Annotated in this window: 61 protein-coding genes and 1 tRNA gene (1 of these 62 running past the window's edge); 41 read left to right on the top strand and 21 right to left on the bottom strand. The window is 65.7% G+C overall.

Annotation, left to right across the window (positions count from 1 at the left end):
- The 4 genes in view from AC3A6B_RS26000 to AC3A6B_RS25985 are tightly spaced (at most 6 nt apart) and all read right to left on the bottom strand, a layout consistent with a single transcriptional unit that may run on beyond the window.
- Positions 1-224, bottom strand: partial view of an ABC transporter ATP-binding protein gene (locus tag AC3A6B_RS26000; protein WP_487839532.1) — the start only. The gene continues 1,399 nt to the left of window position 1, outside the view; 224 of the gene's 1,623 nt are visible here — the first part of the coding sequence; the start codon lies at positions 222-224; its stop codon lies beyond the left edge, outside the window.
- Entirely contained in the window at positions 221-1,246 is a 1,026-nt protein-coding gene (locus AC3A6B_RS25995; protein ID WP_487839531.1) for an ABC transporter permease, read from the bottom strand. The genes AC3A6B_RS26000 and AC3A6B_RS25995 overlap by 4 nt, the downstream gene beginning before the upstream one ends.
- A gap of 1 nt (position 1,247) precedes the next feature.
- On the bottom strand, positions 1,248-2,282 hold the full coding sequence (locus AC3A6B_RS25990; RefSeq protein WP_487839530.1) for a microcin C ABC transporter permease YejB: 1,035 nt from the start codon (positions 2,280-2,282) through the stop codon (positions 1,248-1,250).
- A gap of 6 nt (positions 2,283-2,288) precedes the next feature.
- Positions 2,289-4,085, bottom strand: coding sequence for an extracellular solute-binding protein (locus AC3A6B_RS25985; protein WP_487839529.1), 1,797 nt, complete (start codon positions 4,083-4,085; stop codon positions 2,289-2,291).
- Between the two features lie 37 nt (positions 4,086-4,122).
- On the opposite strand from AC3A6B_RS25985, the gene fabI reads away from it, so the two are divergent.
- Together fabI and AC3A6B_RS25975 are read left to right on the top strand one after the other, a co-directional pair.
- Complete coding sequence (fabI, locus tag AC3A6B_RS25980; RefSeq protein WP_487839528.1) at positions 4,123-4,917, top strand: enoyl-ACP reductase FabI; 795 nt, start codon at positions 4,123-4,125, stop codon at positions 4,915-4,917.
- An 82-nt stretch (positions 4,918-4,999) separates the two neighbouring features.
- The gene (locus tag AC3A6B_RS25975; protein WP_487839527.1) at positions 5,000-5,917 is read left to right on the top strand and encodes a DNA ligase; all 918 of its coding nucleotides are present in this window, start codon (positions 5,000-5,002) and stop codon (positions 5,915-5,917) included.
- Between the two features lie 25 nt (positions 5,918-5,942).
- On the opposite strand, the gene AC3A6B_RS25970 is transcribed toward AC3A6B_RS25975, so the two are convergent.
- Positions 5,943-6,500 (bottom strand): fasciclin domain-containing protein, encoded by a 558-nt coding sequence (locus AC3A6B_RS25970; protein WP_487839526.1) that lies wholly within the window; start codon positions 6,498-6,500, stop codon positions 5,943-5,945.
- Between the two features lie 120 nt (positions 6,501-6,620).
- Positions 6,621-8,918, bottom strand: a complete 2,298-nt coding sequence (locus AC3A6B_RS25965; protein ID WP_487839525.1) for an Orn/Lys/Arg family decarboxylase — start codon at positions 8,916-8,918, stop codon at positions 6,621-6,623.
- Between the two features lie 110 nt (positions 8,919-9,028).
- Between AC3A6B_RS25965 and AC3A6B_RS25960 the strand changes: the two genes are divergently transcribed.
- From AC3A6B_RS25960 to AC3A6B_RS25940, 5 genes are all read left to right on the top strand, one after another.
- On the top strand, positions 9,029-9,454 hold the full coding sequence (locus AC3A6B_RS25960) for an NfeD family protein (RefSeq protein ID WP_487839524.1): 426 nt from the start codon (positions 9,029-9,031) through the stop codon (positions 9,452-9,454).
- 31 nt (positions 9,455-9,485) lie between these two features.
- On the top strand, positions 9,486-10,415 hold the full coding sequence (locus AC3A6B_RS25955; protein WP_487839523.1) for an SPFH domain-containing protein: 930 nt from the start codon (positions 9,486-9,488) through the stop codon (positions 10,413-10,415).
- Between the two features lie 36 nt (positions 10,416-10,451).
- Positions 10,452-10,542 (top strand) — tRNA-Ser (locus AC3A6B_RS25950).
- A gap of 139 nt (positions 10,543-10,681) precedes the next feature.
- A complete protein-coding gene (locus tag AC3A6B_RS25945) occupies positions 10,682-10,978 on the top strand; it encodes a hypothetical protein (protein WP_487839522.1) in 297 nt (98 codons plus the stop codon).
- A gap of 133 nt (positions 10,979-11,111) precedes the next feature.
- Positions 11,112-11,492 (top strand): response regulator, encoded by a 381-nt coding sequence (locus AC3A6B_RS25940; protein WP_487839521.1) that lies wholly within the window; start codon positions 11,112-11,114, stop codon positions 11,490-11,492.
- Between the two features lie 50 nt (positions 11,493-11,542).
- Here AC3A6B_RS25940 and AC3A6B_RS25935 read toward each other — a convergent pair whose 3' ends face one another.
- The 4 genes from AC3A6B_RS25935 to AC3A6B_RS25920 all read right to left on the bottom strand — a co-directional run bounded on the left by AC3A6B_RS25935 (position 11,543) and on the right by AC3A6B_RS25920 (position 15,239).
- Positions 11,543-12,757, bottom strand: coding sequence for a branched-chain amino acid ABC transporter substrate-binding protein (locus tag AC3A6B_RS25935; RefSeq protein ID WP_487839520.1), 1,215 nt, complete (start codon positions 12,755-12,757; stop codon positions 11,543-11,545).
- A 123-nt stretch (positions 12,758-12,880) separates the two neighbouring features.
- Positions 12,881-13,300, bottom strand: a complete 420-nt coding sequence (locus tag AC3A6B_RS25930) for a hypothetical protein (protein ID WP_487839519.1) — start codon at positions 13,298-13,300, stop codon at positions 12,881-12,883.
- Complete coding sequence (locus tag AC3A6B_RS25925) at positions 13,300-13,737, bottom strand: DNA polymerase III subunit chi (protein WP_487839518.1); 438 nt, start codon at positions 13,735-13,737, stop codon at positions 13,300-13,302. The genes AC3A6B_RS25930 and AC3A6B_RS25925 overlap by 1 nt, the downstream gene beginning before the upstream one ends.
- Positions 13,734-15,239, bottom strand: coding sequence for a leucyl aminopeptidase (locus tag AC3A6B_RS25920; RefSeq protein ID WP_487839517.1), 1,506 nt, complete (start codon positions 15,237-15,239; stop codon positions 13,734-13,736). Before AC3A6B_RS25920 ends, AC3A6B_RS25925 begins: the two co-directional genes overlap by 4 nt.
- Before the next feature lie 21 nt (positions 15,240-15,260).
- On the opposite strand from AC3A6B_RS25920, the gene lptF reads away from it, so the two are divergent.
- From lptF to AC3A6B_RS25890, 6 genes are all read left to right on the top strand, one after another.
- On the top strand, positions 15,261-16,358 hold the full coding sequence (gene lptF, locus AC3A6B_RS25915; RefSeq protein WP_487839516.1) for an LPS export ABC transporter permease LptF: 1,098 nt from the start codon (positions 15,261-15,263) through the stop codon (positions 16,356-16,358).
- A complete protein-coding gene (gene lptG, locus AC3A6B_RS25910; protein WP_487839515.1) occupies positions 16,355-17,464 on the top strand; it encodes an LPS export ABC transporter permease LptG in 1,110 nt (369 codons plus the stop codon). Before lptF ends, lptG begins: the two co-directional genes overlap by 4 nt.
- Before the next feature lie 4 nt (positions 17,465-17,468).
- Positions 17,469-17,840, top strand: a complete 372-nt coding sequence (locus AC3A6B_RS25905; RefSeq protein WP_487839514.1) for a sirohydrochlorin chelatase — start codon at positions 17,469-17,471, stop codon at positions 17,838-17,840.
- Between the two features lie 65 nt (positions 17,841-17,905).
- A complete protein-coding gene (locus AC3A6B_RS25900; RefSeq protein ID WP_093107591.1) occupies positions 17,906-18,847 on the top strand; it encodes a CysB family HTH-type transcriptional regulator in 942 nt (313 codons plus the stop codon).
- Complete coding sequence (locus tag AC3A6B_RS25895) at positions 18,844-20,010, top strand: pyridoxal phosphate-dependent aminotransferase (RefSeq protein ID WP_487839513.1); 1,167 nt, start codon at positions 18,844-18,846, stop codon at positions 20,008-20,010. Before AC3A6B_RS25900 ends, AC3A6B_RS25895 begins: the two co-directional genes overlap by 4 nt.
- A gap of 107 nt (positions 20,011-20,117) precedes the next feature.
- Positions 20,118-20,276 carry a DUF3309 family protein gene (locus AC3A6B_RS25890; protein ID WP_487839512.1) on the top strand — a complete coding sequence of 53 codons (159 nt, stop codon included), beginning with the start codon at positions 20,118-20,120 and terminating at the stop codon, positions 20,274-20,276.
- A gap of 58 nt (positions 20,277-20,334) precedes the next feature.
- Here AC3A6B_RS25890 and hrpA read toward each other — a convergent pair whose 3' ends face one another.
- A complete protein-coding gene (gene hrpA / locus AC3A6B_RS25885; RefSeq protein ID WP_487839511.1) occupies positions 20,335-24,282 on the bottom strand; it encodes an ATP-dependent RNA helicase HrpA in 3,948 nt (1,315 codons plus the stop codon).
- A 43-nt stretch (positions 24,283-24,325) separates the two neighbouring features.
- On the opposite strand from hrpA, the gene argA reads away from it, so the two are divergent.
- Positions 24,326-25,672: an amino-acid N-acetyltransferase gene (gene argA / locus AC3A6B_RS25880; RefSeq protein WP_487839510.1), complete on the top strand. Its 1,347-nt coding sequence runs from the start codon at positions 24,326-24,328 to the stop codon at positions 25,670-25,672.
- Here the strand turns inward: argA and AC3A6B_RS25875 are convergent.
- Positions 25,659-27,152, bottom strand: coding sequence for a M81 family metallopeptidase (locus AC3A6B_RS25875; protein WP_487839509.1), 1,494 nt, complete (start codon positions 27,150-27,152; stop codon positions 25,659-25,661). The genes argA and AC3A6B_RS25875 overlap by 14 nt on opposite strands.
- 13 nt (positions 27,153-27,165) lie before the next feature.
- On the bottom strand, positions 27,166-28,674 hold the full coding sequence (locus AC3A6B_RS25870) for a M81 family metallopeptidase (protein WP_487839508.1): 1,509 nt from the start codon (positions 28,672-28,674) through the stop codon (positions 27,166-27,168).
- 89 nt (positions 28,675-28,763) lie between these two features.
- Between AC3A6B_RS25870 and dapC the strand changes: the two genes are divergently transcribed.
- The 8 genes from dapC (at position 28,764) to AC3A6B_RS25830 (ending at position 37,004) form a co-directional block, all read left to right on the top strand.
- The gene (gene dapC / locus AC3A6B_RS25865) at positions 28,764-29,969 is read left to right on the top strand and encodes a succinyldiaminopimelate transaminase (protein WP_487839507.1); all 1,206 of its coding nucleotides are present in this window, start codon (positions 28,764-28,766) and stop codon (positions 29,967-29,969) included.
- Positions 29,970-29,991: 22 nt separating this feature from the next.
- Complete coding sequence (dapD, locus tag AC3A6B_RS25860) at positions 29,992-30,816, top strand: 2,3,4,5-tetrahydropyridine-2,6-dicarboxylate N-succinyltransferase (RefSeq protein WP_487839506.1); 825 nt, start codon at positions 29,992-29,994, stop codon at positions 30,814-30,816.
- A 43-nt stretch (positions 30,817-30,859) separates the two neighbouring features.
- A complete protein-coding gene (locus AC3A6B_RS25855) occupies positions 30,860-32,008 on the top strand; it encodes a PilT/PilU family type 4a pilus ATPase (protein WP_487839505.1) in 1,149 nt (382 codons plus the stop codon).
- Between the two features lie 16 nt (positions 32,009-32,024).
- Complete coding sequence (dapE, locus tag AC3A6B_RS25850) at positions 32,025-33,206, top strand: succinyl-diaminopimelate desuccinylase (RefSeq protein WP_487839504.1); 1,182 nt, start codon at positions 32,025-32,027, stop codon at positions 33,204-33,206.
- A complete protein-coding gene (prmB, locus tag AC3A6B_RS25845; protein WP_487839503.1) occupies positions 33,203-34,066 on the top strand; it encodes a 50S ribosomal protein L3 N(5)-glutamine methyltransferase in 864 nt (287 codons plus the stop codon). Before dapE ends, prmB begins: the two co-directional genes overlap by 4 nt.
- Positions 34,066-36,030: an ABC-F family ATP-binding cassette domain-containing protein gene (locus tag AC3A6B_RS25840; protein WP_487839502.1), complete on the top strand. Its 1,965-nt coding sequence runs from the start codon at positions 34,066-34,068 to the stop codon at positions 36,028-36,030. The genes prmB and AC3A6B_RS25840 overlap by 1 nt, the downstream gene beginning before the upstream one ends.
- Positions 36,031-36,055: 25 nt before the next feature.
- Positions 36,056-36,622: a hypothetical protein gene (locus AC3A6B_RS25835; protein WP_487839501.1), complete on the top strand. Its 567-nt coding sequence runs from the start codon at positions 36,056-36,058 to the stop codon at positions 36,620-36,622.
- A 196-nt stretch (positions 36,623-36,818) separates the two neighbouring features.
- Positions 36,819-37,004 (top strand): hypothetical protein, encoded by a 186-nt coding sequence (locus AC3A6B_RS25830; protein ID WP_487839500.1) that lies wholly within the window; start codon positions 36,819-36,821, stop codon positions 37,002-37,004.
- A 52-nt stretch (positions 37,005-37,056) separates the two neighbouring features.
- Here AC3A6B_RS25830 and AC3A6B_RS25825 read toward each other — a convergent pair whose 3' ends face one another.
- The gene (locus tag AC3A6B_RS25825; protein WP_487839499.1) at positions 37,057-37,359 is read right to left on the bottom strand and encodes a hypothetical protein; all 303 of its coding nucleotides are present in this window, start codon (positions 37,357-37,359) and stop codon (positions 37,057-37,059) included.
- Positions 37,360-37,542: 183 nt separating this feature from the next.
- Here AC3A6B_RS25825 and AC3A6B_RS25820 point away from each other — a divergent pair, with 183 nt between their 5' ends.
- The 17 genes from AC3A6B_RS25820 (at position 37,543) to AC3A6B_RS25740 (ending at position 47,616) form a co-directional block, all read left to right on the top strand.
- Entirely contained in the window at positions 37,543-38,079 is a 537-nt protein-coding gene (locus tag AC3A6B_RS25820; protein WP_487839498.1) for a hypothetical protein, read from the top strand.
- A 54-nt stretch (positions 38,080-38,133) separates the two neighbouring features.
- Positions 38,134-38,478 (top strand): hypothetical protein, encoded by a 345-nt coding sequence (locus AC3A6B_RS25815; RefSeq protein WP_487839497.1) that lies wholly within the window; start codon positions 38,134-38,136, stop codon positions 38,476-38,478.
- Positions 38,479-38,760: 282 nt separating this feature from the next.
- Complete coding sequence (locus AC3A6B_RS25810; protein ID WP_487839496.1) at positions 38,761-39,024, top strand: hypothetical protein; 264 nt, start codon at positions 38,761-38,763, stop codon at positions 39,022-39,024.
- Between the two features lie 338 nt (positions 39,025-39,362).
- Positions 39,363-39,542: a DUF3606 domain-containing protein gene (locus tag AC3A6B_RS25805; protein WP_487839495.1), complete on the top strand. Its 180-nt coding sequence runs from the start codon at positions 39,363-39,365 to the stop codon at positions 39,540-39,542.
- Between the two features lie 378 nt (positions 39,543-39,920).
- Complete coding sequence (locus tag AC3A6B_RS25800; RefSeq protein WP_487839494.1) at positions 39,921-41,357, top strand: tyrosine-type recombinase/integrase; 1,437 nt, start codon at positions 39,921-39,923, stop codon at positions 41,355-41,357.
- A 56-nt stretch (positions 41,358-41,413) separates the two neighbouring features.
- Positions 41,414-41,623, top strand: coding sequence for a hypothetical protein (locus AC3A6B_RS25795; RefSeq protein ID WP_487839493.1), 210 nt, complete (start codon positions 41,414-41,416; stop codon positions 41,621-41,623).
- Positions 41,583-42,041 (top strand): hypothetical protein, encoded by a 459-nt coding sequence (locus AC3A6B_RS25790; protein ID WP_487839492.1) that lies wholly within the window; start codon positions 41,583-41,585, stop codon positions 42,039-42,041. The genes AC3A6B_RS25795 and AC3A6B_RS25790 overlap by 41 nt, the downstream gene beginning before the upstream one ends.
- A gap of 17 nt (positions 42,042-42,058) precedes the next feature.
- Positions 42,059-42,694: a hypothetical protein gene (locus tag AC3A6B_RS25785; protein WP_487839491.1), complete on the top strand. Its 636-nt coding sequence runs from the start codon at positions 42,059-42,061 to the stop codon at positions 42,692-42,694.
- Positions 42,695-42,837: 143 nt separating this feature from the next.
- On the top strand, positions 42,838-43,074 hold the full coding sequence (locus AC3A6B_RS25780; RefSeq protein ID WP_487839490.1) for a helix-turn-helix transcriptional regulator: 237 nt from the start codon (positions 42,838-42,840) through the stop codon (positions 43,072-43,074).
- Between the two features lie 8 nt (positions 43,075-43,082).
- Positions 43,083-43,433, top strand: coding sequence for a hypothetical protein (locus AC3A6B_RS25775; protein ID WP_487839489.1), 351 nt, complete (start codon positions 43,083-43,085; stop codon positions 43,431-43,433).
- 71 nt (positions 43,434-43,504) lie between these two features.
- The gene (locus tag AC3A6B_RS25770) at positions 43,505-44,284 is read left to right on the top strand and encodes a helix-turn-helix domain-containing protein (protein WP_487839488.1); all 780 of its coding nucleotides are present in this window, start codon (positions 43,505-43,507) and stop codon (positions 44,282-44,284) included.
- Positions 44,285-44,365: 81 nt separating this feature from the next.
- Positions 44,366-44,569 carry a helix-turn-helix transcriptional regulator gene (locus AC3A6B_RS25765; protein ID WP_487839487.1) on the top strand — a complete coding sequence of 68 codons (204 nt, stop codon included), beginning with the start codon at positions 44,366-44,368 and terminating at the stop codon, positions 44,567-44,569.
- Between the two features lie 140 nt (positions 44,570-44,709).
- Positions 44,710-45,411: a hypothetical protein gene (locus tag AC3A6B_RS25760; protein ID WP_487839486.1), complete on the top strand. Its 702-nt coding sequence runs from the start codon at positions 44,710-44,712 to the stop codon at positions 45,409-45,411.
- Between the two features lie 61 nt (positions 45,412-45,472).
- The gene (locus AC3A6B_RS25755; protein WP_487839485.1) at positions 45,473-45,808 is read left to right on the top strand and encodes a hypothetical protein; all 336 of its coding nucleotides are present in this window, start codon (positions 45,473-45,475) and stop codon (positions 45,806-45,808) included.
- Positions 45,805-46,770, top strand: a complete 966-nt coding sequence (locus tag AC3A6B_RS25750) for a hypothetical protein (protein WP_487839484.1) — start codon at positions 45,805-45,807, stop codon at positions 46,768-46,770. The genes AC3A6B_RS25755 and AC3A6B_RS25750 overlap by 4 nt, the downstream gene beginning before the upstream one ends.
- Positions 46,763-47,392, top strand: coding sequence for a hypothetical protein (locus AC3A6B_RS25745; protein WP_487839483.1), 630 nt, complete (start codon positions 46,763-46,765; stop codon positions 47,390-47,392). The genes AC3A6B_RS25750 and AC3A6B_RS25745 overlap by 8 nt, the downstream gene beginning before the upstream one ends.
- Entirely contained in the window at positions 47,389-47,616 is a 228-nt protein-coding gene (locus AC3A6B_RS25740) for a hypothetical protein (RefSeq protein ID WP_487839482.1), read from the top strand. The genes AC3A6B_RS25745 and AC3A6B_RS25740 overlap by 4 nt, the downstream gene beginning before the upstream one ends.
- Before the next feature lie 209 nt (positions 47,617-47,825).
- Here AC3A6B_RS25740 and AC3A6B_RS25735 read toward each other — a convergent pair whose 3' ends face one another.
- Entirely contained in the window at positions 47,826-47,981 is a 156-nt protein-coding gene (locus tag AC3A6B_RS25735; protein ID WP_487839481.1) for a hypothetical protein, read from the bottom strand.
- A gap of 96 nt (positions 47,982-48,077) precedes the next feature.
- On the opposite strand from AC3A6B_RS25735, the gene AC3A6B_RS25730 reads away from it, so the two are divergent.
- Positions 48,078-48,305 carry a hypothetical protein gene (locus AC3A6B_RS25730; RefSeq protein WP_487839480.1) on the top strand — a complete coding sequence of 76 codons (228 nt, stop codon included), beginning with the start codon at positions 48,078-48,080 and terminating at the stop codon, positions 48,303-48,305.
- Here AC3A6B_RS25730 and AC3A6B_RS25725 read toward each other — a convergent pair.
- From AC3A6B_RS25725 to AC3A6B_RS25700, 6 genes are all read right to left on the bottom strand, one after another.
- Positions 48,295-48,993 (bottom strand): hypothetical protein, encoded by a 699-nt coding sequence (locus AC3A6B_RS25725; protein WP_487839479.1) that lies wholly within the window; start codon positions 48,991-48,993, stop codon positions 48,295-48,297. The two genes, AC3A6B_RS25730 and AC3A6B_RS25725, sit on opposite strands and share 11 nt — an antisense overlap.
- Before the next feature lie 294 nt (positions 48,994-49,287).
- Positions 49,288-49,845, bottom strand: a complete 558-nt coding sequence (locus AC3A6B_RS25720) for a hypothetical protein (RefSeq protein WP_487839478.1) — start codon at positions 49,843-49,845, stop codon at positions 49,288-49,290.
- Between the two features lie 239 nt (positions 49,846-50,084).
- Positions 50,085-51,671 carry an ATP-dependent nuclease gene (locus AC3A6B_RS25715; RefSeq protein ID WP_487839477.1) on the bottom strand — a complete coding sequence of 529 codons (1,587 nt, stop codon included), beginning with the start codon at positions 51,669-51,671 and terminating at the stop codon, positions 50,085-50,087.
- Positions 51,672-51,704: 33 nt separating this feature from the next.
- A complete protein-coding gene (locus tag AC3A6B_RS25710) occupies positions 51,705-52,757 on the bottom strand; it encodes a hypothetical protein (protein WP_487839476.1) in 1,053 nt (350 codons plus the stop codon).
- 169 nt (positions 52,758-52,926) lie between these two features.
- Positions 52,927-53,559: a hypothetical protein gene (locus tag AC3A6B_RS25705; protein ID WP_487839475.1), complete on the bottom strand. Its 633-nt coding sequence runs from the start codon at positions 53,557-53,559 to the stop codon at positions 52,927-52,929.
- Between the two features lie 214 nt (positions 53,560-53,773).
- Entirely contained in the window at positions 53,774-53,983 is a 210-nt protein-coding gene (locus AC3A6B_RS25700) for a DUF4431 domain-containing protein (RefSeq protein ID WP_487839474.1), read from the bottom strand.
- Between the two features lie 62 nt (positions 53,984-54,045).
- Here AC3A6B_RS25700 and AC3A6B_RS25695 point away from each other — a divergent pair, with 62 nt between their 5' ends.
- Positions 54,046-54,345, top strand: a complete 300-nt coding sequence (locus tag AC3A6B_RS25695) for a hypothetical protein (RefSeq protein WP_487839473.1) — start codon at positions 54,046-54,048, stop codon at positions 54,343-54,345.
- The last annotated feature ends 149 nt before the right edge of the window (positions 54,346-54,494 follow it).

The following is a 54,494-nucleotide window of genomic DNA, read 5'->3' as shown; positions in this document are numbered from 1 at the left end:
GTCGCGCCTGCGCCCTCCCCGCCGGCAAAGCTTGCGGCGCCCGAAATATCGGCGTTCTGCACCAGTCGCAGCAGGCTGAGTGCCGTGACGGTCTTGCCCGAACCCGATTCGCCGACCAGCGCCAGCTTCTCGCCTTCGGCAATGCTGAAGTCGATGCCGTGCACGACCTCCTTGCCGCCGAAGGCGACGCGCAATCCGCGGACGTCCAGCAAGGGCGTGCTCATTTTTCGGCCTTCCTGGGATCGAGCGCATCGCGCAGCGCGTCGCCCATGAAGGTCAGCAGCATCAGCGTGAGCACCAGCACGCCGAAGGTGGAGAGCGAGATCCACCAGGCGTCGATGTTGGCCTTCCCCTGGCTCAGCAGCTCGCCGAGCGAGGGCGTTCCCGGCGGTACGCCGAGGCCCAGGAAATCGAGCGAGGTGAGCGCCAGGATGGCCGCGCTCATGCGAAACGGCAGGAAGGTGACGACCGGCACCATGCTGTTGGGCAGGATGTGGCGCCACATGATCTGCAGATTGCCGACGCCGAGCGCGCGCGCGGCTCGCACGTAGTCCATCTGCCGGTTGCGCAGGAACTCGGCGCGCACGTAGTCCGACAGGCCCATCCAGCCGAACAGGCTCAGCAGGATCAGCAGCAGCGCGACGCTGGGCGCGAACACGGCGCTGAAGATGATCAGCAGGTACAGCTCCGGCATCGAGCCCCAGATCTCGATGAAGCGCTGGAACGCGAGGTCGGTCTTGCCGCCGAAGAAGCCCTGGATCGCGCCCGTGACGATGCCCAGCACCACGCCGATGACGGTCAGCGCCAGCGCGAACAGCACGCTCACGCGGAAGCCGTAGATCAGCTGGGCCAGCAGGTCGCGGCCGCGATCGTCGCTGCCGAAGAAGTTCTCGCTGGAAGGCGCGGCCGGGTTCGGCGATTTCGCGAAGTAGTTGAGCGTCTTGGGGCCGTAGGGATTGGGCGCATAGATCGCCCAGTTGCCGCCTTGCGTGATGCGCTCGCGGATGAAGGGGTCGAGGTAGTCGGCCGGCGTCTCGAAGTCGCCGCCGAAGGTTTTTTCGGAGTAGTCGCGCAGCACCGGGAAGTAGGTCTGCCCTTCGTAGCGCACCACCAGCGGCTTGTCGGTCGAAAGCAGTTCGGCGAACAGGCTCAGCACCACCAGGATGGTGAAGAGCACGAGGCTCCAGAAGCCGAGCTTGTTGCGCTTGAAGCGCATCCAGGCCCGGCGGCCGGGCGAAATGGTCACCCTAGTCAAACTTCACCCTCGGATCGACCAGCACGTAGCAGAGGTCGGAAATCAGCTTGGTCACCAGCCCGATCAGCGTGAAGAGATAGAGCGTTCCCAGCACCACCGGGTAGTCGCGCCGGATCACGCTCTCGTAGCTCAGGAGGCCGAGCCCGTCGAGCGAGAACAGCGTCTCGATCAGCAGCGAGCCGGTGAAGAAGGCGCCGATGAAGGCGGCCGGGAAGCCGGTGATGATCGGGATCAGGGCATTGCGGAACACGTGCTTCCACAGCACCTGGCGCTCGGCCAGGCCCTTGGCGCGCGCGGTCAGCACGTACTGCTTGCGGATTTCCTCGAGGAAGGAGTTCTTGGTCAGCATCGCGGTCACGGCAAAGCTGCCGAGCACCATCGCCGTCACGGGCAGCGCGATGTGCCACAGATAGTCGACCACCTTGGCGCCCCAGCTCAGGCTGTCCCAGTTGGGGGATGTCAGGCCGCGCAGCGGGAACCACTGCAGCTGCCCGCCGAAGACCACCAGCAGAGCGACGCCGAGCACGAAGCCCGGAATGGCATAGCCGATCAGCACGATCAGGGTGGTGACGAAATCGAATCGCGAGCCGGCCCGCACCGCTTTCGCCACCCCGAGCGGCACGGCAATGAGGTAGCTGATGAAGAAGGTCCAGAGGCCCAGGCTGATCGAGACCGGCAGCTTTTCCTTGACCAGTTCCCAGACGTCCTTGTGCTGGTAGAAGCTGGTGCCCAGATCGAAGCGCGCGAAGGACTTGAGCATCAGCCAGAAGCGTTCGGCCGGCGGCCTGTCGAAGCCGTAGAGCTTCTTGATCTCCTCGACGCGCTTCTCGTCCAGTCCCTGCCGGCCCCGGTAGCCGGCGCCGGAAGTGGCCGCGCGTTCGCCGCCCGAGTCGCGGCCCTGCAACTGCGCCACCATCTGTTCGACCGGGCCGCCCGGCACGAATTGGACCGTGACGAAGGTCAGCAGCAGCACGCCGAACAAGGTCGGAACCATCAGCAGCAGGCGCTTGAGGATGTAGCTGGCCATGGCTTCCTATTTGTTCGAAGGCGACGCCCACCAGGTGCTCATGGCCCAGGTGTCGGCCTGGTAGTAAGGCGGTATCACATCCGGCAGCACGAAGGGCCGGGGCCGGTAGCCGATCAGGAAGGCGTCGCCGTAGTACTGCGGCACCGAGTAGTGGCCGTGGGAGAGCACGCGGTCCAGCGAGCGCATCGCGGCGCTAAGTTCGGGCCGGGTGGTGGCGCCGACCACCTTCTGCAGCAGCGCATCGACCGCGGGATCGGCAATGCCCCAGATGTTCGAGGAGCCGTGGGTGGCTGCCGCCTTGGAGCCGAAGAACTCCAGCAGTTCGCCGCCCGGTGCCGTGGTTCCGGGCAGCCGCACGGACGTCATCTCGAAGTCGAAGTTGTCCATGCGCTGTTGCGAGAGCGAGAAGTCCACCGTGCGGAAGCTCATCTGGATGCCGAGCTTCAGCAAGGCCGTCTGCAGCGGCGTCACGACGCGGATCAGCGAAGGCTGGTCGTTCAGGAACTCGATCGTGAAGATCTCGTTCTTCTCGTTGCGCAGAGCGCCGTCCCGGTAGCTCCAGCCGGCCTCGGCCAGCAGCGTGCGCGCGCGGCGCAGGTTCTCGCGCAGGCTGCCCGGCGGGGCCGTGCTCGGCGAGATCACGGCCGGGCCGAAGACTTCGGGCCGCAGCTTGTCGCGCAGCGGTTCGAGCAGCGCCAGCTCGTCCGGCTTGGGCAGCCCTTCGGCATGGAACTCGCTGTTCGGGTAGTAGCCCTGCACGCGCTTGTACAGGCCGTAGAAGAGCTGCTTGTTGAGCCACTCGAAATCGAACGCGAGTCCGATCGCCTGTCGCACCCGGATGTCCTTGAACTTCGCGTTGCGCAGGTTGAACACATAGCCCTGGAAGTCGCCGGGGTTCTGGTTCTCGAAAGCGCGCTTCTTGATCTCGCCGGAGCTGAACTGCTTGCCCGTGTATTGTCGCGCCCAGTTGCGCGAGGTGAACTCGCGCATGAAGTCGAATTCGCCGGCCTTGAGGCCTTCGAAGCGCGCGGTGTCGTCCAGGTAGATCTTGAAGGTGACGCGATCGAAGTTGAAGAGACCCTTGCGCACCGGGAGCTCGGCGCCCCAGTAATTCGGGTCGCGGGTGTAGGTGATGTCGCGGCCCATGCGCGGGTTGGCGATCTTGTACGGGCCCGAGCCGACCGGCACCTCGGTCGTGACCTGGTCGAAAGGCTTGCCCGCGCCCCAGGCCCGGCTGAACACCGCCATGCCGCCCACGACCAGCGGCAGTTCGGGATTGGGATTGGCGAAGTCGAAACGCACCGTGCGCTCGCCGACGGCCTTGACGCCTTTCACTTCGGCATAGATGGTGCGGAACTGGGGCGCCGCCAGCGGCCCGGTGAGCGTGGTGAAGGAGTGCACGACGTCGGCCGCAAGCACCGGCGAACCGTCGTTGAAGCGCGCCTTGGGGTGGATGCGGAAGGTGGCGGAGCGCTTGTCGGGCGCCACATCGACATCCTCGGCCAGCAGCCCATAGGCCGTTGTCGGTTCCTCGGAGTTGCCGGTCAGCAGACTCTCGAACATGAGCGCGCCCATGCCGTACGGCGCCGTGCCCTTGAGCGTGAACGGATTGAACTTGTCGAAGTTGGTAGGCCGCGTCGGCGGCACCATGCGGATCTCGCCGCCCTTGGGCGCATTCGGGTTCACGTAGCCGAAATGCGTGAAACCCGGCGGGTACTTGATATCGCCGAACTGCGCGTACGCATGGGCCGCCCACGAGGGGGCTGCCGAGAGCGCCAACACCAGAAGCAGCCAAGCTCGCATGCGAGAATTCTGCACAAGATTTTCACGAGGTCGCTTTATGGGCTTTCTTTCCGGTAAAAAATTCCTGATCACGGGCGTGCTGAGCAACCGTTCCATCGCCTACGGCATCGCCAAGGCGTGCCATCAACAGGGCGCCGAACTCGCATTCAGCTACGTCGGCGAACGCTTCAAGGATCGCATCACCGAGTTTGCGGCCGACTTCGACTCGAAGCTCGTCTTCGATTGCGACGTGGGCGACGATGCCCAGATCGCCAAGCTCTTTGCCGATCTCTCGCAGACCTGGCCCACCTTCGACGGCTTCGTCCACAGCATCGGCTTCGCGCCGCGCGAGGCGATCGCCGGCGATTTCCTCGACGGCCTGTCGCGCGAGGCCTTCAAGGTCGCTCACGACATCAGCGCCTACAGCTTTCCGGCCATGGCCAAGGCGGCCCTGCCCTATCTCAACGACAAGTCGGCGCTGCTCACGCTGACCTACCTGGGGGCGCTGCGCGTGCTGCCCAACTACAACACCATGGGCCTGGCCAAGGCCTCGCTCGAGGCCTCCGTGCGCTACCTCGCGGAGTCGCTGGGCCCCAGGGGCATGCGCGTCAACGGCATCAGCGCCGGCCCGATCAAGACGCTGGCGGCCAGCGGCATCAAGGGCTTCGGCAAGATCCTCTCGGTGGTGGCCGAGGTCTCGCCGATCCGCCGCAACGTGACCATCGAGGAAGTGGGCAACGTGGCCGCCTTCCTGATGAGCGACCTCGCCAGCGGCGTGACGGCCGAGATCACCTATGTCGACGGCGGCTTCAGCCATGTCGTCGGCGGCATCGCCGAGCCGGCCGAGGGCTGAGCCTGTCCCCACCGGCGCAGGCCGCCGGCAGCAACTCTCATAATTCCCCGGCTTGTCAATAAAACATGTCGGGGAGTCGAGCATGAGTTTTCGCATTCATTCGGGCCGCGCCTTGCAGGCGCCTGCCGGGCCGTCGCGCCGAGCGCTGATGCTCGGCGCCGTGGCCGCCACATGCACCTTGTGGGCCCCGTCCGGGGTCTTGGCGCGCGACAGAGCGGCCCCGCCTCTGATGCTCGCCGAGGTGTACCGCCGCGGCATGCCGCTCGACGACCACTGGGTCAGCGAGAAATACGACGGCGTGCGCGGCTACTGGGACGGCAAGCAGCTCTGGACGCGCGGCGGCGAGCGCATCATCGCGCCGCCCTGGTTCACCGCCTCGCTGCCCGCCGTGCCGATGGACGGCGAGCTGTGGGCCGGCCGCGGCCGCTTTGCGCAGGCGGTGTCCACGGTGCGCAGCCAGACGCCGAACGATGCGGCATGGCACGAGCTGCACTTCATGGTCTTCGATCTGCCCGCGCAGCCGGGCGACTTCACGGCCCGTCTCACCGTCCTGCGAAAGCTGCTGCCGATCACGGATGCGCCCTGGCTGGTGCCGGTCCCGCAGCAGCGCGCAACGACGCACGAGTCGCTCCAGGCATTGCTCGACAAGACGGTGCGCATGGGCGGCGAGGGCTTGATGCTGCACCGAGGTGCTTCGCTCTACCGCGCCGAACGCAGTGCCGATCTGCTCAAGGTCAAACCCTACGACGATGCGGATGCGCGCGTGCTGGCGCATGTTCCCGGCCGCGGCAAGCATGCGGGCCGAATGGGCGCGCTGCTGGTCGAGACGCCCGAGGGCAAGCGCTTCAAGCTCGGCAGCGGCTTCAGCGATGCCCAGCGCAAGGAGCCACCGGCTGTCGGCAGCTGGGTGAACTATCGCTACAACGGCACGAACCCCGGCGGCCTACCGAGGTTCGCGCGCTTTCTGCGGGTGCGGGAAGAGCTCGCGTCCTCGTCCTGACCGAGGCTCCCCGCGTGCTGCTGTCCTACTTGGGCAGCAGCACCTTGTCGACGACATGGATCACGCCGTTGGACTGGTACACGTCGGCCGTGCTGACGGTGGCCCAGCCGCCGTTCTCGTCGCCGACCATGATCTTGCCGCCGCTCGCCTTGGCCGTCAGCGTGCCGCCGGCCACGGTCTTGAGCGTGGCCATGCCCTTGCCGTCCATGATCTGCCCGCCGAGCGCGGCGGCATCCAGCCTGCCGGGCACCACGTGGTAGGTCAGGACGGTCGTCAGCTTGCCCTTGTTCTCGGGCTTGAGCAGCGTGTCGACCGTGCCGGCAGGCAAGGCGGCGAAGGCCGTGTTGGTCGGCGCGAACACGGTGAAAGGGCCCGGCCCCTTTAGGGTCTCGACCAGGCCGGCTGCCTTGACGGCCGCGACCAGCGTGGTGTGGTCCTTGGAGTTGACGGCGTTGTCGATGATGTCCTTGGTGGCGAACATCGGCGCGCCGCCGACCATGACCTGCGCGACGGCCGAGGCCGCTGCAGCGGCCATCGAAACGGCCAGGGTGAGGGATGCAAGGCGATGGAATCTGCGGTTCATGAATGGCTCCTCTGGGATTGAAGCCGCCGCAGAAAGCGCGGCGGCTGCAACCAATACGAGGAGTCCGCCGAAGCGGATTCAAGGCACCGCGCGCAATCCTGCGCCTGGGCCGATTTTTCTTCAGTCGGCGTTGCGGACGCAGTCTGCGTAGTAGCGCTTCTTGCCGTTCTCGTCGATGCGCGCCACCAGGCCGTGGATGTCGGTCTCGAAGCCCGGGCATTCGGTGTTGAACTGCCGCGCGAACTTGAGATAGTCGACGATCTTCTTGTTGAACACCTCGCCCGGGATGAGCAGCGGAATCCCCGGCGGGTACGGCGTGATCAGGCTGGTGGTGATGCGGCCTTCGAGCTCGTCGATCTCCACGCGCTCGGTCTTGCGATGGGCAATGTGCGCGTAGGCGTCGCTCGGCTTCATGGCCGGCGTCAGGTCGCTCAGGTACATCTCGGTGGTCAGCCGCGCGACGTCGTAGCGCGCATAGAGCTGGTGGACGTGCTGGCACAGGTCGCGCAGGCCGAGGCGCTCGTAGCCCGGATGCTGCTGGCAGAACTCGGGCAGGATGCGCCACATCGGCTGGTTGCGCGCGTAGTCGTCCTTGAACTGCTGCAGCGCGGTGAGCAGCGTGTTCCAACGGCCCTTGGTGATGCCGATCGTGAACATGATGAAGAAGCTGTAGAGCCCCGTCTTCTCGACGATCACGCCGTGCTCGGCCAGGAACTTGGTGACGATGCTGGCGGGAATACCGGTCTCGGCAAACTTGCCCTGCAGGTCCAGGCCCGGCGTCACGATGGTCGACTTGATCGGGTCGAGCATGTTGAAGCCGTCGGCCAGCTTGCCGAAGCCGTGCCAGTTGCGCGAACCGTTCTTGCCGTTCGTGCCGGTGCGCGATTCGCCTTCCATGATCCAGTCGCTCGCGCGGCCGATGCCCTCTTCGACCAGCTTCTCGGGTCCCCAGACCTTGAACCACCACTCGTCCGCGCCGAACTCGGCTTCGACCTTGCGCATCGCGCGGCGGAAGTCCAGCGCTTCGAGGATGCTCTCTTCCACCAGCGCGGTGCCGCCGGGCGGCTCCATCATCGCGGCGGCCACGTCGCAGCTGGCGATGATCGCGTACTGCGGGCTGGTCGACGAATGCATCAGGTAGGCCTCGTTGAACAGGTCGCGGTCGAGCGCGCGGTTCTGCGAATCCTGCACCAGCACGTGGCTGGCCTGGCTGATGCCGGCCAGGAGCTTGTGGGTCGACTGCGTCGCGAACACCAGCGACTCCTTGGGGCGCACGCGCCGCTTGCCCATGGCGTGGTAGGCGCCGTAGAACGGATGGAAGGCCGCGTGCGGCAGCCAGGCCTCGTCGAAATGCAGCGTGTCGACGTAGCCGTCGAGCATGCCCTTGATGGTTTCGGTGTTGTAGATCACCCCGTCGTAGGTCGACTGGGTGAGTGTCATCACGCGCGGCTTGACCCGGTCGGCATCCACGTGCGAGAGCAGCGGATTGGCGCGGATCTTGGCCTTGATGGCTGCCGGCTCGAACTCGCTCTTCGGGATCGGGCCGATGATGCCGAAGTGGTTGCGCGTCGGCTTCATGAAGACGGGAATGGCGCCGGTCATGATGATCGCGTGCAGGATCGACTTGTGGCAGTTGCGGTCGACCACCACCACGTCGTCGGGCGCCACCGTGTGGTGCCACACCATCTTGTTGCTGGTGCTGGTGCCGTTGGTCACGAAGAAGCAATGGTCGGCATTGAAGATGCGCGCCGCATTGCGCTCGCTGGCCGCCACCGGGCCGGTGTGATCCAGCAGCTGGCCGAGTTCCTCGACCGCATTGCAGACGTCGGCGCGCAGCATGTTCTCGCCGAAGAACTGGTGGAACATCTGGCCCACCGGGCTCTTCAGGAAGGCCACCCCGCCCGAGTGGCCCGGGCAATGCCAGGAGTACGAGCCGTCTTCCGCGTAGTCGATCAGCGCCTTGAAGAACGGCGGCTGCACGCCTTCGAGGTAGCTCTTGGCTTCGCGGATGATGTGACGGGCCACGAACTCCGGCGTGTCCTCGAACATGTGGATGAAGCCGTGCAGCTCCCGCAGGATGTCGTTCGGGATGTGGCGCGAGGTCTTGGTCTCGCCGTAGATGTAGATCGGCACGTCGGCGTTCTTGCGCCGCACCTCGCCGATGAAGTTGCGCAGGTTCAGCACCGCCGGGTCGAGGTCGGGGCCGACGGTGAACTCCTCGTCGTCGATCGACAGGATGAAGGCGCTGGCGCGGCTTTGCTGCTGGGCGAACTGGCTCAGGTCGCCGTAGCTCGTGACGCCCAGCACTTCGAAGCCTTCTTTCTCGAAAGCCTGCGCCAGGGCGCGGATGCTGAGCCCCGAGCTGTTCTCGGAGCGGAAGTCCTCGTCGATGATGACGATGGGAAAGCGGAATTTCATGAGCGCGGCTCCGGACTGGCAAATAGGCGCGAAGTGTACGGAATTCAGATGAAGGAACTGGTCGGCTTTTGACTCAGAATGTCGTGCCTTCAATAAAGAGAGGAGTCGTCATGGCGAGTTCCACCGTCTGGTGGTTGATTGCGGGAGGGGCCATCGTGCTGGAGCTGCTCTCCGGCACGGTCTACCTGCTGCTGCTGAGCGCGGGCTTCGCCGCGGCGGCGATTGCAGCCCATGCGGGCGCCAGCCTGACCACCCAGCTGGTGGTCGCGGCGGTGGTCGGGGTGGGCGCCGTGCTCATCTGGCACATCATCCGCCGTCGGCGGCCGGCCGAGCCGTCGACCGCCGCCAACCGCGACGTCAACCTGGATATCGGCGAGAGCGTCTACGTCGACGCCTGGAATCCCGACGGCACCGCCACCGTGCGCTACCGCGGCGCGCAATGGACCGTGGTGCCCCGCGCCGGAAGCACGCCCTCGATCGGCGAGCACCGCGTGGCCGAGGTGGTCGGCAGCCGCCTGGTCGTCGACAAGATCTGACAAGCAACAAGAACCCCCAAAGGAAGCATTCATGGACCTCGCAATCCCCGTCGTCATCCTGGTCATCGCGATCATCGTCATCAGCCAGTCGATCAAGTTCGTGCCGCAGCAGAACGCCTGGGTGCGCGAACGCCTGGGCAAGTACCACAACACGATGACGCCCGGGCCCAACTTCCTGATCCCGTTCATCGACAAGGTGGCCTACAAGCACAGCCTGAAGGAAATCCCGCTCGACGTGCCGAGCCAGATCTGCATCACGCGCGACAACACGCAGCTGCAGGTCGACGGCATCCTGTACTTCCAGGTGACCGACCCGATGCGCGCGAGCTACGGCTCGTCGAACTACATCGTGGCCGTCACCCAGCTCGCGCAGACCTCGCTGCGCAGCGTGATCGGCAAGCTCGAGCTCGACAAGACCTTCGAGGAGCGCGACATCATCAACGCCCAGGTGGTGGCCGCCATCGACGAAGCCGCGCTGAACTGGGGCGTGAAGGTGCTGCGCTACGAGATCAAGGACCTGACGCCGCCGAAGGAGATCCTCCAGGCCATGCAGCGCCAGATCACGGCCGAGCGCGAAAAGCGGGCGCTGATCGCGGCCTCCGAAGGCCGCCGCCAGGAGCAGATCAACATCGCCACCGGCGAGCGAGAAGCCTTTATCGCCCGCTCCGAGGGCGAGAAGCAGGCGCAGATCAACAACGCGCAGGGCGAGGCGGCAGCCATCACCGCGGTGGCCGAGGCAACCGCCGGCGCCATCGAACGCGTGGCGGCCGCGATCCGGCAGCCGGGCGGCGAACAGGCCGTGCAGCTCAAGGTGGCCGAGCGCGCGGTCGATGCCTACGGCAAGGTCGCGGCCGACGCCGCGACCACGCTGATCGTGCCGAGCAACATGACCGAGACCGCCGCGCTCATCGCCTCGGCGATGCGCATGGTGCAGGCCGGAAAGACATCGAGCACCGCATGAGATCGGCCCGCTCCCGCTGCTACAATCGCGGGCTTCGGAGCGGTGGATGAGCGGTTTAAGTCGCACGCCTGGAAAGCGTGTGAGGGTTAATAGCCCTCCGCGGGTTCGAATCCCGCCTGCTCCGCCAGGAAAAACCGATCCAGTCCCTTCCCATCGCACATGGGAGTCGTCTTGAAAGCCCCGCACCCCGGGGCTTTTTCGTTTGGGGTGTCGGGCGACAGAGTACCATCGCCTTACTTTTTCCTATCCCCAGACAAGGAGCTCGGATGGCCGGACAAAGCAAACCCGAGCGGGCCGCAGCGGCGCTCGATCAGACGCTCCAGAAGACCGAAGCGGTGGCTGCCGAAGTGCAGCGCGCATCGGACGACCTGGCCGTCATCAACACGGTGCTGGAACAGGAGCTTCCGGACGAAGTGCAGGTGGGCGACGTCGCGCAGGCCATCGAACACACCGGCCAGCTCGAAAAGAAGCTGGCCGAGTCGGCCGAGACGCTCGCTGAAGTCAACGCCACCTTGGCGGAAGAGATCGAGAAGCGAACCGAGAGGGAGCGCAACGCTGGCTGAGGCATTCGGCCCGGCTCGCTTCGGCGGTCGAGTGTCCGTCTGCTTTCTCCTACGCAATGAGTTGGCGGCTGTCGCTAGGCACCCGGGATGCGCGCCGCGCTAGTCTGAGCCTTCTCTACAGCCCGGAAAGCACATGGCCCTTTTCACCTTCCTCGTTGAAGACAACAGGACCATCCGGGACAACCTGATTCCGGCCCTGGAGGATCTGGTGCATGCCCGGATCGTCGGTGCGGCCGAGACCGAGAAGGACGCGATCGATTGGCTGACCTCCCATGCGAGCGAATGGCAGTTGCTGATCGTGGACCTGTTCCTCAGGGAGGGCTCCGGTCTGGGCGTGCTGCGGAACTGCAGGGGGCGTACGCCGGTGCAGCGCGCCGTGGTCCTCAGCAACTACGTCAACGCGGACATCCGCGCACGCTGCATGGCGCTCGGTGCGGACGCCGTGTTCGACAAGTCGAAGGAACTCGATGCCTTCTTCGACTACTGCAACGATGCCGGCCGCTCGACACCATGAAATGAAAAAAGGGCCCGAAGGCCCTTTTTTCATTCTGGCAAGCGGACTTCTCAGCTCGCGCCACGCACCACGGCGATCTGCGTGCGCGCACCACCCTTGTAGGTGTAGAGCGTCAGCGCACCGTTCTTGATGTCGCCCTTTTCGTCGAAGGCGATCGGGCCGGTCACGCCCTTGTACTGGATCTTGCCGAGTTCGGGCAGGTACTTGGCCGGGTCGGAAGAACCAGCCTTGACCATCGCTTCGGCCAGCACGTTGACCGCGTCGTAGACATACGGTGCATAGATCTGCACGTCGACGCCGTTCTTGGTCTTGAACTTGGTCTTGAAGTCTTCGAGCGGCTGCTTGAAGTCGCCTTCGACGCCGCCTGCTTCCGCGCAAACGACCATTTCCTCGCCGATCGCATCGCCGGCCAGCTTGGCCAGTTCGCCGGTGCACAGGCCGTCGCCGCCCATGAACTTGACGTTCATGCCGAGCTGCTTGACCTGCTTGAGCATCGGGCCGCCCACGGCGTCCATGCCGCCGAAGAACAGCACGTCGGGCTTGGCACCCTTGAGCTTGGTCAGGATGGCGTTGAAGTCGGTCGATTTGTCGGTCGTGAACTCGTGGCCGACGATGTTGCCGCCGGCGGCCTTGGCGGCCTTCTCGAACTCTTCCGCCACGCCCTGGCCGTAAGCGGTACGGTCGTCGATCACGGCGATGTTCTTGCCCTTGAGCGTTTCGACCGCGTACTTGCCAAGTGTGCCGCCGAGCTGCGTGTCGTCAGCCACCACGCGGAAGGTGGTCTTGAAGCCCTGGCGGGTGTACTTGGGGTTGGTCGCCGAAGGCGAGACCTGCGGAATGCCGGCATCGCTGTAGAGCTTGGAAGCCGGGATGGTGGTGCCCGAGTTCAGGTGCCCGACGATGCCGTTGACCTTGCTGTCGACCAGCTTCTGGGCCACCGCGGTGCCCTGCTTCGGGTCGGCGGCGTCGTCTTCGGCCAGCAGTTCGAACTTGGCAACCTTGTCGCCGATCTTGATGCCCTTGGCATTGAGGTCTTCGATGGCCATGCGTGCGCCCAATTCGTTGTCCTTGCCGAGGTGGGCGATGGCGCCGCTGGTCGGGCCCACATGGCCGATCTTGACCACCAGTGCATCGGCCGGAGGTGCGGCGGGCGCAGGTGCCGCTGCGGTCGGGGCGGGAGCGGCGGGTGCAGCCGCTTCTTCCTTCTTGCCGCAAGCCACGAGCGTGAGAGCAGCCAGTGCGACCGCAGTCCATTTCAATTGCATGGGAACCTCCAGAACATTGATAAATAAGAGTACATAGCGGTCTATCGATCCGCATGCGAAGACTCAGCAAGTTCCGCGCCGCAGGACCCGTAGCGCCCTCGCGCTTTCGACCTGGCGCGCAGTTTAGCCCAAGCTTTGTGCGTCAAATGCTGGCGTAGACCCTGTGTTGTCAGAAAGCTCCTGGGCCAGCGCGTCGCTCACCAAAGCCCGCAAAACGGTCTCTATTTCGCCGCGCAAGCGCGGGATCATGGCGTCGAGCTGCTGCTGGACGGCAGCCGACACAGCATCGCTCAGGCGCTCTTCCAGCGACAGGTCGATGCGCTGCAGGACGCGGTGCAGCAGCTGCTCTTCGAGCCTGAAGGCGTCGGCCTCGGACAGCAGCGCCTGAGGGTCCAGCGCGACTGCCTGCGAGGGCTCGGGCACTGCAGGCGCGACCGGCTTCGGCTCCGGCTCCGGCGCGGGTTCGGCACCGGGCGCAGGCTCGGGCGGCAGCTCCAGCACGGTCGTCAGCGTGGGCACGAAACGCGGAGGGGTGCGCTGCATCAGGCGGTACTCCCGGCAAAGTCATGGCGCTGGATCGCATAGCCGCGTTCCGCGTAGTGCCGCCAGCGCTTGCGGCCCGCGAGCCGGTCGGCGTCGTCGGCGCTCACGATGTCGATCAAGCGTTCGAAGCGTTCGAAACCAGATGGCAGCTCGACGCCCAGATTCACCAGCACCTGCTGATGCGGCAGCGGCGCAGCGGCGCTTTCGGCCAGCACGACCGGCGAACGCGCCACCGTGTGCGGCTCGCCGTCGCTGCGGCAATGGGCGATGAACTCGGCCGGCGCAAAAGTCCACAGGGCCAGGTCGACCGCATCCAGCATCTGCGCGTCGGCCACTACCACCACACGCGCGCCGCGCGCGCCTACGGCCTTGCGCAGCAAGCGGCAGGCGTAGTTCACCTTGTCCGGCGTGTTGAAGTGGAAGTCGATTTCGGTCACGCGGCGGCTCGGGTTTTCTTGGGGCTCTTGCGCGTCTTGCGCGGCGTTGCCTTCGCAGCCCCCTTGCGCGCCCGGTCCAGCAGATAGGTCAGCAGCAGTCCGACCGGCCGGCCGGTCGCCCCCTTGGCCGAGCCGCTCTTCCAGGCCGTGCCCGCGATGTCCAGGTGGGCCCACTGGAAATCGCCCGCGAAGCGCTGCAGGAACTTGGCGGCGGTGATCGCCCCGCCCGCACGGCCGGCGATGTTGGCCACGTCGGCGAAATTGCTTTTGAGGCCTTCGGCGTAGTCCTCGTCCAGCGGCATGCGCCAGCAGCGGTCCTGCGCGTCTTCGCCGGCGGCTTCGAGCGCAGCGGCCAGCGTGTCGTCGCTGGCAAAGAGACCGCTGCGCACGCCGCCCAGCGCGATCACGCAAGCGCCGGTCAGGGTCGCGATGTCGATCACGGCGGCCGGCTCGAAGCGCTTGGCGTAGTTCAGCGCATCGCACAGGATCAGGCGGCCTTCGGCATCCGTATTGAGCACCTCGATGGTCTGGCCGCTCATGCTCGTCACCACGTCGCCGGGCTTGATCGCGCGGCCGTCGTTCATGTTCTCGCACGACGGAATCAGCCCGACCACGTTGAGGGCGGGCTGGATGTCGCCGAGCGCGCGGAACACGCCCAGCACGCTCGCGGCGCCGCACATGTCGAATTTCATCTCGTCCATCTCGGCCGCCGGCTTGAGCGATACGCCGCCGGTGTCGAAGGTGATGCCCTTGCCGACCAGGACCACGGGCGCCTCGTCCTTGGGCGCGCCCTGGTAGCGCAGCACGATGAAGCGCAAGGGTTCGGCCGAGCCCTGCGCCACCGCGCCGAACGCGCCCATGCCGAGCTTCTCGACTTCCTTCGGGCCCAGCACCTCGCACTTCACCTGCGGCAGCGCGGCCAGCTTGCGCGCCGCATCGGCCAGCAGCGAGGGGGTGCAATGGTTGCCGGGCCGATTGCCCCACTCCTTGGCCAGTTCGATGCCCGCGACCATGGCCGTGGCTTCATCGAAAGCCTCTCGCAGCGGCCCCGCCTCCGCGACGCCGAACCCCAGGTAGCGGATCGAGCGCGGCTCGGCCTTGGACTTGGTGGTGGTGTAGACGTAGCTCCCGTCGGCGGCCGCGCTGATGGCGGAGCGCAGGCCGGCGGCATCCGCGGCCTGCGCGAAGACGATGAGGACGCGCTTGGGGTCGCCCGCCTTGGCCGCATTGACCGCGGCGAGCACGCCGGCGCGTACCGACGCCGGCTTGCCATCGCCCACCGAAGCCAGCACCACGCGCGGTGCCGCGACGCGCGCCGGGCGGTACAGCGCCAGCAGCCTGCCGGCCTTGTCCGGCAGGTCGCCGGCCTCGCGGGCCTCGGCGATCAATGTGGCGATGGCATCCTTGGAGGGGGTGGTGCCGGCGGCAACGAGCACGATCAGCGCATCGGCTTTTTCGGCGGCAGCCTGAGCGGTGGAGAGGGTCTTGAGTTGAAAGTCCATAATCCTTTTTTTCCCTCGACGATGTTATTCCATTCCTCTTTACGCAAGGAGCTGTCCCGCAGCTTCGGGGCCACCCTCGTGGTCCTCGCCACCATCGTGATGACCATGATGCTGATCCGCACGCTCGGACTGGCATCGCGGGGCAGCGTGAATCCATCCGAGGTGTTCCTCGTGATGGCCTACACGGTGCTCGGCTACATGCCGACGATCCTGAGCCTCAGCCTGTTCATCTCGATCGTGGGCACCCTGTCGCGCATGTACCGCGACAGCGAGATGGTGATCTGGTTCTCGAGCGGGCGCGGCCTAGCCGATTTCGTGCAGCCCCTGTTCCGCTTCGCCTGGCCTGTGCTGCTGCTGATCGCCGTGTTCGCCCTGGTGGGCTGGCCATGGGCCAACTCGCAGACTCAGGGCATGCGCGAACAGTACCAGCGCCGCGGCGACATCGAGCGCGTGTCGCCCGGCGAGTTCCGCGAGTCGGCCGGACGCAACCGCGTGTTCTTCATCGACAAGGACACACCGGACGGTGCCACCGCCACGAACGTCTTCATCTCCTCGATCGAGCGCAACATGCAGTACATCACCTCGGCCCGCAGCGGCCGCATCGAGGACGTCGGAGAGTCGCGCTACCTCATGCTCAGCAACGGCCAGCGCGTTTCGCGTTCGCTGGACGGGACGGAGCTCAAGATCAGCGAGTTCGATACCTACGGCACCAAGATCGGCGGCGACGAGGGGGTCTCGGCAGACACGAGCCCGGTGCGCACCCGCACCACGCTGACGCTGCTGCGGGAGCCGAACGCGACCAATCGCGGCGAGCTGGCCTGGCGCGTCGGCATGCTGCTCGCGGCCATCAATTTCGTGCTGCTGGCGCTGAGCCTGTCGAGCGTGAACCCGCGCGTCGGCCGCAGCGGCAACCTGCTCTTCGCGCTGTTCGCCTTCGTCCTCTACTACAACCTGCTCAATCTCGGCCAGAACTGGGTGGGCTCCGGCCGCTACAGCATAGGCGGCTTCATGCTGGTGCTGCATGGCGGCGCGCTGCTGCTCGGCCTGGTCTGGCTTGCCAAGCGACACTTCAACTGGAGCCGCCCGCGCATGCGGCCCGCAACGCCCCCCCACGCGTGAAAACCATCCGTCGACTGATCTATGTGGAGGTGCTGAAGGCCGTGGCCTTCGTCACCCTCGGCTTCCTGAGCCTGTTCTTCTTCTTCGACTTCGTCGACGAGCTGCAGTCGATCGGCAAGCCGGGCAGCGGCGCATACGGAGCCGCCCAGGCCCTGGTCTTCGTGACGCTGCTGATCCCGAGCCACCTGTACGAACTGCTGCCGATCACCGTGCTGATCGGCACCATCTTCGTGATGGCGCGGCTCGCGCAGAGCTCCGAGTACACGATCCTGCGCACCAGCGGTCTCGGGCCGTGGCGTGCGCTGCGCACGCTGCTGGTGCTCGGGCTCGGCTTCGTGTTCCTGACCTTCGCCGTCGGCGACTACATCTCGCCGGCGTCGGACCGGACCGCGCAGCTGCTCAAGTCGCGCTACCAGGGCGTCTTCACGCTCGCGGGCAACACGGGCGCCTGGCTGAAGGAAAAGCAGGGCGACATGTCCTATGCGGTCAACGTGGTTTCGATGGCGCGCGACGGCACGCTGAAGAGTCCGCGCATCTTCGAGTTCGACGGCAAAGGCTTCGTGACCTCGCAGACCACCGCATCCTTCGCGCGCATCGTCGACGGCCACTGGGCGCTCTTCGGTGTCGAGCAGCAGCAGTACGACACGCGCAATACGGCCGACCGGGCCCGCATCGTCACCACCAAGGTTCCGGCGCTGGACTGGCCGAGCTCGCTCACACGCGAGATGGTGTCGGTCGCCCTGCTGCGTCCGGACCGCATGCGCACGCTCGACCTGTTCGAATATATCCAGCACCTCAACGCCAACGGCCAGACCGCACAGCGCTACGAGATCGAGTTCTGGCGCAAGGTGTTCTACCCGCTTTCCTGCCTGGTGATGGTGGTGCTCGCCCTGCCCTTCGCCTACCTGCATTTCCGCCAGGCAGGCATCACGGCCTATGTGTTCGGCGGCGTGATGATCGGCATCAGCTTCTTCCTCTTGAACAACGTGTTCGGCTACCTGGGCAACCTCAGCAACTGGTGGCCCTGGATCACGGCGGCGGCGCCCGGCCTGATCTACACGGTGATGTCGCTGGCCGCTTTCAGCTGGCTGGTGCTGCGGCGGTAGCGCCATGCAGTCCGCCGCGACAGGCATCGTGCTCTTTGCGCACGGCTCGCGCGATGAGCGCTGGCGCGCGCCGGTGGAGTCGGTGGCGCGACGCGTCGCGGCGCTCGACCCCGCGGCCCGCGTCGCCTGCGCCTATCTCGAACTGGTCGCGCCCGACCTGCGCACCGCGGCAGCAGAGCTGATTGCCGGCGGCGCCGGCGCCATCCGCGTGGTACCGCTCTTTCTCGGCATGGGAAAGCATCTGCGCGAAGACCTACCGCGCTTGCTCGACGACCTGCGCGCCGCGCATCCGGGCGTCGGCTTCTCGCTCGCGCAGGCGGTCGGCGAAGAGCCGGAAGTGATCGATCTTCTGGCTCGCATGGCGCTCAAATCCTGAACTTTTGCGGTGCTTTCGATAGACAGAGAAGGCATAATGAATTCCGAAATAAGACGGAATTTGTTATGAATCTTCACCAGTTCAAATTCGTGCAGGAAGCGGTTCGGCGCAACCTCAATCTGACCGAGGCGGCCAAGGCGCTTCACACCTCGCAGCCGGGCGTGTCCAAGGCCATCATCGAACTCGAGGAAGAACTGGGCGTGGAGATCTTCGCGCGCCACGGCAAGCGCCTCAAGCGCGTCACCGAACCCGGGCAGCATGTGCTCGCGAGCATCGAACTGATCATGCGCGAGGTCGGCAACCTCAAGCGCATCGGCGAGCAGTTCAGCGCCCAGGACAGCGGCACTCTTTCGATCGCCACCACGCACACGCAGGCGCGCTACGTGCTGCCGGTGCCGGTGGCGAAGCTGCGCGAGGCCTATCCCAAGGTCAACGTGAGCCTGCACCAGGGCTCGCCCGACCAGGTGGCGCGGATGGTGATCGACGAGATCGCGGAGATCGGCATCGCGACCGAATCGCTGTCCGACTACGCCGATCTCGTGACCATCCCCTGCTACGAATGGCAGCACGTGCTCGTGCTGCCCAAGGAGCATCCGCTCGCGAGCAAGGAGCGCATCTCGCTCGAGGACATCGCGGCCGAGCCGATCATCACCTATCACCCTTCTTTCACCGGCCGCACGCGCATCGACCATGCGTTCGCGCACAAGAAGCTCACGCCGCGCATCGCGCTCGAGGCCATCGACTCCGACGTCATCAAGACCTACGTGCGGCTCGGCCTCGGCGTCGGCATCGTGGCCGAGATGGCGGTGCGCGACGATTCCAATGCCGACCTCGTGGTGCGGCCGATGGGCCATGTGTTCGGCACCAATATCGCACGCGTCGCCTTCAAGCGCAGCGCCTACCTGCGCAACTTCGTCTTCAAATTCGCCGAGCTGCTTTCCGACCGGCTCGATCGCAACCTGATCGCCAAGGCCTTGAGCGGTCATCACCAGGACTACGAACTGTGAGTACCGTTCTCGCACGCACCCCCGACGTCAAGACCAAGCTGCCTACCGTCGGCACCACCATCTTCACCGTGATGTCGGCGCTGGCCGCGGAAAAGAAGGCGGTGAACCTCGGCCAGGGTTTTCCGGACTTCGATTGCGATCCGAAGCTGCTCGAAGCCGTCACCCGCGCGATGGCGGCCGGCCACAACCAGTACCCGCCGATGCCGGGCATCCCCGCGCTGCGCGAAGCAATCGCCGCGAAGATCTCCACGCTCTACGGACATCGCTACGACCCGAACACCGAGATCACCGTCACCGCCGGCGCAACGCAAGCGATCATCACTGCGATCCTCGCGGTGGTGCGCGCGGGCGACGAAGTGATCGTGCTCGAACCCTGCTACGACAGCTACGCGCCCAATATCGACCTGGCAGGCGGCACCGTGGTGCGCGTGCCACTCACGCCCGGCAGCTTCCGCCCCGACTTCGACAAGATCGCGGCCGCGATCACGCCGCGCACGCGCGCCATCATCGTCAACACGCCGCACAACCCCAGCGCCACCGTGTGGACCGAAGCGGAGATGCGCCGGCTCGAGGAACTGCTCGCGCCCACTGACGTGCTGGTGATCAGCGACGAGGTGTACGAGCACATGGTCTATGCCGGCGCACGGCACGAAAGCGCGGCGCGCTTCCCGGGCCTCGCGGCGCGCACCTTCATCGTGAGCAGCTTCGGCAAGACCTACCACGTGACCGGCTGGAAGGTCGGCTACGTGGCCGCGCCGGCGGCGCTCAGCGCCGAGTTCCGCAAGGTGCACCAGTTCAACGTGTTCACCGTCAACACGCCGATGCAGCATGCGATCGCGAGCTACATGGCCGACGCCGCGCCCTACCTCGAGCTGCCGGCCTTCTACCAGCACAAGCGCGATCTGTTCGCGGCCGGCCTGGCGAAGACGCGGCTCAGGCTGCTGCCCAGCGCCGGCACCTACTTCCAGTGCGTGGACATCAGCGAGGTCAGCGACCTGGGCGAGTCCGACTTCTGCCAGTGGCTCACGAGCGAGATCGGCGTCGCCGCCATTCCGCTTTCGGCCTTCTACGCCGACGGCTTCGACCAGCGCGTGGTGCGCTTCTGCTTCGCGAAAAAGGACGAAACGCTGCAAGTTGCCATCGACCGACTGGCGCGGCTCTGACACGAACGGTAGGAGAGTCCTGACCACCGGAGGGCGCGCCTTCCGGCGATGTATTCGCATTTCGACGCCGAACATGAGGCTCCAACATAAAAGGCCTAGGAGAAATCATGTCGCTCTCAATGATCCTGCTGATCGTTCTGATCCTGCTTCTGATCGGCGCATTGCCGAGCTGGGGCTACAGCCGCAGCTGGGGCTATGGCCCAAGCGGCGGCCTGGGTCTGGTGCTGCTGGTGGTGATCGTGCTGCTCCTCATGGGGCGCATATAGGTGGCACGACCGCTTGAACACAAAGCCCGCTTCGGCGGGCTTTTTTTTGGGTCCGCGCTCAGCTTTCCAGCTGAACCCACAGCTTGTCGAGCCGCTTGACGCTGACCGGCTGCGGCGTGCGCAGCTCCTGCGCGAAGAAGCTCACCCGCAACTCCTCGAGCAGCCAGCGGAACTCGCTCATGCGTTCGTCAAGCGCGCCCTTGCGCTCCGCCAGCAGGCGCCAGTAGCGCTGCTCCTGCGGACGCAGTTCCGCGAGCCGCTGTGCGTCGCGCGCCGGGTCGGCCCGCAGCTTGTCCAGGCGCAAGGTGATGGCCTTGAGGTAGCGCGCGAAGTGCGCCAGCCGCGGCCAGGGCGTGTCGACGATGAAGCGCTTGCCGACCAGGCGCTGCAGCTGCTGCGCCGCGTCGGCCGTGGCGGCGGGCTGGATCTTCGTCTCCTTGATCTTGCGCACGGCGAGCGTGTACTCGGCGAGGATGGCGCCGGCCAAACGCGCGACCTCGTTGGCGATCAGCGTGAGCCGCCCGCGGCCCTCCTCCACGCGCTGCTTGAACGCCGCCTCGTCGGCCGGCAGCGGCTCCTGCAGGAAGGCACGCTCGAGCGCCACGTCGACGATCTGGGCCCGCAGTTCCTCCGCGGTGCCGAGCGGCATGTAGGCGACCGCCATCTTCTGCAGATCGGGGATGTTCTTCTCGAGGTACTTGAGCGCATCCTTGAGCTGCAGCGCGAACAGGCGGCGCAGGCCGGAGCGATGCTTGGCGGCAGCCACCGCGGGTTCGTCGAAGACCTCGATCGTCACCGCGTCGCCGCCATCGACCAGCGCCGGAAAGCCGATCAGCGACTGCGCGCCGCGCCGCACCTCCATCAGCTCAGGCAGTTCGCCGAAGGTCCATGCCGTGTAGCGCTGGCCGGCCGGCAGCGCGGGCGTTGCGGGCGCCTTGGCCGCGGCCTTGTCCTCCGCCGGCGCAGACGCTTGGGGCTTGTCGACGGACGCCTTGACGTTGAGTCCCGCCAGCGCCTGGAACGCGCCGCGCGCCTGCGCACCGAGCTCCGCCTTCAGCGCGCCCAGGTTGCGCCCCATGCCAAGCTGGCGGCCGTGTTCGTCGACCACGCGCAGGTTCATGAACAGATGCGGCGGCAGCATGTCGAGCTTGAAGTCGGTTCGCTTCACGTCGAGGCTGGTCTGGTCGCGCACCCGCTTCAGCAGCGCATCGGTCAGCGACCCGTGGCCGAAGACTTCGGGCGCGGCCAGTTGCTCCGCCAGGCGCGCGGCCGATTCGGGCAAGGGTACCAGGCGGGCGCGCGGCTTCTGCGGCAGGCTCTTCAGCAGCGCCTGCACCTTGTCCTTCAGCATGCCGCTCACCAGCCATTCGCAGCGCTCCTCGCTGACCTGGTTCAGTACGAAGAGCGGCACGGTAACCGTCAATCCGTCCTTGGCGTCGCCGGGCTCGTGCAGGTAGGTCGCGGCGCAATCGACGCCGCCCAGCCGGACCGTCGGCGGGAAGGACTGGGTCGTGATGCCGGCCGCGGTGTGCCGCATCAGCTCCTCGCGCGTCAAGTAAAGCAGTCGCGGCTGGTCCTTCGACGCTTGCCGGTACCAGCTCTCGAACGCGAGGCCGCTCGAAACATCGGGCGGCAGCTGGGCGTCGTAGAAAGCGTAGATCAGCTCGTCGTCGACCAGCACGTCCTGCCTGCGCGACTTGTGCTCCAGGCCCTCGACCTCGCGCACCAGCTTGCGGTTGGCCGCGAGAAAGGGCAGCTTGCTTTCCCACTGACCGCCGACCAGGGCCTCGCGGATGAAGATCTCGCGCGCAGCCACCGGGTCGACCTTGCTGAAATCCACGCGCCTCCCGCTGTAGACCACCAGACCGTACAGCGTGGCGCGCTCCAGCCCCCCGACCTGCGCACTCTTCTTCTCCCAGTGCGGGTCGAGCAGCTGCTTCTTGAGCAGATGGCCCGCGACCTGCTCGAGCCACTGCGGCTCGATGTTGGCGATGCCGCGGCCGAACAGGCGCGTGGTCTCGACCAATTCGGCGACGACGATCCAGCGGCCGGGTTTCTTCTTGAGGTGCGCACCCGGATGACGGTAGAACTTGATGCCGCGCGCGCCGAGGTAGGCCTCGTCGTCCTCCAGCTTCCAGCCGATGTTGCCCAGCAGGCCGGAGAGCATCGAGAGATGCAGCGGTTCATAGCCCGCCGGCTCAGCATTGATGCGCCACTTGTGCTCCGTCACCACCGTGAGCAGCTGCGAATGGATGTCACGCCATTCGCGCACGCGGCGCACGTTGATGAAGTTCTGTCTGAGCAGCGACTCGTACTGGCGGTTGCTGAGCTTGTGCGTGTCGCCGTGCCCGCCGCGCGCATCATGGATCCATTTCCACAAGCGCAGATAGCCGCTGAACTCGCTCTTCTCGTCGTCGAACTTCGCATGCGCCTGGTCGGCCTGCTGTTGCGCCTCCATCGGCCGGTCGCGCACGTCCTGCACCGACAGGGCGCTGGCGATCACCAGCACCTCTTCGAGCGCCCCACGCGTGCGGGCCTCCAGGATCATGCGGCCGACCCGCGGGTCGAGCGGCAGCCTGGCCAGCTCGGCGCCCATTGGCGTGAGCTCGTTCGCATCGTCGACCGCGCCCAGCTCGTTGAGCAGCTGGTAGCCGTCGGCGATGGCGCGCCGCTGCGGCGCTTCGAGAAAGGGAAAGCGCTCGACGTCCCCCAGCCGCAGCGACTTCATGCGCAGGATCACGCCGGCCAGCGAGGAGCGCAGGATTTCCGGATCGGTGAAGCGCGGCCGGCTCTCGAAATCCTTCTCGTCGTAGAGCCGGATGCAGATGCCGTCGGCGACCCGGCCGCAGCGGCCCGCGCGCTGGTTGGCCGCGGCCTGGCTGATCGGCTCGACCAGCAGCTGTTCCACCTTGCTGCGGAAGCTGTAGCGCTTGACGCGCGCGGTACCGGCGTCGATCACGTAGCGGATGCCCGGCACCGTCAGCGAGGTTTCGGCGACGTTGGTGGCCAGCACGATGCGGCGACCGGTGTGGCCGTCGAAGATGCGGTCCTGCTCGGCCTGCGACAGGCGCGCGAACAGCGGAAGCACCTCGGCGCTGCGCATCAGCGGCTGGTGGCTCAGGTGCTTGCGCAGGTGGTCGGCGGCCTCGCGGATCTCACGCTCGCCCGGCAGGAAGACCAGGATGTCTCCGGCGTTGTGCGGGTCGCGCCAGAGCTCGTCGACGCCGTCGGCGATGGCGTTGGTGAGGTCGTAGTCGCGCGATTCCTCGAAGGGCCGGTAGCGCTGCTCCACCGGAAACATTCGGCCCGACACCATGATCGTCGGCGCCGGCGTCATTGGCCCCCACGCTCCGCGCTGCGCGTCGTCGCTGCCCCCCGAAGGGGCCGCGCCCGCCTTGGGGCGGCCCGGCGCCGGGCGGGCCGACGCGAAATGCTGCGCGAACCGGTCCGCATCGATGGTGGCCGAGGTCACGATGACCTTGAGGTCCGGCCGCCGCGGCAGGATCTCGCGCAGGTAGCCGAGCAGGAAGTCGATGTTCAGCGAGCGCTCGTGCGCCTCGTCGATGATCAGCGTGTCGTAGGCCTTGAGCAGCGGATCGGTCTGCGTTTCCGCCAGCAGGATGCCGTCGGTCATCAGCTTGACCGAGGCGTCGCGCGCCAGCCGGTCCTGGAAGCGCACCTTGAAGCCGACCACCTCGCCCAGCGGCGTCTTGAGTTCTTCCGCGATGCGCTTGGCCACCGACGATGCGGCGATGCGCCGCGGCTGCGTGTGGCCGATCAGCCGGCCCTTGCCAGGGGGCGCATTGAGCTTGCCCCGCCCCAGGGCCAGCGCGATCTTGGGCAGCTGGGTGGTCTTGCCCGAGCCCGTCTCGCCGCAGACGATCACGACCTGGTTCGCCTCGATGGCGGCCATGATTTCGTCGCGCCGGGCCGACACCGGCAGGGATTCTGGAAACTCGATTCGAAGGGGGGACGAAGACAAGGCTGGCAGTTCGGGGAAAATCATCGATTATCTTGCGCCCGGCCTCTTCGCCTGCCCTACCCCGCCAATGTCCACCGTCTTCAACTTCACCTTCGTCCCCTGGTTCCGCTCGGTGGCGCCCTACATCCACATGCACCGCGGCAAGACCTTCGTGGTCGCAATGGCGGGCGAGGCCATCGCGGCCGGCAAGCTGCCCAACATCGCGCAGGACCTGGCGCTGATCCAGAGCATGGGCGTCAAGGTGGTCCTGGTGCACGGTTTCCGGCCACAGGTCAATGAGCAGCTGCGCGCCAAGGGCCACGAAGCCAAGTACTCGCACGGCATGCGCATCACGGACGAAGTGGCGCTCGACTGCGCGCAGGAGGCTGCCGGCCAGCTGCGCTACGAGATCGAGGCCGCCTTCAGCCAGGGCCTGCCGAACACGCCGATGGCCGGTTCCACCGTGCGCATGATCTCGGGCAACTTCATCACCGCACGGCCGGTCGGCGTGGTCGACGGTGTCGACTTCCAGCATTCGGGACTGGTGCGCAAGGTCGATGCCGCGGGCATCCGCCGCGGGCTCGACTTCGGCGCCATGGTGCTGATGTCGCCCTTCGGCTTCTCGCCCACCGGCGAGGCCTTCAACCTCACGATGGAAGAAGTCGCGACCAGCGTGGCGATCTCGATCCAGGCCGACAAGCTGATCTTCCTGACCGAGATTCCCGGCATCGCGCAGGACGCCGGCCAGCCCATCAGCGAGGACAACCCCATCGACACCGAGCTGCCGCTCGACAGCGCCAGGAAGCTACTGGCCTCCTTGCCGCCGGCCCAGCGCCCGACCGACACGGCCTTCTACCTTCAGCACTGTGTCAAGGCCTGCGAAGCAGGCGTGGAGCGCAACCACATCATTCCCTTCTCAGTGGACGGCTCGCTGCTGCTGGAGGTCTACGTGCACGACGGCATCGGCACCATGGTGATCGACGAAAAGCTCGAATCGCTGCGCGAGGCGACGGCAGACGACATCGGCGGCATCCTGCAGCTCATCGAGCCCTTCGAGCGCGACGGCACGCTGGTCAAGCGCAGCCGCACCGAGATCGAGCGCGACGTCGGCCAGTACACGGTGATCGAGCACGACGGCGTGATCTTCGGCTGCGCGGCGCTCTACCCCTATCCGGAAGCGAAGACCGCGGAGATGGCGGCGCTGACCGTCTCGCCGCAGTCGCAGTCGCAGGGCGACGGCGAACGCATCCTGAAGCGCGTCGAACAGCGCGCCAAGGCCAGCGGGCTGGAGAGCATCTTCGTGCTCACCACGCGCACCATGCACTGGTTCCTCAAGCGCGGCTTCCAGCAGGTCAACCCCGACTGGCTGCCCGAGGCGCGCAAGCGCAAGTACAACTGGGACCGCAAGAGCCAGGTGCTGGTCAAGAAGCTGTAGGCGTGTAGACGACCTCGTCGAACGGATACAGCGGGCGCGCGAGCCGCTCGAACGGGAACAGCGCGTAGTCCGAACTGGTGACGCCCGGGCTGTCACACTCGACCAGGCCGGCCGAAATGGGCACGAACACCGGCCGGCAGTACATGCGCGACTTCAGCAGCAGGAAGCGCGCACGGCGCGGATCGAGGCCGACGCTTTCGAAGGTACCCAGGTCCCAGGGCTCGTGCGTGCGCTCGGTGACGACGATCTGCGCCGCGCCGATGTCGAACACCGCAGAGCGGCCCATGCAGGCGCGCTGGCCGGTGTAGGTGGGCCCGGTGATCACGTATTCGCCGTCTGTGAGCGCGCGCACCGTGCCGCGCAGCCGCACGGGCGGCGTGTTGCGGCCGATCTGCACGAGCGGGCGCTTGTGGCCCAGCAGCAATTCGATCTCGGCGCCGATGCCGGCCTCGGCGCACTGCGCGACCGCCTGCGGATCGCACAGCAGGCCGGCCTGGATGCCCTGCATGCCGGCCGCAAGCGCCGCCATCAGCACGCCCATGGTGTCGCAGCTGCCGCCCGACATGCAGTTGTCGCCGTGGTCGAGCAGCAGCACCGGCCGATCGGCCTGCGCGGCCAGCATGCGGGCGCGCTCGAGCGACTGCGCCAGCGGCTCGGACCGGTAGACGAAGTCCGCACGCGCCGCCCAGATGCGCTGCGCCAGCGCGGCCGCTACCCGGTCGGCCGCGGCGGCGTCGCCGTCGCCCACCACTACCACGCTGATGCAGGGGTGCGGGATGTCGGCCAGGCTGAAGCCGGCAAGGATCGACACCGCGGCCATGCCATCGGCTTCCGCCGCGCGCGCCGCCGCCACGGCGTCGCGCATCGCGCCTTCGGCGGTGGCGCTGCGCAGGGTGTGCGTCATCAGCGGCAGCCGGCGCCAGGCCAGCACGGGACGGCAAGGCCCGTCCAGCGTGGCGAACAGCAAGCGGCCCGCGTGCTCGCCGGTCTCGTACATGTCCACGTGCGGATAGGTCTTGAAGCTCACGATCACGTCGGCGTGGTCGATCATCTTCTGCGTCACGTTTCCGTGCAGATCGAGCGCCACGGCGACGGGCACCCCCGGCGCGACGGCCCGGATGCGCGCCAGCAGGTCGCCCTCGCCGTCGTCGCTGCCAGCGGCCACCATCGCGCCGTGCAGGTCGAGCAGCACGGCGTCGCAACCGGGCACGGCGTCGACGATGCAGTCGCAGATCGCCGCATAGGCGGCCGCCTCCACCCGGCCGCTGGGATTGGCCGAGGCCGAGATCGGCGTCACGATCTCCGCGCCCCTCGCCTTCGCGAGATCGATGAAGGCCGACATGGCGGTGCGCCCGCCCTCGGCTTCGCGCCGGGCGTCGGCACCGTACAGCGGCCCCTCGTTGCCGAAGGCCGAAAGCGGCGTGGGCACCGGCGAAAACGTGTTGGTCTCGTGGTTCATCCGCGCGATGAGGACTTTCATGCTGCTGCGCTCCTCAATCCGGCACCCGGGGCGATGTCGACGCCGCCAGCCGGGTCCATGGCAGGTCCGCCGGATCGGCGGACATCGGGCCCGGCGCGCGCGCCACCAGGATCTGCTGCGCGATCGGCGCGAAGTCGGCGCGGAAATGCACCGAGCTCTTGTTGACGAGGATCTTCATCCGCTCGGGCTCGATGCCGACGCAGCGGTACAGCGCGCGGTCGAGCATCTGCTTCTTGCCGCTGGCGACCACGACCAGCACGCCCTCCACATCGAGGCAGGCGCAAGGACCGAGCCGGACGCTGACGCCTGTCATCATCGGCCCCTGCAGCACGACGTTGCCGTCGTGCAGCGCGCGCACCGTGCATTCGGCCTCCACCGGCGGATCGCTCCACTGGGCCGACCAGGTCGGCACCGAGCGGCCCAGTGCCAGGCGCAGGCGCGCACCCTGCCCCGCCGCATGGGCGGCCGCTGCGGCCTCGGGGTCGTACAGCAGCCCGAGCGCCACCTGCTGCGGAAGGCGCTGTCCTGCACCCGCGCGCAAGAGTGCATGCAGCATGCCGGTGGTGTTGCTGTCGGCGCCGGCGCCGGGGTTGTCCTGGGTGTCGGCGATGACCACCGGACGATCGGCCGCGGCAGCCAGTTCGAGGGCCTCCGCCACGGCATCGTCCGGCGTCCACGTGGCGATGCGCCAGCGCGATGCGGGCTTGCAGATGTCGGCGTACAGCGCGTCGACCACCGCCTGCGCCGCGTCGCCGTAGGCCCAGACCATGGGGCCGCACTCGGAGAAATCGGCGGCCGGAAAGCCCATTGCGACGCTGGCCACCGTGCCGTGGCGCGCGTCCAGCCCGGGCAGGCTGCGATAGACCGCACCGGCCGGCTCGATCATGGTGCAGCCCGCGTTGATCGGGATCAGGAACGGGATGCGGCGTGCGTCAAAAGGCTCGCGCGAGCCGCGCGCGAGGCGCCGTTCCATCAGCTGCGCGGCCAGCCGGCCGGTCGCCTCGGTATCGACGTGCGGATAGGTGCGGTAGGCCGCCATCGCATCGGCCAGATCGAGCATCTGCTGCGTCACGTTGGCATGCAGGTCGAGGCTGGCGACGATCGGCAGGCCCGGCCCGACCAGCGCGCGCAGCCGCGCCAGCAGCTCACCCTCTGCATCGTCGACGTGTTCGGCCACCGCGGCGCCATGGAGGTCGAGGTAGATGGCGTCCAGTCCCGGCCCGGCCAGTGCGCTGCGCGCCGCCTCGACGATGGTGCCCACGATGCGTTCGAAGGCCTCGCGCGTCACCTGGGCCGAGGGCGTGGCGCCGGCCCAGCAGGAGGGCAGCAGTTGCCAGCCGCGTGCCCGCGCCTCGGCGATGAAGCCGCCCGCCGGCAGGCTGGAGCCGGTGAAGCGCTCCAGCATCGCCGGCCCTTCCGCATAGGCGGGGAAGCTGTCGCCGCGCTGAAAGGCGGCCCAGTCGGCACGTGTCGGAGCGAAGGTGTTGGTTTCGTGCTGGAAGCCGGCGATCAGGATATTCATCGTTTCATTGTGAGCTGCGAGAGGCTTCGCCGCCCAGCCTGACCCGCAATCGGCCAGTACGCCGGGCCGGCCACCGCGATAATCACCCCATGAACCCCCTGCTCGCCAAGCTGCAGCCCTACCCCTTCGCGCGACTGCGCGAACTGTTCGCCGGCGTCACGCCGAACCCCGGCTTCGAACCGATCAGCCTGGGCATCGGCGAGCCCAAGCATGCGACGCCGCCCTTCATCAAGGATGCATTGAGCAACAGCCTCGACACGCTGGCGGTCTACCCCGCGACCGCGGGCGAGCTCCCCCTGCGCGAGGCCTTCACCGGCTGGGTGCAACAGCGCTACGGCCTGGCGCTCGATCCGGCCACGCAGGTGCTGCCGGTCAACGGCTCACGCGAGGCGCTATTCTCGCTGGCGCAGACGGTGGTCGACCCCACGAAGACCCCGGCGCCTGTGGTGCTCTCCCCCAATCCGTTCTATCAGATCTACGAGGGCGCGGCCCTGCTGGCGGGCGCCGAGCCCTACTACGTGCCGAGCGTGGCGGCGCGCAACTTCGCGGTCGACTGGGACAGCGTACCGGCCGAGATCTGGGCGCGCGCGCAACTGGTCTACGTCTGCTCGCCCGGCAACCCGACCGGCGCGGTGATGCCGCTCGAAGAATGGAAGAAGCTGTTCGCGCTGTCGGACGCGCACGGCTTCGTCATCGCGTCCGACGAGTGCTACAGCGAGATCTACTTCCGCGACGAGCCGCCGCTGGGCGGACTCGAAGCCGCCGCCAGGCTGGGCCGCGACGACTTCCGCAAGCTGGTGGCGCTGACTTCGTTGTCTAAGCGCAGCAACGTGCCTGGGCTGCGCAGCGGCTTCGTGGCAGGCGACGCAGGCATCCTGAAGCAGTTCCTGCTGTATCGCACCTACCACGGCAGCGCGATGAGCGGCGCCGTGGCGGCCGCCAGCATCGCGGCCTGGGGCGACGAAAGCCACGTGGTCGACAACCGTGCGCAGTACCGCGCCAAGTTCGCGGCCGTGACGCCCCTGCTCGAGCCGGTGCTCGACGTGCGCCTGCCCGATGCCAGCTTCTACCTCTGGGCGGGGGTGCCGGCAGTGTGGAACGGCGACGACACTGCCTTCGCCCGCGAGCTCTACGCTCAATACAATGTGACGGTGTTGCCGGGCAGCTACCTGGCGCGCGATGCGCAAGGCGCCAACCCCGGCCGGGGCCGCATCCGCATGGCGCTCGTGGCCAGCACCAAGGAGTGCGTGGAAGCCGCGCAGCGCATCGTCCAGTTCGTTCAACGGGGCCGCTGAGCCCTCTTTCATCGTTTTCCACATGACCCAACAACTCCAGCAGACCATCGACGCCGCGTGGGAAGACCGCGCCAACATCTCCGCCACCAGCGCCCCGAAGGAAGTTCGCGATGCGGTCGAGCATGTGATCGCCGAGCTCAACAACGGCCAACTCCGCGTCGCCACGCGCGAGGCCGTGGGCCGGTGGACGGTGCACCAGTGGATCAAGAAGGCGGTGCTGCTGTCCTTCCGCATCAAGGACAACGAACAGATGCAGGCCGGCTCGCTCGGCTTCTACGACAAGGTGCCGACCAAGTTCTCGCACCTCTCGGCCGGCGAGCTGAAGGAAGCCGGCGTGCGCATCGTGCCGCCGGCCGTGGCGCGCCGCGGCAGCTACATCGCCAAGGGCGCGATCCTGATGCCCTCCTACGTGAACATCGGCGCCTACGTCGGCGAAGGCACCATGGTCGACACCTGGGCCACGGTCGGCTCGTGCGCCCAGATCGGCGCCAATGTGCATCTCTCAGGCGGCGTCGGCATCGGCGGCGTGCTGGAGCCGCTGCAGGCCGGCCCGACCATCATCGAAGACAACTGCTTCATCGGCGCGCGTTCCGAAGTGGTCGAGGGCGTGGTGATCGAAGAGAACTCCGTGCTGTCGATGGGCGTGTACATCGGCCAGAGCACGCCGATCTACGACCGCGCAACCGGCGAAGTCACCTACGGCCGCGTGCCGGCCGGCTCGGTCGTCATCAGCGGCACGCTGCCCAAGGACAACGGCAAGTACAGCCTGTACGCCGCGATCATCGTGAAGCGAGTGGACGCGCAGACACGTGCCAAGACCTCGCTCAACGACCTGCTGCGCGACTAGTCATTTCGATTTCAACAACCAACGAAACCGAGGAGAAGTGCCGATGAAGACGATGGAGCGAATTCTTCGCCTGATGGCCGAACGCAAGGCGTCCGACATCTACCTCTCGGCGCACTCCCCGGCGCTGATCCGCATCAACGGCAACTGCCTGCCCATCAATGCGCAGGTGCTGCCGCCGGAGGCGCCGCTCGCCCTGCTGTCCGAGGTGGTGAATGCGGAGCGCATCGCCGAACTCGAACGCACCGGCGAGCTCAACACGGCGATCGCGCTCGAGGACGCGGGCAACTTCCGCATCAGCGCAATGCGCCAGCGCGGCAGCTATGCGGTGGTGGTGCGGCACATCGCCTCGGTCATCCCGTCCTTCGCCGAGCTCAACCTGCCCGAGATCCTGAAGACGCTGGTGATGGAGAAGCGCGGCCTGATCCTGATGGTGGGCTCCACCGGCGCCGGCAAGAGCACCACGCTCGCCTCGATGCTGGACTTCCGCAACGAGAACGCCACCGGCCACATCCTCACCGTCGAGGAGCCGATCGAATTCACCTTCACCAACAAGAAGTCGATGGTGAATCAGCGCGACGTCGGCAGCGACACGCAGTCGCTGCAGATCGCGCTCAAGAACGCGCTACGCCAGGCGCCGGACGTGATCCAGATCGGCGAGATCCGCGACCGCGAGACCATGACGGCCGCGATCGCCTATGCCCAGTCGGGCCATCTGTGCGTGGCCACGCTGCATGCCAACAACAGCTACCGCGCGCTCAACCGCATCCTGAGCTTCTATCCGGTCGAGGTGCGCGCTACGCTGCTGGGCGACCTCGGCGGCGCCCTGCGTGCGATCGTCGCGCAGCGCCTGCTGCGCACACCCGATGGCGCCCGCATGCCGGCGCTCGAAGTGCTGCTCAACACGGCGCTGGTGGCCGAGCTCATCGGCAAGGGCGACTTCTCGGGCGTCAAGGAGGCGATGGAACAGTCCATGGCCGAAGGCTCGCAGACCTTCGAGGAAGACATCGCCCGGCTGATCACCGACGGCTTCATCACCCGCGAGGAAGGCCTCGCGCAAGCCGACTCGCCGACCAACCTGATGTGGCGCCTGCAGAACCGCACGGCGCCGGCTGCGCGCCGCGAAGACCGCGCACTGCTCGACCAGGTCGACGAACCCACCTTCACGGACATCACGCTCGACGTCCGTCACTAGCCCTCTCTTTTTTTCAATGTCCCGAACGCTGCAACTCGCCGAACAACTGATCTCCCGCCCCTCGGTCACCCCCGACGATGCGGGCTGCCAGCAGATCCTCGGCGAGCGGCTGGCGCGGTTCGGCTTCAGGCTGGAGAGCATCGAAAGCGGCCCGGCCGACTTTCGCGTGACCAACCTGTGGGCCGTGCGTCCCGGGGCCGCCGAGCCCCAGGCCGCGCGGACCGTGGCCTTTGCCGGCCACACCGACGTGGTGCCCACCGGCCCGCTCGAGCACTGGAGCAGCCATCCGTTCACGCCCACGCACCGCGACGGCAAGCTCTACGGCCGCGGCGCATGCGACATGAAGACCTCGCTGGCGGCCTTCGTGGTCGCAATCGAGGACTTCCTGGCCGCCACGCCCGATCCGCGCCTCACGCTCGCCCTGCTCCTCACCAGCGACGAGGAAGGGCCGGCGCTCGACGGCACCGTGGTGGTCTGCAACACGCTGGCGGCGCGCGGCGAGCGCATCGACTACTGCATCGTCGGCGAGCCGACCGCGGTCGAGCGCTGCGGCGACATGATCAAGAACGGCCGGCGCGGCACGATGAGCGGCAAGCTCACCGTCAAGGGCGTCCAGGGGCACATCGCCTATCCGCACCTGGCGAAGAACCCGATCCACGCCTTTGCGCCGGCGCTGGCCGAACTGGTCGCGATCAACGCCGCTGGCGGCTGGGATGCCGCTGCCAACCCCTATTTCCAGCCGACCAGCTGGCAGATCAGCAACATGCATGCGGGCACCGGCGCCAGCAACGTGATTCCCGGCGCTGCGGTGATCGACTTCAACTTCCGCTTCTCGACCGAGTCGACGCCCGAATCGCTGCAAGCGCGCGTGCAGGCCGTGCTCGACGCGCACGGCCTCGACTACACGCTGGCCTGGACCATCGGCGGCCTGCCCTTCCTGACCACGCCGGGCGAGCTCGTCGGCGCGGTGCAGCAGGCGATCCGCGACGAGACCGGCATCGAGACCGAGCTGTCGACCTCCGGCGGCACCAGCGATGCGCGATTCATCGCCAAGATCTGCAAGCAGGTGGTCGAGCTTGGCCCCGTCAACGCCAGCATCCACAAGATCGACGAGCACATCGCCGTCGCCGAGATCGAACAGCTCAAGAACATCTACAAGCGCACGCTGGACCGGCTCGAAACGCTGCTATCGGTATGAGCAGTGTCATCGAGCTGATCGAGGCCGGCGCCACGCAGCTGGCCGATGCGGGCGTGGCCTTCGGCCACGGCACACAGAACGCCTTCGATGAAGCCGCCTGGCTGGTGCTGTGGCGCCTGGGCTTGCCGCTGGACGACCTGGATGCGGTCGCCGATCGCGCGGTCGGTCCTGCGGATGCAGCACGGGTGGCCGACCTGCTGGCGCAACGGATCGCGACGCGCAAGCCCGCCGCCTATCTGACCAAGGAGGCCTGGCTGCAAGGCGTGCCCTTCTATGTCGACGAGCGCACCATCGTTCCGCGCAGCTTCATCGCGGAGTTGCTGGCCGACGGCAGCATCGATCCCTGGCTGGGAGAACACACACGGCGCGTGCTGGACCTGTGCACCGGCAACGGCAGCCTTGCGGTACTGGCGGCGATGACCTATCCGGAAATCAGCGTCGACGCGGCCGACCTGTCGACCGAGGCGCTCCAAGTGGCGGCCATCAACGTCACGCGCCACCAGCTCGACTCGCGCATCACGCTGCTCGAATCGGACGGCCTCGCAAAGGTGCGCGGTCCTTACGAGCTGATCCTTTGCAACCCTCCCTACGTCAATGCGAAGAGCATGGCCGGGCTTCCTGCCGAATACCGCGCCGAGCCCGAGCTCGCGCTGGCCGGCGGTGCCGACGGCATGGACTTCATCCGCCGGCTTTTCGCCGATGCACCGGCGCGCATGAGCGAATCCGCCGTGCTGGTGCTTGAAATCGGCAACGAGCGCTCGCACTTCGAGGCAGCGTTCCCGCAGCTCGAGGTGGTGTGGCTCGCCACCAGCGCGGGCGAAGACCAGGTGCTGCTGGTCCCGCGCGAATCACTTCTTTAATGATCACTCTCAAAAACGTCATTCTGCGCCGCAGCGCCAAAGTGCTGCTCGACGGCGCCAGCGTCACCATCAACCCCGGCGAGAAGGTCGGGCTGGTGGGGCGCAACGGCGCCGGCAAGTCCACCTTGTTCGCGCTCTTCAACGGCACGCTGCACGAGGACGGCGGTGATTTCTCGTGCCCGAAGCAGTGGCGGCTGGCGCAGGTCGCGCAGAACATGCCCGAGACCGACGAGCCCGCCACCGACTTCGTGGTCGGCGGCGACACGCGGCTGGTGGAGTTGCGCGAAGCCCTCGCCGTGACCGAAGCCGCCCATGCAGCAGATCCGGACGATCACGACATCGGCATGGACCTAGCCCATGCCTACACCGACCTGGCCGATGCCGGCGAGCACGATGCCGTGCCGCGCGCGCAGGCGCTGATCCTCGGCCTCGGCTTCAAGGCCCACGAGCTCGACCAGCCGGTCAACGGCTTCTCCGGCGGCTGGCGCATGCGCCTGCAGCTGGCGCGCGCGCTGATGTGCCCGAGCGACCTGCTGCTGCTCGACGAACCGACCAACCACCTGGACCTGGACGCCCTGGTCTGGCTCGAAGCCTGGCTGCAGAAATACGCCGGCACGATGATCGTGATCAGCCACGACCGCGAGTTCCTCGACGCCGTGACCGACGTCACGCTGCACATCGAGCACGCCAAGCTCACGCGCTACGGCGGCAACTACAGCGCCTTCGAGACCCTGCGCGCCCAGCAGATGGAGCTGCAGCAGTCCGCCTTCGCCAAGCAGCAGGACAAGATCGCCCACCTGCAGAAGTTCATCGATCGCTTCAAGGCCAAGGCCAGCAAGGCCAAGCAGGCGCAAAGCCGCGTCAAGGCGCTGGAGCGCATGGAAAAGGTCGCGCCGCTGCTGGCCGAGGCCGACTTCAGCTTCGAGTTTAAGGAGCCGGGCAATATCCCGAACCCGATGCTCTCGATCAGCGATGCCAGCTTCGGGTACCTGATTGAAGACGAACCGCCCAAGACCATCCTGCGCGGCGTGAACCGCTCGGTGCTGGCCGGCCAGCGCATCGGCATCCTGGGCGCCAATGGCCAGGGCAAGTCGACCCTGGTCAAGACGATCGCGCGCGAGATGGGCGCGCTTGCCGGCACGGTGACCGAGGGCAAGGGCCTCAACATCGGGTACTTTGCGCAACAGGAGCTCGACGTGCTGCGCCCGCAGGACACCCCGCTCGAACACATGGTGCGCATGGCGCGCGAGCTCGGCTCGAGCGTCAAGGAGCGCACCGGCGAGCAGGACCTGCGCGGCTACCTGGGCAGCTTCAACTTCAGCGGCGACATGGTGAAACAGGCGGTCGGCACCATGAGCGGCGGCGAGAAGGCGCGCCTGGTACTGGCGATGATGGTCTGGCAACGGCCCAACCTGCTGCTGCTGGACGAGCCGACCAACCACCTCGACCTCGCCACCCGCGAGGCCCTGGCCGTGGCGCTCAACGAGTTCGAAGGCACGCTGATGCTGGTGAGCCACGACCGCGCGCTGCTGCGCTCGGTCTGTGACGAGTTCTGGCTGGTCGGCCGCGGCGTGGTGACCGATTTCGACGGCGACCTCGACGACTACCAGCGCTACCTGCTGGACGAGGCCAAGCGCCTGCGCGAAGAGGCCAAGCTGGCGACGCGCGAGGCTGCCGTCGTCCTCGTCGAAAAGGCGGTGCCCTCTCCCCAGGCGACGGTCCAGGACCGCCAGCAGCGCAGCGAGCAAGCCAAGCCGCTCAAGCGCGAGCTGGCGACGATTGACGAGCGACTCGCCGCCGCCGGCACCGAAAAGGCCTCGCTCGAAGCACGGCTGGCGAATCCGCTGCCGGCGAGCGAGATCGCCGAGGCCGGCAAGCGCCTGAAAACGCTGAACGACGAGATCGGGCAGCTCGAAGAACGCTGGCTGGCGCTGTCGGACCGGCTCGAGGCGCTCGCGGCCTGAGCTGGCGTGATAGGCTGCGCCGAATATGCCGTCGGCCATCGAACTCGCCCAGGGTGATCCGCAGCTGATCGCGGCGATCCGGCGCAGCCGGCGCCTGCTCGGCCGCAAGGCGCTGATCGCCGCCGCCGCGAGTGCGGTTCCGCTTCCCGGCGTCGACTGGGCCGCCGACGCGGCACTGCTCTCGCGGGTGGTGCCCCAGATCAGTGCGGAATTCGGCCTCTCGGCGACCCAGATCCAGCGCCTGGCGCCCCACCAGCGTGAGCGCGTGCAGCAGGCGGCCGCCGCCGTCGGCGCCCTGCTGGTGGGCAAGCTCGTGACCCGCGAACTGCTGATCAAGCTGGCCCGCCATGCCGGCATCCGTCTGACCGCCAAGCAGGCCACCAAGTACGTACCCATTGCGGGCCAGATCGTCTCGGCGGCGCTGGGCTACGCCGCCTTGCGCACGCTGGGCGAGCTGCACATCAAGGAATGCGTGCAGGTGACGCAATCGGTCCGGCACCTGCTTCCGCCGCCTGAAGGCGCGCCCCGCGCCGAGCGACCGGCGGCGCCCTCACGCCTCCGCCAGACATGGAATCGACTCCGGCTGCACTGACCGGGCAGTGCCTTTGCCCCCACAAGCTGTTGGCTTACCACGCCATGAAATCCGGCGCAATTGTTCAGGCGGGTCATAATGCGGCCGAAGCGACAGGCTCCGAATCAGGGGCGAGCCCCCGAAGGCCAAACAGGGACCAAGGTGAGGAGAGCGAAAGATGAATGAGACAGACCTCGCAACATCGATAGAGCGACTCATGGCCCGAGTCGACTACTACCTGCACTGCGAGCTGGATGAAGAGTACGACCACGACCGCCCGGACACGGCGCGCCGTCAGTTGGAGACGGCCCTGCGGCAGGAGCTGCTGCGCGCGAGCGCCGTCGGTATCGTCTCCGCAATCTCGAGCACACACCCGGCGATCGGCGGCAATGAGGCGGCCTGAAACGCAGAAATCCCTAAAGAGGCCCGCAAGCCAATAGGCATGCGGGCCTTTCTTATTTGGCCCGGTTCTGCAGCGCGTCCGCGAACTTCAAGACGTTCTTCGATACGGCGCCCATGATTTCCCGGTCTTCCAAAAGACTGCCCAGTTGCTGATGAAGTTGCAACAGCGCCGGTGTGGGCATCACGATGGTCTGAATCGGCTTCGGCACCTCACCGGATCGCGCTTCAGTTCCGAAAATGAGCTTGGAGACCGACGGTCCGACGGCAATTTGCGCGATCTGATCCACATACACCGTGGAAGGAGACTGCAGGACCGGTTCCGTCGTGGTAGGTTTTGGTGGCGTTGGTATGTTCATACCAAGGTTTCTACTCCACTGGTCCTACCTGGTTCCTATAGGCCATTCGTGGTATGGAGGAAGGGCCACGTGAGGCGTAGAACATTTCCGCCCGATGGGCCTGCGTGTCTGTCTGCTGGTGTGTCCTGAAGTGAGTGGCTCGGGCCCTGGTATCACTGCCCGTGGCGGGGCAAGGGGAAGATCATGGACAAGCCTCATGGTAAGACTGTGCTCTGCGCTTCCGCGGCCGCGGCGGCGATGATGGTGTTGGGCTCTGCATGGGCGCACGAGCAAGGCCGAATGACGGGTGGCGGAAGCTTTTTCTGCAGCGAGCTCGCGACAGGGAACCAAAGAGTGACGCACGGGTTCGAGTTGCATTGCAAGACCGACGAACAGCCCAGCCCCGCAGAGCCGAACAATCTGGAAATCAACTTCTCCGGTGGCGACAATTTCCATCTGACCACGTTGACGAAGGCCCTGTGCACCAACGAGCCGGACATCGAACCACAACCTCCGACTGCGCCCTTCGACACCTTCGCGGGAGCGGGAACCGGCACCTTCAACGGTCAGCCGGCGTCGATCACATTCACGTTCACGGATGGCGGAGAGCCTGGCACCAAAGACACTGCCCTGGTCATCATCACTTTGGCGGGCGCGACGACTCCAGTGCTCAATTGCGACACAGCCAGCCCGCTGACCTTCGGCAATCATCAAGCGCACAGACTGACCGGCAACAAGTAGTCAACGAGGTCTCGCAATCCGAAGGGCTCCGTTGTGGCGAAAAGAAAACCTGGAGTGCGCCGGGCGCTGGCCGGCATTTGCCTGGCAGCGCTGTCGGTGCCCCCAGGCGCGCCGCTGGTCGCGGCCGAGATCGAGAAGGCGCCCTCCGCCAGGGCCGAGGCGATGGGGCAAGCCGCCGGTGTCCACGTCGAGAGCGACGAATCGGCAAGCCTCGGCGGGGCACTCTACAGCCCGTTCAGCACCGCTTTCGACCCGGCGGCGGCGACGCCCAAGGCCTACGCCACACCGAGGCGACAGAACGGAGACGAAGGATCGGCCGGCTTGGTCCCAACGACGATCGCAACCTTCGTCGCCCTGGGCTTGCTCCTCGCTCTTGTCCGCTTCCTCATTGTGGGTTGAACAGTTGCGCTCTCTCTGGGCCTTACCCGGTGCCAGCTTCACCGACGCCGCCTCGCAACGCCATCTTTGCGACTGCCTCGGCAAAAGCCATCAGCTCGTCGGATAGCGGTGCCCCGGGCGCGAGTACGCCAGCGCGCTCCGCCAGCATCTGGCAGGCCGCGCGCGAAAGCACCGTAGGGACTGGGCTTGCAGTACCTGGGTCTCTCGAAGAAGGCGCTGAGGGGGCCGTCATTGTCTTGCTCGAAAGCCGGAAGACCGCTGATTGCCTCTTGGCTTCCGGCGATGAGCAACTGGGTCCTTCGAGGGCGCGAGGAGGCGCTGCAACAGTCTTCGCTCCGCAATTGCGACCCTCGCGAACAGCAGCAGATCGGCGTCGACAGGCCCCGGACCTCCACCTTCAATCTGCTCCCTGAAGGCGACAACGATTCGGCCCACTACCGCATTGCGAACCTGCCCAGCCGCAAGCCAAGCCTTACGCACGCTTCGGCGGGAAGGATCGATCGCGGCATTCAAGATCGTTGCCATAGCGCTCCAACAGCCCGCTGAAATTCACCCCTTCTGCGGCCCGTGCATGTGAAAACATCCCATATGTAGTTCTATTGTCTTACTTTTCGCCATGTTGTCCAGGTCTTCGCCAAAAATGCGATCCTCCATTGCGGAGAGTTCGCCAGCCGAATGTGCGCTTTCCCCAATGCCGGCTATGGAGGCGCGATCAGCATAGGCGACAGCCCGCGTAGGTGATCCATGACACCCGGAGTCCCTGATGTCCTTCACGGTGGCTGTAAGCGGCATGCGTGAATCGCCTTCGTACGATGCAGGGTCTGTCGGCAACTGAGCGTCGCTGGCAGCCGGACCCTATGGATTGGATGAAGGAGCACGAAAAGATGGCAGACGACAAGACGAAGGTGGGCGGCCAGGACCGCACGCGCATCAACCTGATCGAAGACTATGAAGTCAGGTACTGGTGCCAATTGCTGAGCATCAATGAGGAGCAGCTGCGCATGGCAGTGGCGGCCGTGGGCGACGAGGCTGACGCGGTTCGCGCGCACCTCGGGAAGAATTGAGGCCGCAAGGCCTGATCCATTCGCTCAGGGCGCTCGGCGGCCCGAAGCCCGCGAGACGTGCACCGTCACCACCTGCGCCGGTTCAGACATAGGCAGATGATCCGACACGCTGCCGCCCGACCGGAGGGCGGGCTGCAAAGCCAAAAGCCTGCTATCTATTGGATAGCAGGCTTTCTGTATTGCACGCGGGTTTGGTGGTAGGACGTACTGGATTCGAACCAGTGACCAACGGATTAAAAGGCAGATTCCAGGTCAGCTGCCAATGTCAAATCTTGTCACGATTCATTGAATTGAATGTATATACGATAAGCACTTAGCAGTGTTTGTTATCCGTTTGTGTATCATGATGTCTACCAAAATCCAAAAACGGATCGTGACATGGATCGTGACACAAGCGCCATTCAACCCGCTCTCCGCCGCACCGCCCCAAAGGCGTTAACCACTACCGCGATCAGCGCGCTCAAGCCCGGCAAGATGCTGGCCGACGGCGCCATTCGTCCCGGCGCCGGAAGCCTCAAGATTCGGAAGCGGATCACTGCGGGCGGCACAGTCGTGGAGTGGGTCTTCGAATGGCACCGCGAAGGCAAGACCTCGCGCCAGTCGATCGGCCGGTACAGCATCAACGAGGCCGAGAACTGCCTGACCCTGCCGCAGGCGCGCGCCGAGGCGGCCCGCCTGCAGGCGAGCATTAAGGCTGGCGAAGACCCTGCCGCGCAACGCGAGATCGACCGCGCGGAGAAGAAGGCGCAGCAGGCCGCTACTGTCGCCAAGGTCCGGGACGCTGCTGAGAAAACGCTAAAGGCGATGCTGCAGGCCTACGTTGCTGCGCTGCGCGACAAAGGCAAAGACGGCACCGCCTACGACGTGGAGAACATGTTCACCAATCACGTCGAACTGGCGTTCCCCGACTTGGCGGCACTGCCGGCCGCTCAGATCACGCCCGAACACGTCTCGCGCATCCTCGCTCGACTGGTGGGCACCGACGTGAAGCAAAAGAAGGGGCGCACGGCGCTCAAGCTGCGCTCGTTCATGTCGGCCGCGTTCAAGCTGGCGCTCGGCGCCGCCACCGACCCGATGGCTCCCACCGCCGCCGCCGGCTTCGGCCTGACGTACAACGCCGCCGCCGCTGTTCCCGCCGGCAAGATGGCCGCGGCGTTCAACCGGCCGGGCGAGCGGGTGCTATCCGTCGAAGAACTGCGCCGCTACCTCGCGCAAGTCGCCGCCCTGCCCTCGACGCTCACGCGCCTCGCGCTGCAGCTACAGGTTGTCTCCGCCGGCCAGCGCTTCCAACAGCTGCTCCGCCTGCGCCACGAGGACGCGAACGGGCAAACCTTCGTTCTGTTCGACCCCAAAGGGCGCCGCAGCCAGCCTCGCCAGCACGTGCTCCCGCTGGTGCCGGAAATCACCGAAATCCTCGACGAGCTGCGGGCAATCAACCCGATCGAGAACGGCGACACGACCGCCCTGCTCTTCGCGAGCCGCGGCGGCCCCGTGGCGCCGGCTACGCTGTCCAACGCGGTGCAGGAAATGTCGGTCGCCATGGTGCAAGCCAAGCAGGCTCAAGCGCCTTTCAGGGGCGGCGACATACGGCGCACGATCGAAACTATGCTGGCCGAAACGCTTCGCATCAGCAAGGACACCCGCGCGCAGCTTCTGAGCCACGGGCTGACCGGCGTGCAGGACCGCCACTATGACAAGGGGCAGCACCTTGACGCCAAGCGCGCCGCGCTGCGCGCGTGGAACGACTTCCTCGCCGATCAATGCATTGGCGCGCCGACTGCCGACAACGTTGTGCCGCTGCACCGCGCCGCCTGAGAAAACCGCGAAGCCCCGGCGCGGACCATCCGGGGTGAGAAGCAAGAATGAGGGCTATGAACCATCTCCAATTTGCCGAGGCCCGCGATCAATTTGCAGACATCTGTGCGCGCCGCCTGCAGGCGCTGGACGCCGAGATTGCCGGCGCCATTGGCACTCGACTGACAGCCTTGAAGCGCGAACGCGCAGGCGTCGCCGCCGCGGGCCACGCGGCTGACGCAACCGATGCGTCCACTGCCGCTGATCTGGCCGCAGTCTGGCGCTGAGCCTTCGATGTACGAACAGGACGCACTCTGGCTCGCCGCGCTGGTCCGAGGCACAGCCGATGTGCTGGCCGATGACGTGGCGCTGCGGCTGTTGTTGCTGCGCGCCAAGCATGTCGGGCGTGGTGATGCCGGAATGATGGACCTGATCCGCCGGGCCGAGGATGCGCGCGCCGCCGCCTTGCAGGCGATCGATGTGGCGTTCCTGCAGGGCCTGATCAGCGGCACCGCGGACTACTTCGACGACGGGCTCTATGCGCGCCTCGAACCGCTGCACGCCAAGTACGAGAACAACCCAGCAATGTTGGCGATGTTCAACACTGCCGCGACGGTCTATGGCGATGCCGTGGTGGCCGCCGCAGAGTGGTGCCTCGCCGGCATCGAAGCGCAGGAAGCAATTGAACGCGCCAGCGAACACTAGGCGCAACGGGAGATCAAGTGGAGAAAGAGGACTCCTTTCAGGCGCGCGAGTTCTTGAGGGCTCTGCGGGTGTCGCCCGTCGAGGCCGCGCCGGCCGTCGAGAAGCTGGCGCGGTGGCTCGAAGCCGCGCTCGATACGTTGGAGGCAGCGGAAGTGGAGTCGGCCGGCTACGAACGGGATCGAGTGGAAAGCTACGAACAGGGCCGAAAGCATGGCCTTGAGCAGGCGCAGAGCCTGATCGACACCGAGATCGAAGAACTACAGGATGAGGCGGAGCGGGATACGTCGCTCGCTGAGAAGTCACTGGAGCGCGTCTGGTATGAGATCGACAACGCGGCCAAGTTCTGCTCGGACGAGTATGAAGAGCCGGACCAACTGGTCGACGCGCCAGCAAGGAAGCCGCAGGCCGCGCGGCCCCCAGCGCCACAGGAGCCACGCACCTTGAGGGACATCGCTCTCTCGATGTTTGACCACCCAGGCACCCGGCTCCTTCGCAAGGAAGTCGTGCAGCACCTGATGAGCCTCGACAGAGACCCGAAGGTGAGTGAAGCGAACGCGGGAGGGGTGATCGGGGGGCTTGTCAGCCTGGAGCGGCTCAAGCAAACGAGGGAGCGCGTCAACGGGAAATCACAGAACGTACTGACGCTCCCCTGATCCACGCCAACGTCCACGAATAGAGCCCGGCCCCTGCCGGGCTTCGTCACTTCTAACGCTGAAATTAACGCTGGAAAAAGGCGCCGGCAGCGGCGCCCCCTCGACGGCACAGTGCTTCCCGTTGTCTCAACGAGAAGCAAGATATGCCGCAACAAGTCAAACCGATCGAGAAGAAGGCCCGCAAGGTCCAGCCGCTGGAAGCGGCGAACAACCCCAATGCGCTGTTGCAGTTCTCCACGGTGTGCGACCTCGCAGGCCTCTCTCGCGCCACGATCCACCGCTTGATCCAGAAGGGCCAATTCGTTGAGCCCGTGCGCCTTTCGAGCCGCTGCACGCGCTTCCGCGCAGGTGACGTGACGGCGTGGCTGGCTTCCAAGTAAGGGCTGCCGTGGATCGCAAAATCATCCTCGTCGGCACCCTCGGTCGCGATGCCGAAAAAAACGCCTCGGCCCATTTCTGGACCGAGGCCAAGGTGACGGATCAAGTCGTTCCGCACGCTCCCCAACGCGCGAGCACGAGTATCCGGTTCAACAGCGCCGCCAACTCCCTGCTCTTTTCCGATGTGAAGGCGTTCGCTACCCTGCAGGCCAGCTTCGCCCTGTGCGGGTGGCAGTTGGAGCCGGCCCCTCGCATTGATGGCAGCACTGCGTATCTCGTCTCGCGCTGGGACCACATGCGCATCCTGAAAGACCTTGGCCAGGTACGTGCCCTGCTCGCAGAGATCGGAGGTGCAACGTGAACTTCCCGACTGCCTCGCTTCAGTTCGCCCCCATGCCCCCGCAACCCCTCTCACGCCTCGCCGCCGCCGCCATGACCGCACTTGCTTCCTCCCCCATCCCCATCCCCGCCGCCACGCCCGTTGCTGAAACGGAGACTCCCAATCACGATAGCGATCTCGCCGCGCGCTGCGGGCCGTTCGCTGGATTGCTCGCGCCTGCTGGCCGCTCGGCCCTTGCTGACGAACTCGATGAAGCGGCCGAGCCGCAGGAGGCGGGCCGCGGGCATTTCACGACGACTCGGGGTTTGGTCGCGAACGTCGTAGGGCGCCGTATCGCTGCGGCTCGCGAGATCAATGGCATGAGCCAGACCGAACTTGCAAAGGCGATCGGCTACAAAAATTCAGCCCAACTCTGCCAGTGGGAATGGGCCAAGCGCCCGCCCACTCTCTCTGTGCTGATCGCGCTTTCGGATGCGCTTTCGGTCACGACCGACTACTTGCTCGGCCGCTGCGACGACCCCGAGCGCGACCTGCGCGCAGTGCGCCGCTACTCGGCCATTCGCGCAGTGCGCACCATGATGGCCGCGGCAGCAGAGCGCGTCGTGGAAGCATTCGACACTGATGAGCGCGTGGTCGGGGCAGGCACCGCCGAGATCCGGGCTCTGGTGCAAGCCGCGGAGGCCTGCGTGGCACGTTCCGGGCGTCTGCGCAGTGGGCATGGCGGCAAAGAGGAAATGCTCGACGCGATCGACCGCTTGGAAGGCGCGGCACTCAAGGTCAGCATTCTCATGAAGCGGCACGACGACGAAGACGCGCGCCAACGCGAACGCCTCGCGCTGATCGCCGCGAACGACGCACGCGGCGCCACTTGAACGCAGATCGGGAAAAGCGCTCCCGGTCGATCCGCCTTGACTCGCGACGATCCAGGCTTCTCCACCCAAACCATTCCATCCATGGACCAATCCATCGAAAAACTGCTCGAAGAGCGCGAGGTTGCGGAGGTGCTGCGGGTCAGCCCCGAAACCCTCGCCGATTGGCGGAAGTCGGGCGATGTGGCGCTTCCGTTCCTGCGGCTCGGTCCGCGCCTGATTCGGTATCGGGCCAGCGACGTGCGGGCTCTCGTCGAGACCGTGCCCATCCTGCAGGAGGCCGAGTGATGTTTGCCGTCCTTCGCGCAACTGCCCGCCATCTCGGCCTCGCCGAGGCACCTGCGAGCCCCGCAGCACCTTCGAAGTCGCGTTCTGCACCCTTGCCCTGTCCCTTCACTCAATCGTCGCGCCAAGCGCCCCCTATCACCATGAACAGCATCTCCACCGCCCCCTTCGCCCGCTCGCCGTTGAACACCGGCGCCAGCCTGACCGCCGCGCAGATCGATACCGTCTCTGCGCTGTATCGCAATCCCATGGTTCAGCGGGCAGCCGGCGAGGCCCGCTCGGCCTTGTTGCGTGCTGTCGAGTTCGCCTCATTTCGCGGGCTGATTAACTCGGCGAGCGAAGCCGCGGGCGACGATCTGAGCCCGGACCGTGTCGCTGCCGTACTCAAGCACCTGAGCGAGCATGCGGAAGCCGCGCTTGTGGATGCGCGTGCCGATCAGGCGGAGCACGACAGCATCGTCAAGGCCCGTCGCGATCAACTGCAGCCGCTGCGGAATGCCGTGAGCCAGCGCCTCAACACGCTGCAAGTCGAGTTGGACGCCTTGTGCAGGCAGGCCGATTCGCTCTCCCGGCCGCCGGTCGAACAGGTGACCAATGCCGAGGCGCGTCGGATGCTGTTGCAGGCCGCTGGAGTTACGGCCGAGCAGATGGCCGCATTGACCGTCAACGCGGGTCCGAGCCGCGAAGAACGCCGCGAGCAGGGTCAAGCCCGTATCGCCGAGATCAAGGCGCTCATGCAGCCGCTGCTCAAGTTCAGTGAGACCGGAGACGAGGCGGTGCTGGCTGGCATCGCCGAGTTCGAGCCGCTTATCGCAGCGCAGCACGCCGTCGAAGCTCGCGAATAGACGCCCCAAGAACCAATTACTTCACCCCACGCGTATGTGTGTGCGCGTAGATACCAGCGTCATGAAACAAAAGAACAGGGTCTTTTTCCCGATCGATCCGGCGATGGCCGAGCAGATCGAATCGGTGCGCAGTCAGAAGCGCGCTCGCAGCCTCGCGCGGCAGTGCGCGAGCCAGATGCGCCGCCTCGTCGAGATCGCCGCGTTCGAGCACTTCCTGGCTGAGGCCGCGCGCGAGTTCGAACGCACTGGCATCGCACCTGTCAACACGCTCTTGCGGCGGCTGGACGCACTCGTGGTCGAGTTGGATGCCACGCACGCCGAGCAACGCGCGGCGCGCTCCGATCGTCTGCTCGGTGGTCGGACCCTCGCCGAGGTCATTGGGGAGTGCATCTCGTGACCGCGCCGCGCGTCCGCAACGCCATGCAGGCGCTGAACCGCCAGCGCATGCAGGAACTGGAGTCCCGCCGGCAGGCCCGGACCATCCTGCAGCCGGACGAAGTGGCCGGTCGTCTGAGCCCCGCGCGCCTCCTGACGACCACATTGGGCGGGCAAGTGCGCCCGATCACCCCGGCTGACCTCCGTGAGTTCAAGAAAGCCGTGGCGGTACTCGGGGACAAGGCGCGGCAGGGCCTGACCGCGAAGGAGGCGCTGGGCCTGTCGCGCGCCGTGGATATCGAGCGCGCCAAGGCTGAGATCCGCTATTCCCTGCCGGTGCGCCTCATGGCTGGCAAGGTGCACCTCGTGACCGACAGTGGCCCGCGTTCCAAGGTCAGCCGGCACCACGTCAGCATCGAGTTCGAGCAGTACGCCGCGGCGCTCGCGCGGCCCGGCACTTCGACGCAGGCAGCCCAGTGGTTGCTGAAGGATGGCGGCTTGCGCTTTGAGTGCGACTGCGAGCACTTCCGCTATTTCTTGCGCTTCATCGCGACGGCCGGCAGTTGGCTGCCTTCGGCTTCGAGGCCTGAGCACGGCTTTCCGAAGCTCACCAATCCGACGCTGGACGGCGCCTGCTGCAAGCACCTGACGCGCGTCATGACTGACCTGCAGTACAGCGGGGGCCTGCGCCAGCGCGTCGCGCAAATGATCGAGGCCGATCGCGCGCGGATCGACAAGCCGGGCAAGGCCAAGCCCAAGGTCTTCACTGTCGCCCAGCGCGATGCCGAGGCCATGTTGCCCAAGCGTGCCCGCCGCATCGTGGTTCAGCCCCATCAGCGCGGAGCCAAGCTGCCACCGCCGGCCAGCGCCGACGACATCCGCAAGGCCATGGCCGCATACACCGGCCGCAGCGACCCCAACTCGGCCGCTATCGCCCGCGCGCTGCAGGCGCTTCTCGCGCAGCAAGGGAGTGCCCGTGCCTGACATCGCGAAGCACCTTGAACAGGCCGCCCGGCTGCGCACGCTGGTCGCCATTGGCCGTGTCAACGCCAGCAGCCGCCACCAATCCATCAATCAACCCGGAGCAACGCCCGCCATGCAACCCGAACCCTATCCCGAGCCCGCCCCCGACGACCAAGCGCGGGCTCTCGCCGCTGATCTGCTGCAGAGCGTCGCGCTCAATGCCACCGGCCAGCCTTTCGACGACGATGATCCGGCCACGTGGGCCGAAGCCGACGCTGCGGTGCCCGAGATCGTGCGTCGCGGTCAAGTGCGTTTCAAGATCATCGACGCCGACGCACGCGCGCTCGCCCTCGCCGCCGGTGCGGTCGAGGATGGGGCGCCGCCCGTGCTGAGCATGCGCGTGCTGTTCGATCAAGCCGCCGGGCGGCCTGAGCCCTGTGCCGGTCAGTACGTGACGCTGCAGGCCGACGAGAACGTGACGCTCATCTTCCGCGTTTGGATCACGCACGCCGACCTCCACGACCCGGCGGCACCCGACTTCGGCACCGAGGCGCAGCGCGATCCTTTGCTCCACGCCCTGCAGCCCGGCGAGGCACTGCTGGTGCAGGTGCTGCCCGAGGAAGAAAGCGAGGCCGGCCAGTGATCCCGGATCAATTTGCACGGCAGACCGCCGAGATCGAGGCTCTGCTGAAGAAGTCGCGCCTCGCCACTACGGCGATCGCGGAGAAGCGGGCCACGCGCGCCGCACAGGCGCCGAGCCACATTCCGCGCATTGCCCCGCGTCGCGTCGACCCAGCGCCGCCGCCCGTGCCGCAGCGTGATCGTTTTATGGACGCGATCGTCGTCCGCCTGCGCACGAGGGGTTGAACGTCGCGACGACTCTGAAACACGACTCATAAGGGTTCCTGATCGGCGCGATCAGCGATGGCAATAGCGACCTGTTGCGCGGCCATCAGGCCAGCGTGTCCCTTTGGGAGGGCATTCGCTCCGAGGCGTCGGCCATGGGTCGCGCGATCGGCGTGCGCGCGCAGGTCGCTGCGCACACCAGCAGTGAGAGCCCTGCTTATTCCAGACTTTCACCGACCTGCGCGCGCCTCGCGCCCGACATTCTTGCTGCGCGACTGCATGACTGACGAGTAGTTCGAGGCCGCGCTGGTCGCAATGAGCAGGAGGTGGAACGCGGCCATCGACGCCTTCCTCGCCACGTGGAGCCGAGCGGGCGCGTTCGTCATGAGCGAGGTCCGCAATCGCCTCGAAGCGCAGGCCCGCATTTGGGCCGCCCGCTACCGTCAGCCGTTTCGCGTCGTCAGCGTCCAGAGGTCCGCGCCGTGATCTGGCCGCTGGTCTACTGGGCGACCCCGACGCTGGTGACGTTGTGGGTTCTGCGCCTCTACCGCAGCGGCTGGATCAAGGCGACCGAGCAACTGCACGACCGTGCCGATCGCGCGCGGCCTGCTCGAGCTGATCTACCTCTTGATGGCGGCTGCGATGTGGGCCGCCTACTGCTGGGTTTCGGCGGCCGCGTAATGTCGGAGCGCGTGCCACTCAACGTGTAGAGGGACCGCTGAAGATGCGGTAACCCCTGATGGCGACGATTCCGCCGCCATCCCAAACAAGCACCTCTTCGCTCTTGACGCCTTCGAGGGTCGAGACGGTGAATTGCACAACCAAGCCGTCAGCGGTTAAGTAGCCACCTCGATAGGCCCGCCCGTAAGTCGGCGGCACGGACTGGACGAGCCCCTTTCCCGCGGCTGGATCAACCATCGTTTCGGCCTGCTGCTTGAGCCCAACCTGAATCAGGCCAAGCCACGTCGCGGCGAACACCTGCGGCTCTGCCAGGACTTCGGAAACTTGTCCTTCGAGCCGTGAAGCTATCGGGTGCGGCGGCAAATGCGGGGGCGCCTGTGAAGGCGCCGTTGCCACAATGTCCGCCGGCGACAGTGGGGATCGTGGCCACGTGAACCACAGTGCGGGCGCGACCAGCAATGCCGCGAGGCCGAGCATCAAAATCTGATGTGACTGCCTCGCGCGCATCGGTGCGCCAAACTTTTCGACCTCATCCGGCGTAGCGATGCGCACAAGCGCGGTCTTCTCTTTTTCCTCGCGCTGGAGCTTTCCCAACTCGGCGCGCAGTTTCCGCGTCTCCAACACTTGCTTAACGAACAGCAGCACGCCGGCCAAATAGCCAAAGAGCGTCAATGCGAACGGCCAATGAGTCGATAAGGCGTCGAGTGCTTCGCGCATGGCGAGGCAGCCTACTCCGAGCAGGCCGTCCCGGCAATCACCGGCCTCGTGGAGCACGCGCGGCTACCAGTCCTGAGCCGGATCTGTCGCTTCCACAATAAAACGAGCCGGCCGCGCGCGGCATTCGCGCGTGCTGGCACGCGGCTATCGAGCGCGCACGCTACTGGCAGCTCAGGTGATCCATCAGCGTTCGCGAGGCGTACAGCCGCACGGGCCAGATCATGAGGACAGGCCCCGCCTTAGCGGCCGACGCGCGCTTGGCGCAGGCAGTAGCGAACGCACGGCCTTGCGCACTCAAACTGATCGAGCGAGCGCGTTCATTTGACCTTCGAGTGACATGATTAATATGACCAACCGAGTCCGCACATGCTGAGCTAGATCGATGAAGGAGTGAAAGTTCGTCAGTAGTAGTCGAGGATCGAAGGCGACAAGGAGCCGTTGACTATCGGAGAACTGATCGGGCACCTCGACCAGCGAAAATCGGTGCGTCCAGTCGGAGTGCGCGACTACTTGATCCCGAAGCGTCATCACAAGTTGATGTTCCGCTGCGTGCTCAGGATGGCCTTCGAATAGCTGGATATCGTCGGGCTTGATGAGCTTGTCGGCGACGCCATTGGAGCGTGAAGCCACGAAAGGTCGTGCGTAGCTGATGATCGCCGCCATGCCAAGGGCTGCCTCCAAGTGGTCGTTATGGGGGCTATGTTCGCCTTCAGGAGTGCCCCGAATGCTCCTAAATGTCTTTGCGAACTCTTCTGCCTCGCCAATGTCATGAATGGCGACGTGCACCCGGTTGGCGAAGCGCTGCAGAGACTGAAGTTTTAGATTCACGCCATTCGAGAGAGTTGACTGCATGATCCCCTGGAAGGATCTACGCAGCCAGATTCTGCCGTGGTGACGGCGCGGGGTCCTCACATCGCTGCGCTAGACGGCTTACACAAGCGACTCATCGCCGTCGGCAAGCGTGCGTTGGTCGCGGAACACAAGCGACGTGATTGCGAAAGAGCGAAATCAGCCAGAACGTGCCCGGCGTCGCGCACGTGCAGACCGGCGGGCTGGGCGGCGCATCATGGCGGTCTATGCGCCGCAAGGGGCTAGACCACCCTTCGTGGGGGCAAGTAGGGAGTTAGTGCCGCCTCCAGCGCTGCGTGCAAGGTTGCGAAGCCCGCTTCGCTTGAACCCAAGGCTGTCTTGATAATTTCGCAGTACCGCTCTTTGTTGATGCCCAAACTCGTTGCCGCCGGTCCCAGCAGCGGCTTGCCAGGAAGAACTCTGAGAAAGACCGCTGAGTCTTGCGACTGCACCGCAGCATCTACAAGAGCCGCTTCTTCTTGCCAAATTTGATCCGGGCGCGTGACAGGTAAGGTGTTTGAAATATGTGTCGTCAAGGCACTTTGGAGCGCCAAACGATCGTTGAAATCCGCAGTACTAGCGAAACCCCGTTCCAATAACATCATCGATCTCGCTTTAAAGCGTTCGCATATAAGTTTATTGGCGAGTACACCAGCCATTTGTCTTTGCCAGTTCAGAAGTGCGGAGGCATATGATTGCTCTGCACTGGCTGCAAGTCCAAGATGAGCCGCGACGGCCAGATACACAGATTTGAGCACATAAAGGCTTTCCACCTCATGCACGGGCAAAACGTGTAGTCCGTGCACATTTGAAAGCAGCTCATCGGGCCAATGATCGCGATCGATTATCCCGATTGCTTCGAAGCCACTGACTATTGAAGAAGTCTGGAAGGCTGCAGTGCACCGCTTCACATTTTCGCAGCCGCCCACCGGCACCAGTGCAGTGCCTCGATCATTGAACCACGCTCGCAGCAACTCTTGATCAAGGCTTTTTTCCTCACGCCCTTCACAGAACACAAGTCGCTTTGCGTACACTGAAAATGAAGCTGCTCCCAGGATCGATGCCACATCGTCCGTCGGCAGAGCGTCGCCTGGGGCGATTAGCTCGGGAACCTGATTGGGACGAGCCAGAACTATGCTTGCATCCTTTCGTGATAACGCAAAATTTAAATCATGCGTCACATAGACAAAGCGCTTGTCGCTGCAGAGGGACTCTAGAGCATCCCAAAAACGAACTGCCAATCGAGAGTGAAAATGGGTCTCAGGTTCATCGACCACAACAATGGAGTGTGACGAGTCAAGGATTCTGGCTGCAAGATATAGCCCAGTTCTTTCGCCGTCACTCATGTGTTTAGCTGTATATGTGGCGGCGCCCAGATACTCATTTGAGACTGTCGCGCTAAAGTCGCTGAAAGCAATAGTTCTTCCGGGGAAAACCGTCTTCCATAGCGCGCGCGTCTTATTTAGAACGGTTTCGGGGAGGGTTTCCGGTGTGGTTCCCGCCTGAAGCTGATCATAGATTCGCATTGCTTCTACAGCGTGCGAACTCCACAATTTCCCAAACAATGCGTCGATGTCTGGAATAAGCTCCCAATACGTGTTTCTTCTCTGATTGGTTCTATTATTTAGCTCGTTGATTGCCGTTTGGAGAGTCCAGTTTGGAATTTGATCGGGAAGCGCAATGTTGCGGACGGCCCCGATAAATTCTGCATTTCCAGCGCCTGTCATCTGCACAGCCAGTCGCGTTTTGCCCGAGCCGTTTGCTCCCAAGATGACAACAGGCGCCGCGCCGACGAGTGGGGCGGCCAATCCGGGAATAGTGATATCCATTGGTTCTCCGTTTGTTTTTTGAAATGAGACGGTTTATTTTTTAGCGCTCGGCGAGCTTGCGACGGTAGCGTCACGTCTCGTGTCCACCGCCGGCGGCGATGTCGGCGCCGCCACACGTATACCTTGTTGTTCGAGTTGTGCCCCCAGCGCGCGGATTGCTACGAGTTGCTTTAGCAAGAGAGTTTCGTGGCGCGCACGGGCGTCGTCGTCCATCTTTCGATCTGCGGCTGCAGCGTCGTTCTGAAGTTGCATGATGTGGTACGGCACGATGGCAGACGCGAGAAGCGCAAAGAGCGCGATGCCTAGCGACCACCTGGATAGACGTAGTGCTCGCTTCGACGCGAGGTCCGCCGCCTTGCTTGCCTCTTCCCACTTCGGGACAACGTCGAGCGTGATCGTCCGCAGCAGTTCGGATTCGCTACTTGCGAGGACGGCAAGTTGCGTGGCGATGTTGTCCAACTTCTGCACGGCAATCTCGCCGGACTTCACCAGCGGCGAGACGCCCATGTCGTGCAGTTTGAAGGGTGGCGACTCGAAGGTGATTTCCTGCTTCGCACGCCGCAGCAGAGATTCGGCGGGCACTGCCATGGAGGTCAGATTGCGCGCCGCTGCCTGCATGGCGCCAAGGCTCTTCGACATCTCGGACTGAAGCGCGGTGCCGATCGAGTCGTAGGACTGGCGGACGCGTCGTGTGGTGTCGGCCAGATCACGAGCCTGCTGACGCACGTTCGAGCCGACTTGTTCAACGGGCTCGCGGCCGCCCGGGTGCAGCATCGTACCGATCGCCTGCGCTGCGGCCCCGGCAAGGTTGTCCAGTGAGGAGATGTTGTCGACCTCTTCCTCGGTCAGCGGCTCGTCGTGCGCGGTCTTGCTCCGCGAAAGCAGCCGCCTGACGGCTTCACGACCGAGCGCCGCGTCGGAGACTGCGGGATCATCGATCAGCGGTGCCAGAGCCTCCAGATCGCCAATGCTCAAGTGCCGGGCGTAGAGCGTCCCATCATCGGTCTCCAGTTCTACTCGCCGCCCAATCAGGTCGTCGAGCTTCAAGCGCTTCGGCTTCTCGGGAGGCGTCGCATTGTTGTTCATGAGTGTTCCGCGCATGTCGGCCGCCGCGTGGCGTACTCGCGATGGGAGGCCGCTCGTTGATGTAGTGGGCCGTGTCGATTGGCTGCCAGCCTCATTGTCCCTCCCGTGCGATTCGGATCGACCATCGGGGTTGGGGCGCGGAGAGAGCGGGGCCCCGGGCGGGTGTGGCTTACCGGGCGCTTGGCTCGCTGCGCTTGTCCACCACCTCGATCAACTTCTCCGACCGAGGCAATGGCGCCATCGTTTGGAAGAAGACCAGGTCCGCTTCGATGATCTTCTTGAGCTCCGCCGCGGAGATCGGCTTCTCCAGCCGTTTGAACTTGTCGAGCACCTGGTAGTGGCAGGCATCCCGCTGGCCCCCGTGGTCCAAGGTCTCGACCTTCCCCGTGCCGTACCCGTAGCCCACGATACCGACACGATTCGAATACAGGAACACAACATCGCCCTTGCGGATTCGATCGATGTTTTCCGTCCAGGGCTTGTAGAAGGCCGCGGCGCGACCGCCGGCGAGCATCCATTCGTGATCGCGGTTGCCGTGGGCCCTGTTCGTGTTCAGGAGATAGAACTTGCCGGCTTTCTCGCTGGGTGCGGGCTCCTCTACGGGGCGGTCCAGTTTGATGCGAGCCTGTTCGAGCCCCTCCTGGATAAGGCCCAGCAGGGTCACCTGCTTCGATGTTTGGAGCTTCTCCGTCAGTTCCTCGATCTCGCCATGGACGTTCAGCGGGATTCGGACTGTAACGATGACGGTCTCTTCTTTCGTGCGTTCGTTGGCTTGCCTAATGAGTTCGTCGAGGGCGGGCATGGCGATCCTTTTGGTATTGAAGGACGCCATCCTACATGATGTGAATCATCAAAAGATTCATAGCATGAAGCTAATTGTGATTCAACTGATGATGACATCGACAGCCGGCGAAGCTGCCTCGTGGCATCGGTCTACTCGGCTTCGGTCGCGCCTAGTCGCAACGGGCGGGCCGGGCGGCGCGTGAATGGCGCTGGCGGGTCGCTAACTACCGCCGTCACCTAGTCGGCGCGATTGCTGTCGGCGTCACCAGCATGTCGGTCTGGTGGTTGCCGTTGTCAGAGTGAAAGAGCGTGCCCATCACCGTGGCGCGCTTGCCCTTGGAGGGCACGGTCGAGCAGGCGCAACTCCTGCTTAGGCTCGCGCCGGTCGAGATCTTCGACGCCGGCCCGGCGCCGGCCGCGCCGCCCAAGGAGCCGAAGCCCAAACCTGAACGCGCAGCCGAAGGGTCCGCCGCCGGCGGATGCTTCCCTCTTCTGAAGGCCGCGCATGACGATCATCCTCCACGTGGAAGGCGCAAACCCAGAGCAGCTGGAGCGCGGCCTGGCCGCTGCGCGCGCCGTGTTCGAGGCAGCAGACATCTCGCCCTGGGCTGCGGCGCTCGCGCATCACGCGCGCGAAGGCTGGGACGTTGGCGGGTTCGTCGACGAGCTCGAACCGACACCCGAGCAACACACGGCAGCCGCCGTGCTGGCCGATGCCAGGGCAGCTGCCATCGAAGCCTGCTGTGCAGGCTGGTCAGTGCCGCTGCCGGCAGCTGAGCTGAGCATCTCGCCACCGAGATCCTGAGCGACCTCGGGGGCTGCTCTAGCTTTCCAGCAGCAGGGGGATCTGCTTGCCCTTGCGCGGATATGCCCTGTCTGGGCTGCTGCCGGTTTCAAAGACACCTTGTTAAGGTGGAAGATGAAACCGGAGGTGGTTCATGGGAACGAGAAGGC

It is taken from the genome of Variovorax sp. Soil_C_33 (assembly GCF_057656935.1).
Note: the sequence above shows the minus strand (reverse complement) of the source record. Positions and strands in the feature narration are given on the sequence as shown.

Bases quoted from the DNA above. Each gene is read 5' to 3' on its own strand.
- AC3A6B_RS25990 (WP_487839530.1), bottom strand. From the start codon at position 2,282: ATGGCCAGCTACATCCTCAAGCGCCTGCTGCTGATGGTTCCGACCTTG.
- AC3A6B_RS25985 (WP_487839529.1), bottom strand. From the start codon at position 4,085: ATGCGAGCTTGGCTGCTTCTGGTGTTGGCGCTCTCGGCAGCCCCCTCG.
- fabI (WP_487839528.1), top strand. From the start codon at position 4,123: ATGGGCTTTCTTTCCGGTAAAAAATTCCTGATCACGGGCGTGCTGAGC.
- AC3A6B_RS25975 (WP_487839527.1), top strand. From the start codon at position 5,000: ATGAGTTTTCGCATTCATTCGGGCCGCGCCTTGCAGGCGCCTGCCGGG.
- AC3A6B_RS25970 (WP_487839526.1), bottom strand. From the start codon at position 6,500: ATGAACCGCAGATTCCATCGCCTTGCATCCCTCACCCTGGCCGTTTCG.
- AC3A6B_RS25965 (WP_487839525.1), bottom strand. From the start codon at position 8,918: ATGAAATTCCGCTTTCCCATCGTCATCATCGACGAGGACTTCCGCTCC.
- AC3A6B_RS25960 (WP_487839524.1), top strand. From the start codon at position 9,029: ATGGCGAGTTCCACCGTCTGGTGGTTGATTGCGGGAGGGGCCATCGTG.
- AC3A6B_RS25955 (WP_487839523.1), top strand. From the start codon at position 9,486: ATGGACCTCGCAATCCCCGTCGTCATCCTGGTCATCGCGATCATCGTC.
- AC3A6B_RS25945 (WP_487839522.1), top strand. From the start codon at position 10,682: ATGGCCGGACAAAGCAAACCCGAGCGGGCCGCAGCGGCGCTCGATCAG.
- AC3A6B_RS25940 (WP_487839521.1), top strand. From the start codon at position 11,112: ATGGCCCTTTTCACCTTCCTCGTTGAAGACAACAGGACCATCCGGGAC.
- AC3A6B_RS25935 (WP_487839520.1), bottom strand. From the start codon at position 12,757: ATGCAATTGAAATGGACTGCGGTCGCACTGGCTGCTCTCACGCTCGTG.
- AC3A6B_RS25930 (WP_487839519.1), bottom strand. From the start codon at position 13,300: ATGCAGCGCACCCCTCCGCGTTTCGTGCCCACGCTGACGACCGTGCTG.
- AC3A6B_RS25920 (WP_487839517.1), bottom strand. From the start codon at position 15,239: ATGGACTTTCAACTCAAGACCCTCTCCACCGCTCAGGCTGCCGCCGAA.
- lptF (WP_487839516.1), top strand. From the start codon at position 15,261: ATGTTATTCCATTCCTCTTTACGCAAGGAGCTGTCCCGCAGCTTCGGG.
- AC3A6B_RS25905 (WP_487839514.1), top strand. From the start codon at position 17,469: ATGCAGTCCGCCGCGACAGGCATCGTGCTCTTTGCGCACGGCTCGCGC.
- AC3A6B_RS25900 (WP_093107591.1), top strand. From the start codon at position 17,906: ATGAATCTTCACCAGTTCAAATTCGTGCAGGAAGCGGTTCGGCGCAAC.
- AC3A6B_RS25890 (WP_487839512.1), top strand. From the start codon at position 20,118: ATGTCGCTCTCAATGATCCTGCTGATCGTTCTGATCCTGCTTCTGATC.
- hrpA (WP_487839511.1), bottom strand. From the start codon at position 24,282: ATGATTTTCCCCGAACTGCCAGCCTTGTCTTCGTCCCCCCTTCGAATC.
- argA (WP_487839510.1), top strand. From the start codon at position 24,326: ATGTCCACCGTCTTCAACTTCACCTTCGTCCCCTGGTTCCGCTCGGTG.
- AC3A6B_RS25875 (WP_487839509.1), bottom strand. From the start codon at position 27,152: ATGAAAGTCCTCATCGCGCGGATGAACCACGAGACCAACACGTTTTCG.
- AC3A6B_RS25870 (WP_487839508.1), bottom strand. From the start codon at position 28,674: ATGAATATCCTGATCGCCGGCTTCCAGCACGAAACCAACACCTTCGCT.
- dapC (WP_487839507.1), top strand. From the start codon at position 28,764: ATGAACCCCCTGCTCGCCAAGCTGCAGCCCTACCCCTTCGCGCGACTG.
- dapD (WP_487839506.1), top strand. From the start codon at position 29,992: ATGACCCAACAACTCCAGCAGACCATCGACGCCGCGTGGGAAGACCGC.
- AC3A6B_RS25855 (WP_487839505.1), top strand. From the start codon at position 30,860: ATGAAGACGATGGAGCGAATTCTTCGCCTGATGGCCGAACGCAAGGCG.
- dapE (WP_487839504.1), top strand. From the start codon at position 32,025: ATGTCCCGAACGCTGCAACTCGCCGAACAACTGATCTCCCGCCCCTCG.
- prmB (WP_487839503.1), top strand. From the start codon at position 33,203: ATGAGCAGTGTCATCGAGCTGATCGAGGCCGGCGCCACGCAGCTGGCC.
- AC3A6B_RS25840 (WP_487839502.1), top strand. From the start codon at position 34,066: ATGATCACTCTCAAAAACGTCATTCTGCGCCGCAGCGCCAAAGTGCTG.
- AC3A6B_RS25835 (WP_487839501.1), top strand. From the start codon at position 36,056: ATGCCGTCGGCCATCGAACTCGCCCAGGGTGATCCGCAGCTGATCGCG.
- AC3A6B_RS25830 (WP_487839500.1), top strand. From the start codon at position 36,819: ATGGCCCGAGTCGACTACTACCTGCACTGCGAGCTGGATGAAGAGTAC.
- AC3A6B_RS25825 (WP_487839499.1), bottom strand. From the start codon at position 37,359: ATGAACATACCAACGCCACCAAAACCTACCACGACGGAACCGGTCCTG.
- AC3A6B_RS25820 (WP_487839498.1), top strand. From the start codon at position 37,543: ATGGACAAGCCTCATGGTAAGACTGTGCTCTGCGCTTCCGCGGCCGCG.
- AC3A6B_RS25810 (WP_487839496.1), top strand. From the start codon at position 38,761: ATGAGCAACTGGGTCCTTCGAGGGCGCGAGGAGGCGCTGCAACAGTCT.
- AC3A6B_RS25805 (WP_487839495.1), top strand. From the start codon at position 39,363: ATGGCAGACGACAAGACGAAGGTGGGCGGCCAGGACCGCACGCGCATC.
- AC3A6B_RS25800 (WP_487839494.1), top strand. From the start codon at position 39,921: ATGGATCGTGACACAAGCGCCATTCAACCCGCTCTCCGCCGCACCGCC.
- AC3A6B_RS25795 (WP_487839493.1), top strand. From the start codon at position 41,414: ATGAACCATCTCCAATTTGCCGAGGCCCGCGATCAATTTGCAGACATC.
- AC3A6B_RS25790 (WP_487839492.1), top strand. From the start codon at position 41,583: ATGCGTCCACTGCCGCTGATCTGGCCGCAGTCTGGCGCTGAGCCTTCG.
- AC3A6B_RS25780 (WP_487839490.1), top strand. From the start codon at position 42,838: ATGCCGCAACAAGTCAAACCGATCGAGAAGAAGGCCCGCAAGGTCCAG.
- AC3A6B_RS25770 (WP_487839488.1), top strand. From the start codon at position 43,505: ATGACCGCACTTGCTTCCTCCCCCATCCCCATCCCCGCCGCCACGCCC.
- AC3A6B_RS25765 (WP_487839487.1), top strand. From the start codon at position 44,366: ATGGACCAATCCATCGAAAAACTGCTCGAAGAGCGCGAGGTTGCGGAG.
- AC3A6B_RS25760 (WP_487839486.1), top strand. From the start codon at position 44,710: ATGAACAGCATCTCCACCGCCCCCTTCGCCCGCTCGCCGTTGAACACC.
- AC3A6B_RS25755 (WP_487839485.1), top strand. From the start codon at position 45,473: ATGAAACAAAAGAACAGGGTCTTTTTCCCGATCGATCCGGCGATGGCC.
- AC3A6B_RS25735 (WP_487839481.1), bottom strand. From the start codon at position 47,981: ATGACGAACGCGCCCGCTCGGCTCCACGTGGCGAGGAAGGCGTCGATG.
- AC3A6B_RS25725 (WP_487839479.1), bottom strand. From the start codon at position 48,993: ATGCGCGAAGCACTCGACGCCTTATCGACTCATTGGCCGTTCGCATTG.
- AC3A6B_RS25720 (WP_487839478.1), bottom strand. From the start codon at position 49,845: ATGCAGTCAACTCTCTCGAATGGCGTGAATCTAAAACTTCAGTCTCTG.
- AC3A6B_RS25715 (WP_487839477.1), bottom strand. From the start codon at position 51,671: ATGGATATCACTATTCCCGGATTGGCCGCCCCACTCGTCGGCGCGGCG.
- AC3A6B_RS25710 (WP_487839476.1), bottom strand. From the start codon at position 52,757: ATGAACAACAATGCGACGCCTCCCGAGAAGCCGAAGCGCTTGAAGCTC.
- AC3A6B_RS25705 (WP_487839475.1), bottom strand. From the start codon at position 53,559: ATGCCCGCCCTCGACGAACTCATTAGGCAAGCCAACGAACGCACGAAA.
- AC3A6B_RS25695 (WP_487839473.1), top strand. From the start codon at position 54,046: ATGACGATCATCCTCCACGTGGAAGGCGCAAACCCAGAGCAGCTGGAG.